This window comes from Psychrobacter immobilis, assembly GCF_904846235.1.
Classification (GTDB): domain Bacteria; phylum Pseudomonadota; class Gammaproteobacteria; order Pseudomonadales; family Moraxellaceae; genus Psychrobacter; species Psychrobacter immobilis_C.
The window spans coordinates 1-57671 of the sequence record NZ_CAJGZN010000003.1 but is presented as its reverse complement, the minus strand read 5'-3'; the positions used below and the strand labels follow the sequence as shown (position 1 = coordinate 57671).

Below are 57671 nucleotides of genomic sequence, written 5' to 3'. Positions count from 1 at the left end.
AAATAAACCTTATATAATGCATGATTATGACTACAACTGCTCCTACCTTTGATACATCTAACTCGCTTACTGACCATGATAACCCAACTACTAACCGATTAAGGGTAGTATTTGCGGGTACACCTGAATTTGCTGCTATCAGCCTTGAGTCGTTAATTAAGCAGCAAGAAGCGCTGAATATAGAAATAGTCGCTGTTTACACGCAGCCTGATCGTAAAGCAGGTCGTGGTCAGAAGCTGTCAGCCTCTGCGGTAAAAGAAGTTGCGTTGGCACATGATATCGCTGTAGAGCAACCAGTCACTTTTAAGAAGTCTAGTGCAGAAGGGCTAGCTGCTAGGCAAACTCTGCGCGCCTATCAGCCAGATGTGATGATTGTCGCCGCTTACGGGTTGATCCTACCTATCGGTGTATTAGAGACGCCTACTCATGGTTGCTTGAATATTCACGCTTCACTGTTGCCACGCTGGCGCGGTGCTGCACCTATCCATCGTGCACTCTTGGCCGGAGACGATGAGACCGGCATTACCATTATGCAGATGGACAAAGGTCTTGATACGGGCAACATGCTTTATAAAGTTAGCGAAAGTATTGCCTCTGATGATACCGCTGCTAGCCTACATGATAAGATGGCTGCACTTGGTGCGACAGCCATTAGTACGGTGCTAAAAGATTTAGCTGCTTATCAAGCGCAAGCTATCGCTCAAGATGATAGTCAAGCCAACTATGCTGAAAAGCTGGTCAAAACCGAAGGCGAAGTTGATTGGTCGCAGCCTGCTGCCGCTATTGAACGCCAAATTCGTGGGCTGACACCATGGCCAGGTGCTTATACTTTCCTGGCGGGGCAGCGCGTTAAAGTACTGGCTAGCTTACCTGTAAATACATCGCAGCAAACCAATGAACCTGCTGGAACGGTTATCAGTGTCGGACGTAAAGCGATTTTAGTAGCTTGTGGCAAAGAGAGTGACGCTGAATCATCAGCCACCACTTTAGCCATTACTCACTTGCAGTTTGCAGGTGGTAAGCCAATGACTGCCGAACAAATTTGCCACGGTAACCAATTAAATGACGGCGATCAATTTACGACAGAAACAAAATAACTGAACCTAACTTAATGATAGTTAACTCTATCTGCACAAGACGCTATCGATGATACGTCAAGGAAATCAAATTTAATGAGACAAACCAGCACTGCGCCAAGAAACAACAAGCTCAAACCGTCAAGCAACCTTATCATGAATGGCAGCGTGCGCGTACGCGTGATCCGCACTTTACTGGCTATTCAAAACGGTCAGTCGCTCTCAAGCGTCCTTGATCCATTATTGAATAGTTTGCATGATGGTGACAAAGGCTTTGCTCATGCATTGCTGCTCACGACATTGCGCCAGTGGCATGCGCTGGCACGTTTGCTCGATACTTTAGCAGACAACCCTATTGATGAGGTTGAGGTGCGTACCACCATTCAAGTAGGCTTAGTACAGTTGCTGTATTTAGAGGTGGCTGACCATGCGGCGATTCATGAAACTGTTGAGGCTGCAAAGGAAATTGAGTTTGCTCATTCTACTGGTTTGGTGAATGCTATTTTGCGCAAAGTCGCCAAGAATCCAAGCAAATTCCGTAAGAAATGCGATAAAAAACACAGCCTACCGAATTGGCTCGCTTATCAGCTTAAGCAAGATTGGAGCGAGCAGTATGATGAGCTGACCCAAGGCTTGCGCCAGCCAGCACCGATGTTTTTACGAGTGAACTCGGCGGTTACTTCGGTAGAGGATTATCAGCATGCGTTGGATGGGGCAGAAATTGATGCAGACATCGTTGAGCTAACGACTGGTTTTAAGGTAGCGAGCTCGTCAGAGTCTGCCGCTGCTACAACGCTATCAACCAAAGGTCTCCGGCTACATCAAAGCACTGCCGTTAACGCTTTGCCTGAGTTTGCTTTAGGGGTTGCTAGCGTACAAGACATGCATGCGCAACTTGCTGCACCGATTATTAATCAAGCATTGATGGCTAAGCTTAGTGCTGAAAAATCTAATACGGAAAATACGAATAATGAGATACATATTCTAGATGCTTGTGCGGCACCTGGTGGCAAGCTTGCTCATTGGTTAGAGCTTATAAGTTCTAAGAACGAGTCATCATTGTTTCACGTGAAACGAGATAATGCTGAAACGTCGTCTGCGACTGCTGATATCAAAGTAACAGCTATCGATAACGAAGCACCACGTATTGAGCGTATTCGTGAGAATTTACAGCGCTTAAATCTAAGTCAGCACGATTTGCAGCAAGCAGAGAAAAGTGTCGCACTCAATATCGTCTGTGCGGATGCAACCAGATGGCAGCATGGGAAAAATAAAAAAGCGGCTACCAATGAACCCGTCTTTGATGCAATATTACTAGATTCTCCTTGTACCGCGACTGGTGTGATTCGTCGCCATCCTGATATCAGTATCCTTCGTACCGAAGAAGACATCGAGCAAACGGCACTGTTGCAAGCAGATATTTTGCACAATCTATGGCCACAACTCAAAGCTGGTGGTTATCTGCTGTATGTGACCTGTTCTATCTTAAAGCAAGAAAACGTCGAGCAAATGCAGGACTTTATCACGCATCATAATGATGCAGTAGCGATTGAGTTTACCGAGGATTGCAGCTGGGGTATCGCGCAAGCAATCGGGCGTCAGTGCTTACCGATTGATAGCGAGAGTGGTGATGGTTTTTATTATGCATTGCTTCATAAGACAATGGCATAAAACTGCTGAATAAACCGTTTTAAATATTGAATAACCTCATTATAGACAGGACAATCTAATGAAATATATCAGTACCCGTGGTCAGACAGCGCCGATGGATTTTAGTGATGTGCTATTGATGGGGCTTGCGCCAGATGGCGGTTTGATGCTGCCTGAGCACTATCCAAATATAGATAGCACGACCCTTGATGAGTGGCGCACGCTCAGCTATCCACAGCTTGCCATGGCGATTATGCAGCGCTTTGCCACCGATATTCCTGCCGCTGATTTGCAAGATATTATCGAGCGTACTTATACCGCTGAGGTGTTTGGTAGTAAAGAAATCGTACCTGTGCGCAAGCTTGACAATAATTTATATATTTTAGGACTATCAAATGGTCCGACATTGGCGTTTAAAGACGTTGCCATGCAGTTCTTGGGCAATGCCTTTGAATACGTGCTAAAAAGAAAAGATGCGCGTATTACTATCATCGGTGCGACCAGTGGTGATACGGGTAGTGCGGCAGAATATGCATTGCGAGGTAAAGAAAACATCGAAGTCTTTATGCTATCTCCACACGGCAAAATGAGCGAATTCCAACGTGCGCAAATGTATAGTTTGACCGATGATAATATTCATAACATTGCTATCGATGGTATGTTTGATGATTGTCAAGATATCGTCAAGGCACTACAGCAAGATGCCGAATTTAAAGCCGCTTATAACCTCGGAACCGTCAACTCGATTAACTGGGGTCGTATCCTAGCGCAGATCGTTTATTACTTTAAAGCCTATTTTGCCGTAACTTCAAATAACGATGAAAAAGTCAGCTTTAGCGTGCCATCAGGTAACTTTGGCAATATTTGTGCCGGTCATATTGCCCGCGAAATGGGTTTGCCAATTGAGCGCTTAATCGTCGCCACCAATGAAAACGATGTGCTAAATGACTTCTTTAACCAAGGTGCTTATCAGCCACGTCCGACTGAAAAAACCTACATTACCTCAAGCCCATCGATGGATATCTCCAAAGCGTCTAACTTTGAGCGCTTTGTTTATTTGCTACTAGAAAAAGACAGCGCGCGCGTTCATGAGTTGTTTGAAGGGGTGAAGTCTGGTCAAGGTTTTGACTTGTCTGACTTGATGGATGCGGTCAACAGCCGTTACGGTTTTGCTGCTGGCAAGTCGACCCATAGCGACCGCCTGCAAACCATTAAAGCGCTTTATGAGCAGCATGGTGAGCTAGTTGATCCGCATACAGCTGACGGTATCAAGGTTGCTAAAGAGCTACAGTTAGAGGGTGAAATCATTGTCTGTGCGGAGACAGCGTTACCCGTCAAATTTGCTGACACAATCGTTGAGGCTATCGGTCAGATAGATATCGCTCGTCCAGCGCACACTGAAGGGTTAGAAGATTTACCGCAGCATGTAGTGGTACTGGATAACAAGGCAGAATTGGTCGCTGAACAAATCCGCCAACATGTCACGCCGAATCCTGCTTGAGTAATTACGGTCTTAAGGCTTATCATCAACAAGGAAAAGTATCCGCGTAAAAGTTACACCATTGTAATAAAGTGTTTATGATTGTGTTATGGTAGATATAATTGTAATATTAGAAACAGCGTCAGCAAGTCATCATCGTGCTAGGCGCTTTTTTAGGAATTATTCTAGCCAATTACACTGAACAGTTACCCTATAATCGCCATGAGAATTTTATTAATAAGTTACTGATATAATTAAACTTTTATTAATTTTAGAGGTTTTTGCAGTAATAAATTAAATACAGTTCTTTGCGTCGAACACAGTGGTACATATTGTGGATATAACGATGAAGATGAGCTTAAAAAAGACAGCAAAAGCACTGGCAAAAGGATTATTAGTTACGACGTTTAGTAGTGCCATGTTGATGAGCACGGCTCAAGCTAACAATCCGCCGCCAACTATCAAAGCTGATGCGCCCAATCGTTATATCGTCAAAAAAGGCGATACATTATGGGATATCTCAGGTCGCTATCTAGATAGCCCATGGCGCTGGAAAGAAATTTGGGCCACCAATAAGCAAATCAAAAATCCAAACCTTATTTACCCTAATGACGTTCTTATCCTTTGTGTGATTCAAGGAAAAACACTGATTGGCGTTGATACTGGTGAAGGCTGTGCTGGCGTTGAAAAGCAGCTTACTGGGAGTGTAACTACAAGTACGGTCGCAATTACCTCGACGGCCAATAGCATTCCTCCTATTCCGTGGTCGGCTATCCAACATTGGCTTGATAAAACGCTTATTGTTAATCCCCAAGACTTTAATACCACGCCTTATATTTTAGCTTCTAAAAACCGTAACTTAATTACTGCGCGCGGTGATAAGGTATATGCTAAAGGCGTACCGCTTATCGTGGGCCAGCGTTACGGCGTTTACCGTGAGGGTGAGCTATATGTAGACCCCAAAACGCAAGAAGTGATAGGATTAGAAGTTACACAAGTAGCGACTGGTCTTGTTACTTCTACAGAAAGTAATGGTGTGACTAGCTTGCAGCTTATCGATAGCTATGGCAAAGAAGTGCGTGAAGGGGATCGCGTATTTGTAGAGCTAGACAACGCTATTCCTTCTGTCTTTTATCCAACGCCTGCAAGTGTCAGTCGCGGCGGTATGATCGTACGTGTAATGGACTCTATCAGCTCGGCTGCGAAGGGTAGTGTGGTCGCTATTAACTTGGGTAGCTTGCAAGGTGCTAAACCAGGTGATGTGCTGACGGTTTATCAAAAAGGGCCTTTGGTACGTGATACTAAAGACAACGACACGCCTGTACGTCTACCAAACGAGCCAAGTGGTATGGTGATGGTTTTTAATACCTTTGACCACATCAGCTATGCTTATGTACTTGACTCTGAGTTACCACTTAATATTGGCGATCAGCTGTTACCACCCCCTTATTTATAAATAGCTATAAGGCTGTATTAAGCAATATATTAAACTAAATACTAATCTAAGCTTACCTATACGAGACAGATGACAATGACGGCAGTCACCTCTTCTTTATCCGACGATCAGCGCGCTATCTTAGCGCTGTGGTACGAGGTGAATGCGTCGTTATCTGCTTATCACAAACTGATCACTTCTTTCGGTTATCCGCAGCTTGCTTGGCAAGCCAAAGTAGAGGCATGGAAGCAGCTCGGTATTCACCACACCCATCTCAAACGTCATGAACAGCCAGAGCAAACACTTGCCAATATCGATAAGATTCAGCAAGCATTGATAGATGGGCGCTATGGTCTGCTATTCGCTGATGACGCCGACTATCCTGCCCAACTCTTACAAATCTACGACCCGCCGCCCTTATTATTTTATCGTGGGAATAGCGCGCGCCTACATCAAGCACAAATCGCTATAGTAGGTAGCCGCAAACCCACCGCGCATGCGCAAAAAATCACGTTTGATATGGCGCAGTATTTAGCGCAAGCAGGGTATATCGTTACTAGCGGCCTAGCTATGGGCGTAGATAAACGCGCACATTTAGGCGCGCTAGCACAAGCAGACCCTGGCTACCAGGGGCGGACGGTTGGTGTAATGGGTACAGGGATCGATGTGAACTATCCCAATCATCGGGATCAGTTATTTACTCAAATTATTGAGCAAGGTGGCTGCATTATCAGTGAGCTATTACCACATACGCAGCCGCATAAACATACTTTTCCGCGTCGCAATCGTTTGGTAGCTGGGCTGAGTCTCGCGACCATTGTGACGGAAGCGACAATTAAAAGCGGCTCGCTTATCACAGCACGTCTCACGTCTGAACAAGGTAAACAGGTCTTTGCTATTCCCAGTCATATTGACAATAGCAATGCAGAGGGTTGTCATCATTTGATACGTGAAGGCGCGACCTTGGTTTATCATCCTCAGCAAGTACTAGAAGACGTCAATGGTCAGCTTGACTATGATAAAAGCGTTTATAGAACAGCGAACGCTACTACTTTCAATAGTAATCACTCTAATAGCAATCACTCTAATATTACTCAGACTTTCGATGCATTTGAGATAGAGAAAAACTCAATCAAATCTACTAGCCAGCAACCATCTTCTGAGATAAAGCCTGCGCGCAGCACAGTCGTTGTGCCTGAGCATTTAACTGCAATCTATGAGCAGCTTGACTGGCATGGGCAAGATTTAGATGCGCTTATTAGTGCAACCAAGCTTGCACCGCCACAGTTGATTGGACAGCTAATGGAGCTTGAACTAATGGGTCTTATCAGCGAACAAGGTGGACGATATTTGCGCATTTAAAGTATCGTAAATATTCCTTATTAGACACTGGCATAGATAGCCCTTAGTTATAGACTCTCCTAGACAATATCCCTCTTGTGGTATTATTAGAATTTACTTCTACGAACCATTTAAGTCATGAGCCAACCTACACCTCTTATTACTAATTCTGCCATCCAAGCTGCTAAGTGGCTAAAAGAAGGGCAGCTGCTCGCGTATCCTACAGAAAGCGTTTGGGGTATTGGTTGCGACCCTTATGACCAAGCAGCTGTTCAACGTATCTTGGATATCAAACAACGTCCACAAGCCAAAGGCATGATAGTCGTCACTGATAGTGTGTCTCGCTTAGCACCTTTGCTAGCCTCTTTAGATGATGTTCAGCGCCAGCAGATTATTGATAGCTGGCAGACAGACGATAGTAGAGATGAACAGCACAATCGCCAAGCACATACTTGGTTATTACCGATTCCTCAGCCGCTTGCGAGCACTGTGCCCACTTGGATTACCGGTCAGCATCAGACTATTGCTGTTCGAGTTATCTCGCATCCTACAGTTCGTCAGCTTTGTCAACAGATGGTCAGTGAAGAGAACCCATTTGGGCTATTGGTTTCTACAAGCTGCAACCGATCAGGACAAACGCCTGCTAGCACCTTTGAAGCCGCCTATGCTTATTTCAAAGAGCAAATTGGTTATTTGCAGGGTGATACATTGGGTTATACCTTACCTAGCCAGATTCGTGACGCAACGACAGGCTTGGTTATTCGTTAGTGGACAAGAAAGATGTAGACGTTTTTTTTGCTACCTGTTTGCCTTACTCAACATGTTTTCTATTGTATGAGCTACATTTTTTACAATAATGCTGGCACAAATACTGTTTATCACATACTGACGGTAGCCCTGAATAGGATTTAGGCAGTCATATGAAAAATAAATTAAATCAGCCAAGTCATAGTTTGAACGAAAGTTTGGCTGAATATCCAAAAATGAAGGTTACTAAGTTATTTTTATTCGTAGGTGCGCTGTATGAGCTCATTATCTTTCCATGGATAGCGACACTTCTTAGCTCAGATAACAGCATAGGTCTATTGTTCATACTGTTTTTTCCAGTTTATCTTATTGCAGGTGGCTTGTTTGCGATGCCAACTACATTAATGATGGGAAAGTGGCATTCGTATAAAGAAATATACATACAAGATGGGTGGTGGATAAGAACTTTTTTTATGGGAGTTCTTATTAATGCTTTATTTTTTGTTTGGTTTATATTTTCTAAATTTGGTTTGGTGATATGGTTCTCTATCAGTTTAACTGGAGGAGTAAGTGCCGTATTAGCAGGTATGTCAGCTTTACCAGTATTGAAAGAAAATATTGAAGACGTAGGCTGAGCCATTAAATAAAGAGCTGATCAAACTATTTCTGAAATATTATGATGCGTTTGGATGGTCAAGAAAGTTCGAAACGGTTTATAACAGCTATATTATTTCCATTCACAAATTGACCAACTTATGAGTTAAAACTAATGTTAGATAACAACAGCCACTATCCAAAAAAAATGGTGATATTTTTATTTTTAACTTTAGGTACGCTATATCAGTTGATCTTATTCCCTATTTTAGTATCGCTGATAATGTGGAATAAGGATATAGGTCTGGCATACGCTGTAGCCATACCTTTTTACCTTATTGCAGGTGTATTTCTTATTGGAATGCCTACACTATTGTGCGGTATATGGCTTGCTTCTAAACAAACATATAAGTCCAAAAGATGGTGGGTAAGAGTTTTTCTTGTTGGTTTTTCTATTAATGCCACATTTTTTATTGGTCAAGATGCTCGTACATGGTTGGCGATTAGCTTAGTAGGAGGTATAAGTGCTTTGATTGTGGGTATGTCCGCATTACCTAAACCTAAACAAAGTCTGCAATATTAGCCAAAAAATTAAGATACTTTTTTAATAAAAAAACTTCTATTTTTGACAGTAATTATCAAAGTGCAATGTTTGACCTCGTAAACCTTTCATTCCTCACCTTCCTTTACCAAAAGTATGTAAAAGTCGTTTTGATAAAAACCACAAAAAAGCAGACGATGGTTGTAACGGTCTGGTTTTTATTGAACGATAAGTACTTCAACAATAAATAATTTAACGATCAGTCATATTGGCGATATTTAAGGCATATAGGGAGTAGGGTATGAAGGTTTTGATTAGTGGCGGTTCAGGGTTTTTGGGAAGTGCGTTTAGTCGAGAGCTAATGGCACGATATCGCGCGCAGAATAAAGACGTGACGATTACTTGGTTAACTCGTGATAGCAGTCAACCACATCCCGATGATATCAATATGATGACTTATGACGAGCTTGCGAAGTCTGATATGAGTTTTGATGTCATATTAAATTTAGCAGGTGCTGGGATTGCTGACTCTCGTTGGAGCGATGAGCGCAAAGAGCAGTTGATGGCGAGCCGTATCAAACCTACTCAGTCGATATTGGATTTTATCGCACGTGCTAGCACAAAACCCAAGTTACTGGTAAGCGGCTCAGCAATCGGTTGGTATGGTACGCAAGGCGACAAGCCATTGACTGAAAATAGCGATTATGAGACAGACTTTGCCCATACATTATGTGATGAATGGGAGCAATTAGCGCTTAAAGCAACCAATCATGATGTTCCTGTAGCTATTGTCAGAACAGGTGTAGTCATTCATCCTGAGGGCGGAATGGTGGCTAAATTGTTGCTACCCTTTAAATTTGGTGTCGGTGGACAGTTGGGTGATGGACAGCAAGTCATGAGCTGGATCAGCCGTGAAGATTGGGTTAGTGCGGTCATCTTTATTATTGAGCAGCAGCTTAAACTTACTAAAGAATCAGACGTTAATCACATTGAAAGCTTAGCCCAAGACAATGCACCTATTAATGATAGCACTATTAAGACTGCAAACAGTACCGCAAATGATACACATACAGTCGTATATAACCTTACTGCTCCAAATTCTGTGACCAATCATACTTTTACCAAAGCACTTGGCTCATGGCTACATCGCCCAACATTTTTCACTTTACCAGAGTTTTTGCTTAAGCTGATGTTTGGCGAAATGTCGACGTTACTTATCGATGGTCAAAAGGTGCTGCCACAAGCGCTATTGGATGCAGGTTATTCGTTCAAACACTCGACACTCCAGCAAGCATTAGGAAATCAGAAATAGTTATATAGCAGTTGTTTCATGTGAAACATTAGAGTTTATTTTCTGATACTCACTTATCAAACAGTATTTATGTCTAAGGGCAGTCCATGCGTTACGCATTTTTCTTCACCATCTTTCTGTTATTGCAGTTATTTAGCTTAGGTACAGTATTAAGTATACAGTGGTGGCTCCAGCCTTGGATAACGCCAACATTACAGACGACGATATGGGCCAGTGTATTCATTATTACTAATGGCCTATTAGTATTGAGCGTAAAAAGAGCATTTGCCAACAGTTATCGCTGGGTTAGCGGTTGGATGCTAGTCATGCATTTTATGATATTGACGGCGTTGGCAGTGAGTCTACTCTACGGAGGATATCTGCTAGTAGTTGCTTTATCAGGTAGTACGTTGCATCAATCGAATGAGATGACTATAGGGCTAAGAGTACTAGCACTACTCCTATTTATAGGACTATTTATTTATTCGTTATATAGTGCCTATGCTCCTGTTATACGCGAGCTGTCTATTAATATAGATAAACCTTTGGCCAAGCCACTGCGTATTGCAGTCGCTAGTGACTTGCATATAGGTCGATTATTTGGTGTGAGAGCCATAGATAGATTGCAACAACTTATGATTCGCTCTGGTGCAGATATGTTGCTGATGCCAGGGGATATTATGGATGATAATACAGAGGCCTTTAATGAATATCATATGGAGCAAAACCTAGCAGAATTGTGCAATAGCCTGCCAGGTGGTGTCTATGCGACATTGGGCAATCATGATTTATATGGTCACGAGCGACCTATTAGCGAAGCGCTGCAAAATGCAGGTATACAGTTGTTAAACGATGAGGTGCTCTGTATCGAGCACGAGGGTCAACCAGTATGGTTAGTTGGACGTTTTGATAATCATAAACGTCAACGTGTAGCAACTACCGATCTGCTTGCGCAAGTAGATACGTCGCAGCCAGTGATATTGTTAGATCATAGACCGAGTGATATAGATAATCACAGTCAATTACCTATAGATTTACAAGTCTCGGGACATACCCACAACGGTCAAGTATTTCCCGCTAATTTCATCGTCAATGCTATTAATAGATTAGGCTATGGCTATGAGCAGATTGGTAAAGGACACTTTGTCGTGTCCTCTGGCTATGGTTTTTGGGGCATTCCCTTTCGATTGGGATCGCGCTCAGAGATTTGGTTGATTACGCTATCTGGTAATACCAATTAATCAGTTATACAAATCATTAATTAGCTGGCTAACTAAATAACTAACGGTTTATGCAGCTAACTGGGATTGTGTATTGATGATTTCACGTACAAAGCTGCTAAAGCCATGAATAATATTGCTTGTCTCTTGTCCAAGACCTTGATGAACACTCATAAAGTGTATAAAGCCATGCGGTGCTCCAAGCACAGTATAGGTCTCTACAGCAACGCCATAACCTCTCAGCTGCTTTGCATAAGCAAATGCCTCGTCACGTAATACATCGAGCTCAGAAGCTACAATGTAAGTTGGGCAAACTTTACTATTATCACCCAACATAGGTGAGTTCAGTATGTGTAAGCGAGGCAGCGGACTATTCTCTAGGCAAGCAGCATCAAATACTGCTACATCAGCATGATCTAATAGTAGACCCTCACCATATAACTCCCAACTTGGATAGTCTGTCTCAATATCAGTGACTGGATACAAAGGCATCTGCGCTAGAGGTTCGGGTAGTTTTTCTAATAGATTAAACATTTTCTGACCTTCTATCCCTAGGTCTGCCCATGCGCTTTTACTCGGTGCGGTCAACTGCTGCGCAATTAAAGTTGATAGACCACCACCTGCGCTATCACCTGCCAAGACGATACGAGAGGGTAGTGCGCCCAACGTGTGACAGTGCTCAACCAACCAATCATACGCAGTGATACAGTCTTTTAATGCTGCTGGAGCAGGGCATTCAGGCGCTAAGCGATAATCGACACTAACCACAGACCAGCCAGTCTGCTCACAGACTGCATGACAGAACTCATGATGTGTATCGACATCACCAATGCAGAACCCACCACCATGAAAAAACAGCATGACTGTTTCATCAGGATTATGGATACGTTTTCTTCTAAAACCAGATTTTTTGCCGCCCGCTTTATAACAACGGACAGTCATGTCGCCATCATCTGCATTGGCAATCGTTTCATCTTTCCAGCTAACAGGCGAATCATTTTTTTTAGTGAAGGGCTTTATATTGCTTAGCATAGTAGTACTGGCTTGCTGCCATACTCTAGGTGATTGCATGGCTACTGCATCAGCAGTAAATCTCTCACGCAATTCGGGCATTGGGGTTAGTTCTAACGGTGTTTTGAGGTAGCTATTTACTGCAAGGATGAAACGCAGGTGAGCGTTTGCATGCATATATTGTTTTGAGTTGGGACCTTTAAGGTAACCAATCACCCCTTCTAAAATAGGGTCTGGTAGGTAGCCGAGACTTTTCATTGCATAGTGCAATGTATGCGGCTGATAGTTTGCCACAGGGTTATAAGCGAGTATTTTTTCTTTAACGCTTAGACGTTTTTCTAATGAGTCATACGCTTTCGTATCTTGATTTGATGATTCTTTTGACGCTAGATGTTCTTTTGACGCTAAGTGCAATGTCATCAATGCTTTATTAAGCAAAGTATTGATAGATAAATTTTTTGAATTAGACATAACAGCTCTCATAAATGATTTTTAGCGTGCATTTGAGTGTGGGCGATAATATTTATAGCAATGATAAAATAGCTAGCAGAATAATAGCGTATCGTTTGGTAATAGCTTGATTAATAAGCGTAAAGCAATTGGAATAAATAGTGGTTTTTTGTTCTTTTTGTGAGCAAATATTGAGATTTATTGACATGGAGTAAAAACGTTAGATGCATATCTTTAATCAGACTTCACGAATATTTGTCATAAATGGTAAAAATTCCTTTGCTCTAGGCTTGAAATTTGTCCTTATCACCTTTATCAAGCAGCTATTGAAGCGTATTAAAAAAACAATGAGTTAGAAACATCGAGCATTTAATAATGGCATAGTAGGACCAGTAATGATTTGGTCTACTGTGCCGTCTCTTAATATTCATTATTGAAATTTCAAGGAGCTATCATGAGCGAGCAAAACCCGAACCACGAAAATCTTGACCAAAATGTGGCACATGAGAATATTGATCACAATGACAGTATCTTAGAAGAAACCATGAAAGAGTTTGATCCACAGAATAATTCAGGTGAAGAAACGACTATCGAAAACGAAATCAACCTTGATACTTTCAAAGCGCGTATTGCTGAGCTAGAAGGCGAGGTAAAACAAGCCAAAGAAGGTACTGCACGCGCTAACGCTGAAGCTTACAATGCGCAAAAACGCATGGAGCAAGAAGCGGATAAGAGCAAAAAGTTTGCATTACAGAAATTTGCCAAAGAATTGTTAGACATCGTTGACAACTTAGAGCGCGCTATCGAAAATGCCGATGCCAATGATCCAGTCGCTGAGGGTGTGCAATTAACGCACAAAGCATTGGTTGCAGTATTGACCAAAAACGGCGTAGAAGTGGTCGATCCACAAGGTGAAAAATTCAACGCTGACTTCCATGAAGCAGTGGGTATTGACCCAGAAGCAGCGGCAGATACAGTTGGTACGGTTCTACAAAAAGGCTATAGCCTAAACGGTCGTCTATTACGTCCAGCCATGGTTCGTGTTGGTCAGTAATATTTTTAAGGCTAAACCCTACTAATATGAAGGTTTTTCACAAAAAATGACATGAAACACAGTTTTTGCGTGATTATCACCTTGAAAAATACGACGGGTAAACCGATATATAGCAACAAGTGACCGACTACGGTCTGGATAAATAAGTATTTATAGTTAAAAACAAATTAGGAGCAATTGATTATGGGTAAAGTAATTGGTATTGATTTAGGTACTACTAACTCGTGTGTAGCAGTAATGGAAGGTGACAAAGTTAAAGTCATCGAAAATGCTGAAGGTACTCGTACAACACCATCAATCGTCGCTTATAAAGATGACGAAACGCTTGTTGGTCAGTCAGCTAAGCGTCAAGCAGTAACCAACCCAAGCAACACTTTGTTTGCGATTAAGCGTTTGATCGGTCGTCGTTTTGATGACAAAGTCGTGCAAAAAGATATCGGCATGGTTCCTTACAAAATCGCTAAAGCAGACAACGGCGATGCATGGGTAGAAATCAACGGTAAAAAGCTTGCGCCACCACAGGTTTCTGCTGAAATCTTGAAAAAAATGAAAAAAACAGCAGAAGATTATCTTGGTGAAAGCGTGACAGAAGCAGTTGTAACTGTACCTGCTTACTTCAATGACTCACAGCGTCAAGCAACTAAAGATGCGGGTAAAATCGCTGGTCTAGATGTAAAACGTATCATCAATGAGCCAACTGCTGCTGCACTTGCTTATGGTATGGACAAGAAGCAAGGCGATAGCACTGTTGCTGTATATGACTTAGGTGGTGGTACTTTCGATATCTCAATCATCGAAATCGCAGACGTAGACGGCGAGCAACAGTTCGAAGTACTAGCGACCAATGGTGATACTTTCCTAGGTGGTGAAGACTTTGACTCAGCATTGATTGATTTCTTAGTGGCTGAATTCAAAAAAGAGCAAGACGTGAACCTAAAAGGTGACTCTCTTGCGATGCAGCGTCTAAAAGAAGCGGCTGAAAAAGCGAAGATTGAGCTATCAAGTGCACAAAGCACAGAAGTGAACTTGCCATACATCACTGCTGATAGCAGTGGTCCTAAGCATTTGGTTGTAACTATCAGCCGTTCGAAACTAGAGAGCCTAACTGAAGAATTAGTACAACGTACAATGGGTCCTTGTAAGACTGCACTTGAAGATGCTGGCCTAAAAATTGGCGACATCAACGATGTAATCTTGGTCGGTGGTCAGACTCGTATGCCACTAGTACAGCAAAAAGTACAAGACTTCTTCGGTCAAGAGCCACGTAAAGATGTGAACCCTGATGAAGCAGTTGCAGCTGGTGCAGCGATTCAAGGTGCCGTATTGTCTGGTGACAAAACTGACGTATTGCTACTTGATGTAACGCCATTGACCCTAGGTATCGAAACGATGGGTGGTGTTATGACGCCAGTTATCGAGAAAAACACCATGATTCCTACTAAGAAATCACAGGTATTCTCAACGGCTGAAGACAATCAGCCAGCTGTAACGATTCAGGTATATCAAGGTGAGCGTAAAATTGCTAACCAAAACAAAATGCTTGGTCGTTTTGACTTGACGGATATTCCACCAGCACCACGTGGCTTACCACAAATCGAAGTGTCTTTTGACATCAATGCTGATGGTATCATGAATATCTCAGCAACCGATAAAGGTACTGGTAAAGCACAAAGCATCCAGATCAAAGCGGATTCTGGCTTGTCGGACGAAGAAGTCGAACAAATGGTTCGTGATGCAGAAGCTAATGCTGCTGAAGATGAGAAGTTCGCTAACCTAGCGCAAGTTCGTAACGAAGCAGATGGTCGTATCCATGCGGTACAAAAAGCGCTAAAAGAAGCAGAAGATAAAGTCACTGATGAAGAAAAATCAACAGTAGAATCTGCGATCACTGAGCTTGAAGCTGCAGCGAAAGAAGATGACCATGACGAAATCAAAGCTAAGCTTGAAGCATTAGACAATGCATTCTTGCCAATCAGCCAAAAAATCTACGCTGATAGCGGCGCTGGCGCAGAAGGTATGGATCCAAGCCAGTTCCAACAAGGTGCTGACGATGCTGGTAGCAACAAAGCTGATGACGACGTCGTTGATGCTGAGTTCACTGAAGTAGACGAAGACAAAAAATAATACGGCTACTAACTAGTTAAATGAAAAAACGCATCCTTTGGGGTGCGTTTTTTTATGGCTGCTATTTCTAAATGTTGTTATGCCTATTAGCCACAGTTCCTACTAGCCACTATTTTTACTATCAGTTAATAAATTAAGGTTTAAACGCACTCACTATGAGCACTTCATAGGTTAAATTAACCACGAGCTGTCCTATGTCATTCTTTTCTGAGAATTGCTGCCAATAGTCTGACTCAAATTGCTGTAGACGGGATTTTGTCCATATAAAGGTTTGAGTATCGTCTGATTGTATTTGCGTTTGATTGGTCGATACGCCAGTGAGTTTCATATGCTTCAAGATAGCGTAGGGGGTTGGAAATGGTAAATCAAAGCGCTTAATAGAAAGTTCGATATTCTCAAAGCCAGCACTATCTAATGCCAATTGCCATTCATTAATATCTGGGTAGTGAAGTCCTTGGCCCGTGAGAGTTTTAATTTGCAAAAAGTTATTTGGCGTAAAAGTACTAAAGACCAGCTGTCTCCCAGATTGTAAACGCTGCGCTGATTGCGTGACGAAACTCAACGGATTATCAAACCATTGCACGGCATTAGCACTGATTATCAAGCTATGATTTTCTGCTAAATCTATCGTTTCAGCATCACCAATCATTACGTCAGCAGTTGGCAGTATTGATTGCAATGTAGCACTCTGCTCACTACATAACTCGTTAATAAGCCAATACTGGCTTTGAATATGATCAGCGAGTAGGCGCGTCATTTGACCTGTGCCTGCACCCACTTCCAACACACTGCTTTGCTTGGTATGAGCAATACTGTCTAATAAATACTGACAAACGGTCTGCTGGATACTGGCATGCTGGTCATAGTCACTTGCATTGGCAAAGTGGCGAGCGATGGTTTGTTTTCTAACACTGAGGTCATCAACTGTGTCGAATGTTGTCATAGGCTTTATTATATCCAAGTGCGCCAGTTATCTATCAATAGTAGAAATAAAGTTTGTGTCAAACGATAAAATTACAACTGCTGTATCAGTCGCGCACAGTCTTCGTTAGTCAGTTTGGCATTCATAACTAAACGAATGCGAGCAGTGTTTGCAGGCACAGTAGGCGGCCTGATAGGTAGCGCGTAAAATCCAGCGGCTTGCAACTTTTGCGCTTTGACAAGGGTACTCGCATTATCGCCTAATATATAAGGAACGATAGGGGATTCATAGTGTATATCTTCCAAGGTTGGCGATACACGGTGCCGTGGGTTAATGGCTTGGCTAAGCGTGGTAGATAACTGTGCTAGATGCGCACGTTGATCAGTTAAGGTCGGCATCTTTGCTAAAATAAATCGTGTCCATGCGTGATTGATAGGAGGAAGTGCAGTGCTAAAAATCAATGGACGCATGGCATTGATCAGCCATTGTTTGACGACCTCATCACACATTATATAAGCACCTATTGAAGCAAATGCCTTACCAAAGGTACCCACCAAATAGTCAATATCAGCCAAGGTATGCGTTTCTTCCGCCAATCCTAGACCTGTATCGCCAAGCACTCCAATAGCATGTGCTTCATCGACATACAGCTCAATACGAGCATCTTTGGATTTTAATTGTACTAGTTCAGGCAAGTCAGCACGGTCACCATCCATACTAAATATACTCTCGGTGACAATAATGATGCGTTCAACCGTCTCGTCTGCTTGTTCAATAAACTTGGCCAAATGTTCGTAATCGTTGTGACGGTAACGTCGATAGGTAACAAGTTTACTTTGGCTCAAGCGCATCCCATCGATAATGCTGGCATGTACTAGCTTGTCAGCCAGAATGAGTGTTTTGACTGGCAAAATTGTTAATGCTGGCAAGATACCTAGGTTGGCGTGATAGCCACTATTTAAGACCAGCACCGACTTTGAATCGGCTAAACTCTGTTTTTCTATGGCGCTTTGATACCAATTTTGCAGTTCTTCTTCTAGGGCTTCTAACTGTATATCGTTGCCTGTCAGTAGGCGTGAGGAGGTGGCACTCATTTTAGGAGTGTGTGTAGTAGATAGCTGTCCCACTTGAGTAAGAAACTCAGCTTGCATCTCGGTATCACCGCCTAAGCCAAGATAATCATTACTCGCAATATTAAGCAGAGCTTTACTATTGCTAATAACGTATCTTCCATCGTGCTGCAAGTTTGGTAATTGGCGGTACTGCTGCTTTGCTTTTAAGTCTGCAAGTGCAGTTTGTAAGCGCTCAGTGATAGAATTTTGCATTTTTTCTCTCTAATTATTGTTATATCAGCCATATTTATCTGATTTGTATAGCAAGAAAAATATGAAATGAGTACGAATTATTGCATAAACTGGGTGGATGTAACAAAAGGTTTCATATCTAGGCCTTTGTAACCCGAGCACTGACAAATGCTTTCAAATCTTAACTCTCATACCATTAAACACTGACAGAGTGTCTGAAATAGTTTGTTACTATGTACCCATCGTTAGCAAACAAGGCGATACGGCCAAATGGTCAATACAACTAAATAACTTGTTTGTCCAAATTTACTTGAAGGAGCTAATAATGAAAACTCTACAAAAAACTATACTTGCACTAGCAACTGGTTCTTTACTTACTGTAGGTGCACAAGCTGCCGTTAATTATGGTAACGGCTATACAGGTCAACCGTATGTTGGTGCTAAGATTGGTCAGTTCGATAATGATGTAAGCGGCGACGATCCAACTGCGTATGGTGTGTATGCTGGTTATAACTTCGATCCTAATTTTGGTATGGAAGTTGAATATGTTGGTTCAGATGATGCTGATCTAGACAATAATGCTGGCGATTATGATACGAAAACTTATGGTGCGTACGGTACTTATCGTTACACGTTCCCAAATACTGCACTGTATGCCAAAGGTAAGCTTGGTATCGCTAAAACAGAGCTAGAAGCTGATTTTAACGACGGTAGCAGTGATTCAGTGAGTGATACTGGTATTGCTGGTGGCATCGGTCTTGGCTATGCGGTGAATCCTAACTTCAATGTTGAAACAGAATATGCCATGATGGATAGTGATGCAGATACTAAGCTGCTTACTGTTGGTGCTAACTTAAAGTTCTAATTATTTAGAAAACAAGCTTTTAGCAAACAGCTATAATAAAGAAACGATCACTTTAAGTGGTCGTTTTTTTTCTCTTAAAATTTATGTTAAGGACTTTAAGTTAGTAATTTATAAGCATCCAATAAGTAATATATCATTATCGTTAAAGCGTTGTTATCCTTAAAAATGTGCTACATTAAAAACTGGAATGATAAAGATAGGAATGGTGGCAAGGATGGAGATACTTTGGATGATTGAACCTTGGCATTGGTTAGTATTGGGCTTCTTATTACTAATAGTCGAGATGTTTGTACCGACGTTTGCCAGTCTGTGGTTTGGTGCCGCTGCCATCATCGTTGCAGCGCTATCATGGCTGTTGCCCCTTTCTGTTTCTGTTCAGATTATCGTCTGGTTAGTGCTCTCTGCTGTGTTCTTACTGGCTTGGTTCAAGTTTATCAAACCGTTGTCAGTAGATCGTACCAAAGCTGGGCTAGGCGGTAGTGTCATAATTGGTGAAGTGGGGATGATTATCGTGTCACCGCAGCTAGATAAAGCTGGCACAGTTAGATTTAGTGTTCCTATCGTTGGTGCGGCTGAATGGATGTGCCGTACGAGAGGGGAGCAAGTGGCAATCGGCGATAGAGTGATAGTGACGGATATCGTTGGCAACGAGCTGATTGTGAGCAGTACAAAAGCGCAGGCAGCGATGCATAAAAGTATGCAGGTATAATAATAAGGGATGAGTTATGGAAAGCTTTAGTATTGTCATGGTGGTATTGATTGCACTGGTGGTATTCACCGTGTTTAAAGGCGTACGTATTGTACCGCAAGGTTATAAATGGGTAGTACAGCGACTGGGCAAATATAGCCAAACGTTAGAGCCTGGTCTCAACCTCATCATCCCTTATGTAGATGATGTGGCTTATAAGGTAACGACTAAGGACATCGTACTTGATATCCCGTCACAAGAAGTCATTACTCGTGACAACGTCGTTATCATTGCAAACGCTGTCGCTTATATTAATATCGTGCGTCCTGATAAGGCGGTCTATGGTATTGAAGATTATGAGTACGGTATCCGTAATCTAGTACAAACGTCATTGCGCTCGATCATTGGTGAGATGGATCTTGATAGTGCATTGTCTAGTCGTGACGAAATCAAAACCAAGCTCAAACATGCGATTTCAGAAGATATCGCGGATTGGGGTATTACCCTTAAGACAGTAGAGATTCAAGATATTAACCCTTCGCAGACCATGCAAGCGTCTATGGAAGAGCAGGCAGCGGCAGAGCGTTTACGCCGTGCAACTGTGACCCGTGCTGATGGTCAAAAACAAGCTGCTATCTTAGAAGCAGATGGTCGATTGGAGGCTTCACGCCGTGATGCTGAAGCGCAGGTAGTACTAGCCAGAGGTTCTGAAGAGTCGATTCGTTTGATTACTAGTGCGATGGGTGAGGAAGAGATGCCGATCGTATACTTATTGGGTGAGCAATATATTAAAGCGATACGAGAGTTGGCTGAGTCTGATAACTCTAAAATGGTGGTACTACCAGCAGATATCTTAAGTACCGTAAAAGGTATGGTCGGTGATAAATTAAAAGTGTAAAAAGTCATAGCAATATTAAAAAAAGACCTCGCTTGAGGTCTTTTTTATGTCTAATAATTGAGGAATGACTCGCTAACTTAGATAACTTTCGAAAAGCGGTTTTGATGTTTCTTTTCTAAGTATTCATCAAATACCATGGCGACGTTACGGCCAAGCAAGCGACCTCTGGGTAAGACGCGAATACCTGCTGCGTCCATATCAATGAGTCTGTCGTCTTGCATAGCGCCCAACTGCTGAATCTCATTAATAAAATAGGTGATGGCATCGATACCAAATTTTTGATTCACATCTTTAAAATCGAGGTAATCATGACATAGTAGGTTCATGATGACGTACTCACGCAAGCGATCTTTGATAGAGGTTTTTATGTACTTTACCGCAGGCATGACAGTCGGATTAATTTTCGCCATATCAATCTTGGCTTGATAGCTCTGTAGATCAGTATCGTTTTGCAAAATATAGCGCGTATTGGCATTAGAAATCTGACTGATTGATGAGACACCAAAGCCCAATAAGTCACAGTCACCCATGATGGTGTAACCCTGAAAGTTACGATGTAATTTACCTTCGCGCTGGGCAATAGCCAACTCGTCATCCGGTTTGGCAAAATGATCGATACCGATATATTGATAGCCAGCTTCGGTCAATGTATTGACAGTACTACCGAGCATCGTCAGTTTGGCAGCTGGGCTAGGCAAGTCTTCATCTTTTATCTGACGTTGGGCCTTAAATCGCTCAGGCAAATGCGCATAGTTAAAGACTGACAGGCGGTCTGGTGACATCTCGATGATACGATTTACAGTTTTGTCCAACGTATCAGGTGTTTGATGCGGCAAACCATAAATCAAATCAATATTGATAGAGCGAAAACCAAGCTCACGTGCTTCTGTTAGCACGGTTTCAATAAGCTCTGCTGAGTGCACACGATTAACGGCGATTTGCACCGTTTCATCCAAGTCCTGCACGCCTAAGCTGATACGGTTGAAACCGAGATTACGCAATATTTTCAGAGTGTTTTCACTCAGCTCACGAGGATCAATTTCGATAGAGTAGTCACCTTCATCTTCTGGCAAAAAATCAAACTGAGTCTGTAAAAACTCCCATAATTGCACCATCTCTTCGTCACGTAAAAACGTTGGCGTACCACCGCCTAAATGTAGCTGTTTGACCAATGGTTTGTCGCTGCCTTCTGGCGTAGATAACAGGCGGCGCTTATGCGTAATTTCAGCGATTAAATACTGCAAGTAATCGCCAGAATCGCTATTTTTTTTGGTAATAATCTTATTACAAGCACAGTAGTAGCAAAGGTGGCGACAAAACGGAATATGAAAATATAAAGATAAGGGGGCACGCGCTTCACGGTTTTGCAGGATTTTCGTCTCAAGACCGATATTCTCGAAGCTATCTGGTATTGGCGCGAACTCTAGAGCAGTCGGATAAGAGGTATAACGTGGCCCTGAGCGATTGTACTTATTGATAATTGATTCATCAAATGCTGGTAGCTGCTTACTCGTAATGCTGCCGCGTGTACTGGCATAAGGGTTGTCAGGTTGCATAACAGGGCGCACAGTCGTGGGCGGCTCGTCCGCACGGTTGTAGGGCTGCTGAGTGTTCTGTTCTAAATAGTCTGTCATGCGATATTCCTCGTTTTTACTCTAGATACTGCTGGTTTTTATATCATCAAGGTTTTCGGATTTGGTGTTTATTTTTCGCTTGTATCAACGATTAATAATAAGATTCGAATACATCATTGGCAGCAGTATGTATCGCTAAATGTATAATAGATAGTATAACAAATCCTTGTTAGCAGTGGGGTGGTCGGTGAGTATTCTTAATTATTGAAGTAGAGCGTTATTTATACATAAAAAACCTCAGAACGACGCTGAGGTTTTGGTGATTCTCTCTACACCAGCAATAAAACACGACGTTTGCGCGTTGATAAATAATACTTTATTATCAATGACACTCTGTATTAGGAAGATGCTGATGTCGTTTGCCCAAGTCTATACCCGTTCGGTGGTTGGTCTGCATGCTCCCAAGGTCATCATTGAGGTGCATCTATCGCAAGGACTGCCTGCATTGACCATCGTTGGGCTACCTGAAGCCGCTGTGCGTGAGAGTAAAGACAGGGTACGCTCTGCTATTCTCAATTCAGGTTTCCAGTTTCCTAACCGCCGCCTCACGATTAATTTAGCCCCTGCTGATTTGCCAAAAGATGGCGCGCGTTTAGACTTACCAATTGCTATTGGTATACTGGCAGCAAGCGGACAGCTTGAGCCAGAGGTGCTATCAGGATTTGAATTTATTGGCGAATTAGCGCTCAATGGTCAATTGCGACAAGTAACTGGTAGTTTGGCAGTCGCACGAGCAATCAAAGCTGAGAAATTGGCAATAGCGTTGTCTCAGGTAGCAGCGAGTGACCAAGAGCAAAATAATTCAAATAACTCAAATAACTCGCCGCCGACAACACCGCAACTGATCGTGCCGATTGATAATGGTCGTGAGGCCAGCCGCGTTGATGGCGTAACGATACTAGCTGCTCAGAGTCTAAAAGCAGTTTGCGACCATCTGCAGTCGCTCGTTGACCCAAGTGCAAGCTATGAGAATTTGTCAGTGGTGCAGCCAAGTCCTGCTCAGAAGCATATCGGCTATCAAGTGGATTTAGCTGATGTCAAAGGACAGCACCATGCTCGGCGCGCGTTAGAGATTGCCGCTGCGGGCGGTCATTCATTGTTATTTACAGGGCCACCAGGTTCTGGCAAGACGCTTATGGCGTCACGATTGCCAACAATATTGCCAGACTTAAGTGATGAAGATGCGCTAGAGGTTGCCAGTACCTATTCGGTGGCAGACAGCGATTATGACTATGGGACGCGGCCGTTCAGACAAGTACACCATACGATATCAGCAGTAGCACTAGTCGGTGGTGGTTCACGGCCAAAACCGGGTGAAATTACACTAGCTAATAAAGGCGTGTTATTTCTAGATGAGTTACCAGAGTTTGATCGGAGCGTGCTTGAGGTATTACGTCAGCCATTAGAAGCCAAACAAATTACCATTAGTCGCGCTAACTCTCAAATGACTTTTCCGGCGAATTTTCAACTGGTTGCCGCGATGAATCCTTGCCCATGTGGCTATGATGGCGATACATCAGGACGTTGTCGCTGTCGACCTGAGCAGATAAAACGCTATCAAGACAAACTATCTGGGCCTCTCTTAGATCGTATTGATTTGCATATTACCGTGCCTGCATTACCGATTGCCGATCTGCAAAATAGTCAGGTAGGTGAAACCTCCAAGCAAGTACGGGCTCGGGTAGCAATCGCGCATCAGCATCAAATGCAGCGCCAGCAAAAGGTTAATAATGAGCTTAGCCCTAGCGAAATCGATGAATATATCCAGCTAGGCGACAATGAAAAGCAATTATTGCAACTTGCTCAGCAGCGTCTAAATTTATCAGCGCGTGGCTACCACCGAGTATTACGAGTAGCGCGTACAATCGCGGATTTGGCTAACAGTACCGATATCAACAGCGCGCACGTATCTGAGGCGCTGAGCTATCGTAGTAAAGCATAATCTATATTTGAGAAAGTTACACTGTGATGAAAGATAGACTTCACATAGACTAGACTTTATCTTTCATAATCCAAGCAACCAAGTCAGCAAAGTGATCAAATGCCTCAGTCGGATTTAATTCGCGAATATCTTGCCCATAGTTATAACCATAAGACAGGCCGAGCGTGTCCATATTGGCGTTCTGTCCAGCCAACATATCGTTCCTAGAGTCCCCAATCATCACTGACTGCTCGACACTGATATTGAGAGTCTCACAGACGTGTAGTAGGGGCGTTGGGTCTGGTTTTTTGACAGCTAAACTATCACCGCCCATAACTTCACTAAATAAGTCTTGCCAACCAAACGACTGCAATATCTTCGGTACAAATCGAATGGGCTTGTTGGTGACTAAAGCAAGTGTATAGCCAGCAGCATGCAGTTTTTTGAGTCCGTCATCGACATCTGGATAGGCAACGGTTTTGCTACCACTAAGATTCTTATAAGCCTCAAAAAATATTTGCTCTGCATGATCGGCTTCCTCGCCCGTTAGCTCGCCATCTGCTACTTCTACCTTGCCAACCAAAGCGCGTTCTACGAGCAGTCGTGAACCATTTCCTATCCAATTGCGTATCGTCTCGATAGGGTAAGTGTCTTTACCCAATGTGGTTAGCATGGCGTTGGTTGCGTCGGCCAAATCAGGTACGCTATCAATGAGCGTTCCATCAAAATCAAAAATCAAAAGCTGCTTATTCATTGTTCCTCACTATTAAAAATCGTTATATTTATTATGTTGAGCATACCTTAGCACAGTAGCGTTTTGAGACCAGTCACTTTAGTTATCTGTTGTGCTTAATGTCTTGAGCAAATGTCTTGAGCATTAGCATCTATTCGACATCTTTATAGCGTTCACGATGCTCTTTTTTCATTCTTAAGTAATCTTTGTTCTCACGGCATTCATCCCATTTAACTTTAAAGATTCGTGCGGATTCTGCTTTGACTGGGTCTTCCTCTTGTCGTGGCAATTCTTCGCGGCCATGAGCGCCGCTTTGACCTTTTTTATCATCAGGTACTGCGCCTTTATATTTTTTGCCGCCTTTATGATTGGCATAGCGTCGAGCGCGGGTATAGCCCATTTGTATAAACTTTCGCGCCATATCTGCGCCGACGAAGTCGTCGTTAGCCAAGTAATCTAAAAACATCTGATAGATAGCTTCACTGCTTTCGCGGGCGATGTCGGGAGTCGCAAAACGCCAATGGGGCAGAATCTCAGACTTATAAGGTTCTACCAGTAATACGCCTTGCTCACCGCGACCGACACGGTACAACTCAGGCTGAGCGCGCAAATCCAAACTCTTATAGTCCAAGTCGTAATCAAACTCTCTCATATCTATGACCTATTATTTTTATCTACTCGTATATGGTTATTGAGTATACTTAGCCAAGCTGTTTAGAAAAAAGCACAAAAATGTTATGCAACCGTGACAGTAGGTATTTAGCATCAAAAGCGGTGAGTTAAAATGGTTATGGTAAAGTCAACTGTGAGACGTATGAAGGCTATGAGTATGATGAATAAAATGCTACGAGAGATGTTATGTTGAGAAATAAAATAAGTGTAAATGAGCTCAGCCGTTTGCGATTACCAAAAAATATACTGGTAGCGTGGCTATTGCTAACGACAAGCATACTAGCTACTACGGCTGCCCACAGCGCGTGGTTTGAACGTTTGATTCCGCAAGGTGAGACGTATACGGTACGCGAGATAGATCGCGATTTAGCATTCGTGATAGATGGCTTTATCTATGATGCGCGCACGTCTTGTTTTTTGGCAGTAGGCGACCGAGTAATATTCTTTGAGGGGCGTCACGGTATTGATTACCGCGCAACTATATACGACTTGGATTCGCGTGAGCGCTGCAATTTACTCTTACGTGGTCGGTTGTACGAATAGTGGTCGGCTCTACGAATAAGAGCGACGCATGAATAGAATGAACGCTAAAGAATACGATAAATTTTAAACATAAAAAAAGCCCCGAACATTGCTGTTCAGGGCTTTTAGAATTCTATTAACGAATGGTGGCTCGAGGCAGGATCGAACTGCCGACACACGGATTTTCAATCCGTTGCTCTACCTACTGAGCTATCGAGCCGTCTTCGTTGAGGTCGCTATTAAACTAAATATACGCGCTTCTGTCAAGCTGTTTTTGCATTATATCTGATAAAAGACGATAAATAATTAGATATTAGTAAAATTAACCGTTTTAGCACTCAATTTAGTCTTTTACACGCAGAAGTTCGTACTCACTCATGATACGGTGAATATCGGCGTCAGCAGGGACAAATTCACGTACGCCTTTTCTAACTTCGCAATCATAGACCAGTTTAATAAACTTGGCATCGATAGCACGTTTACGATTCTCTGGATGCACAGTGAGGTACTGCAGGCGCTTAGCATTGGTCTGCCCGTCATCAAAGCAGGCGACCGCGGCGATAGGCTTATCATTGAACATCCCGACATAGAGGTACTGTCCACGTTTAAACCCTTGCTTAATGATATTTAATACCTCGAGACCGTCAGGCTGTGCATCATCACTATCGTACAACGCTTGCAAGCGCTCTGCTAGCTCGTTGTCGCGAGCAGGTTTTTTGATAAGTGGCGCATCCAAACTATTAATGGCGATCGCTTCTAAAGGCATAGCAGTTCCTATAAATAGAGGGTTTCTATAGTATAAATAAGCAGCATGAGACAGCACAAGTCATAGCGTGCAGTGCCGTAAGTAAGGGTTTTCAAAGTCAGCGCGAGTCATGATTGATAATACTAAACACACTATTTTAGCAGAATGAGGCGATTTTGTGCGTGGTTTACCGCTTGGTCGTGGCAGTAAATGTTAGGGTTTGCTATGATGAGGCTATATAATATTTAGTATGTATCAGCCCTAATATGTTGATATCTTTTGTATATATCATTTTCTAATATAGTTTCTGCTAAGGTCTGACCCAGACACTAGTAAGATATTTTGGGCAGGTTTTTACCTTATTTATTGACCGCTTTTCACTGATAAAAAACTGATAGAGAGTAGCCATGACAGCCAATGCAACGACGACTGCTGCCACACCTGAGCAAACTGAGTCAAAAAACGTAAATCTATATGGTCGCCCTGAACGTATCGCGACCGTTGAACGTATCACTGCCGAAACGCAAATCACCTGTACCGTCAATCTGGATGGTACAGGTAAAGGCACGGTAGACACTGGCGTACCATTTTTGGATCATATGATTGATCAAATTAAGCGTCACGGTTTGTTTGACCTAGATATCAAATGTACCGGTGATACGTTTATTGATGACCATCATAGCGTCGAAGACACTGGCATTACCCTTGGCCAAGCGTTCAATAAAGCATTGGGTGACAAAAAAGGCATTCGTCGTTATGGGCACTTTTATGCGCCGCTAGATGAGTCATTGACCCGTGCCGTCGTCGATCTGTCAGGGCGTCCTGGTTTGCATATGGACATTCCATTTACGCGCTCGCACGTCGGCCGTTTCGATGTTGATTTGTTCAGTGAGTTCTTTTACGGGTTCGTCAATCATTCATGGATGACGGTGCATTTAGACAATCTAAAAGGTAAAAACAGCCATCATCAAATCGAATCAACCTTTAAAGCCTTTGCTCGTGCGTTACGTATGGCTTGTGAGTACGATGAGCGTGCATTGAACACCTTGCCATCGACCAAAGAGGCTTTCTAAGGCGCACTTAAGGCTCTTCTACAAGATTACTCAAAAGGGCCAGTCAAGTTTGGCGTACTGGTTGTACAGCCTGCGCTTGACCTCCTTGTAGCAAAACCTTATCTACACCCGCGATAATAGAAAGGGCAATAGCCAACAATATAAATGGTCAATAATATAAATAGTACAGTAGTCAAAATATTTAAAAATGAGAACCAATCGATGACTAAAATAGCACTATTAGATTATGGTATGGGCAACCTGCATTCTGCTAGCAAAGCCTTATCAGTAGTTGGGGCAGAAGTCTCTATCACCAATGATCCAAAAGTCGTTGCGGCGGCTGATAAAATTGTCTTCCCTGGTGTGGGTGCGATGCGTGATTGTATCGCTGGTATGCACGAGGCGGGCATTGATGATGTCATACGTCATGCAGTGTTTAACAAGCCCGTTATGGCCATCTGTGTGGGCATGCAGGCGTTGTTTGAGCAGTCAGCTGAAAATGGTGGTACGGACTGCCTAGGCATCTTAAACGGCACTGTAGAAGCGTTTGACCCTACGTGGAAAGACAAGCAGGGTGCGACGATAAAAGTACCGCATATGGGCTGGAATACCATCAGCGGTATGGATTTTGACCATCCGCTCTGGCACGGTATCGAAGACAATGCGCATTTTTACTTTGTGCATAGTTATTACTGTGAGCCTGCCGATAGCTCACAAGTAGCGGCGGTATGTGACTATGGTCAACTGTTCTGCGCCAGTGTGATCCAAGACAATCTATTTGCCACCCAATTCCATCCAGAAAAGAGCCATACTGCTGGCTTGCAATTGCTCAAAAACTTCGTAGAGTGGAATGTGTAAGTAGTTGATAAACGTGAAGTGAATATTTAATTTAGTAGAAGGTAGATTATCAATTGTATAATCTGCCTTTTTTATGCTCAGCCATCACTTTTTAGCTGCCATTCTTTAGCTATTATAGTTTAGCCATCATGGTTTAGTGATACGCTCAGTTATTTTCTACTCGCTTATATTTGGAATATCTCAGTGGATTTTACTGCCTTTAAAATGAATGTTGTGGAAACAACTGGCCTTGCCAAAGATGCCTTACATATCTATGTCGGTGTCGGTGTTTATCTGCTGTGTCTGGTTGCGCTGCGACCTATTATAAAAAGCCAAGGTATTCGGTCATTTATCGCATTGATCGTCGTGACTTGTATTGCGCTGTTGGGTGAGTATTTGGACAATCGAGATACGATTGAATCGCTTGGCTTAACTGGCTTGAGCCGTGATCAGATACTCGCGAGTATCCGTGATTTGATCAATACTTGTATGTTGTCTTATGTGCTCTTTGCGCTGAATAAGTGGACGACTATCTTTCGACCAACCAATAAATCGACTTCACTGACCAAACGCCATAAAAAAACGGACTATTAAAGTCCGTTTTTTGTTGTACCTCAAAAAATATTTAGTTTGTTGCTTGAGGAGAGGAACAAAGCTAATACCACAGCAATTATCGGCAACACCAAAAATTTACTCCATCCAAACGGCAAAGCATAAGCCAGCTTCGGGTAAAAAGGGCAGACATAGACAGCTATTCTGTCTTCTGAAGTTATCGAATTCGCTACTGCCTTTCTAACTCCTTTTTCACCAAAACTACGCACCCCTCCAAAAGCATTCAGTAATGTGCTGGTATAGATGACACCTTCGAACTCATATTGATACTTAATAAAAAGCTCATGTACATCAACCAGATAAGAGAATTTGGCAGAAGTAATCACTACTCTTTTGCTTAAAACCTTTGAATCTACTTTTGGAAAACATAAAAATATAAAGTCAGTTATGAGCGCTATTAAGATCCACACCAAAAAAATAGCTGAAAATATAAATATGCCATAGAGTAAAAATATTGGGTACATAGCCATCAGACTCTAGGTTTATATGTTAGCTATATTTATTAGCTATTAGCCTCATCATACAGTTCACGCACGACTTCACCAATGGCTTTGATACCATTAGTCAGTGTCTGCTCATCCGCCGCGATACTCATACGGATACATTCGTGCGCATGCTGATAATCGCTGACATCGACACCGGGGAAGAAGTACTCGCTTGGTACAATAAGCGTGCCTTTTTCTTTTAGGCGCTCGTATAGATCCAGCGTGCTAATCGGCAAGTCTTTAAACCATAACCATAAGAATATCGCGCCCTCAGGCTTATGAATGACCAACGGATAATCGCCTAAGGCTTCTTTTAATAGCTTGACCGCGAGTGTCGCCTGCTTTTGATAAAACGGTTTGATATCGTTATCTGACAATTGCTTGATACGATCGTTTTCTACCAGTGGCGTGGCAATTGCTGCACCGAAACGTGTCGGCGCTAGATTGACCACGGCATTCATCGCGCTAACTGCTTCGATTACTTTGGCGTCGGCCACGATAATACCGGTACGCATACCAGGCAAACCAATCTTCGATAGGCTAAAGCACAGAATCGTATTGTTATCCCACGCCAAATGCGCGTCTGAATAGATGATATTAGGGAATGGCATACCGTAGGCATTATCAATGATAAGCGGAATGTCATAGCGTTTGGCAATCTCGGCCAAATGCGCCATTTCGTCATCGGTCAACACGTTGCCAGTTGGGTTGGTTGGACGTGAGCAGCAAATCGCGCCGATACGACCTTCCTTTAACGCTGGCAAGTTCTCTAATGCGTCAAAATCGACACGATATTTAAAGAAGCCTTCCTCACCATCATGCGTCACTTCATCGATATGCGGTAATACGGCGGTGAAATGCTGACCTTCGACATGCACATCACTATAGCCAATATACTCAGGGGTCAATGGCAGTAGAATGGACTTGTCGATAGATTCGTTCTTCTCATCTGTGAACGCGCCGCCAAACAGATTAAACAGATAGAAAAACGCATTCTGTGAGCCATTGGTCAAGGCGATGTTTTCTGAAGTGAGGTTCCAATCGTAATGACGGTTAAAGAAGCCAACTAAGGCGTCGATAAAAGCGGCATCACCTTGCGGATTAGAGTAGTTCGCCATGCTGATAATCGCGCTACTATTGGGCACGCCTGCATCATTATCAACACCCAGCGCCTTATAGGTCTCCAAGAACAACTCATTAACGGCATCAATTTTGGCAGGGTTACCACCGCCCAACATGTTGACAGGTTGATCGCTTTTTAGCGCATCGCCCAGATCATCCATCAATTGTGAGATGCCAGTGGGTTGGGTAAATTTTTGACCGAACTTTGAGAATTTCATAAGGCTACCATGCTGTTTGGGAAGGTGTTATAAGTTGGTATTTAACCGATAAAGTTGGGCTAGTATAGCAAATAGTCAGTTTTAAACGAGTTGGAATCGTAAAATAAACTATTGCTAAATCATCGCCCGAACTCTCGCCATAATCCCGCGTCCAATCACCAATCTTACATAAATAATAGCAATGGCAAACAGCAATACGATTAATGCTGCACCGCCAATAGCCAAGCTCGTCCACGGCACACTAAATTGTAGATTAAACCATTGCGTGATTGCTGCCCATGCGCCAACGCTGGCGATCACAACGGCAAATGTCGCCGCGCTAATACCAAGCACACCCAGCTCTAGGATATTGAGCATATATAGGTCACGCTTTTGCATACCGAGCAGTCTAAATGACGCGCTGTCTTTCATACGGTCTTGCGAGGTAGATAGTAGCGAGCTAATTAGCACCATTACCCCAGTGAGCAGGGCAAGCAAGGTGAACACATAGACCAAGCGGCTCATTTGTACCACCAGTTCTTGGATTTGCTTCGCGATAGCAGTGCCATCAATCGTAGTGACAGCAGGGAACTCACGTACCAGTTTGCCTTGTAGCTCTGGAATCGCATCTTCTGACACATGTGCAGTGGCAAATTGAATCTGCGGGGCAGCGGACAGCACAGACGGTTCAAATAAGAAATAGAAATACGGGCTTGGGCCACGCTCATAGCGCGTGCGAATACTGGTGATTTGCCCGATGATTTCGATACCCTGAATATTAAAGCGCACCTGATCACCCATACCGACATTGAGCATACTGGCAGCAGTGTCCAAGATAGACAAGGGTTTGATTTGCTCATTTGTCGCATCGATAGGGGTATATAGCGCATCATCTGTGAGCGATTCAGTGATGTATTCTGTCTCCATGACCGTATCTGCATAGCTCAAGTTAAAGACACGCGTGGGATCATCAAACCCATCAGCAGGCTCGATATCTTTTGCCGCCACATCATTTGCCGTTTCCACACGGGCACGAATGACGGGATAATAAGTGACGGGCGCCTCAATGATCGCATCAATATCGTCATGTTGATCGCTCTGCACATCGAGCAAAAACAGATTAGGCGCGTCTTCAGGATAGGCGTTGATAAACTGCGCATTGATACTGTGATTGAGCGTGGTGATAAGCGTCAGCACTGCTACCGATAACGATAAGGTGACAAAGAACAAAGCCGATTGATTGCCTTTACGTGCAAGGTTATGGATGGCGATACGCTGCATCCAACTGACCTTGGTATTGCTCGCTAACTTATTAAGCAGCCACAGCCACCCACGCGCCAATAACCAAAATATCGCTACAAAGCCAATCAAGCCGCCCAATAGCTGTGCGCCTAATGACAGCGAACCCACTTCATAAGCAAAGAAGGCATACAGCCCTGCCAGCACGATGCCATACCACAGTAATGGCGTGCGTCGATACCACGGCAGGTTTTGCGACTGCGTGCTTGCTCCTTGATTGAGTAGGGTAGCGGGTTTAGTGGTGTTAAGTGCGCTTAGACCACGCTGCGCAATCAGTAGCGTCAGGGCTAAGGCAATCACAATGGTTTTGATGGCACTGATTGGGTTGATGGCTAGACCGACATCGGCAGGCAAGATAGCCACTAGATACGGTTGTCCGATTTTAAGTAAGCCCAAACTAAGGGCAACCGCTGCGATACAAGCAATGACAGTCGTGACGATAAGCAATTGATAATAGCTACGTTTGAGTGAGCCAAGCGGTTCGCCGAGCGCCAATCGAATGGCATTATTGGACTGCTGCTTACTGACAAACGCACTAATGACGCCATACATGGCGACCGCGGATAGTAGTAACACCGCGATGACCAGCAGTTTTAAAAACATCAGCACATTATCAGAGATACGCGAGACAGAGGTGTCTGCGGACTCAGCATCAGAGAGCTCGATATCAGGATAATTGGTCAGGATATCTGTAAGCTGTTCACGCTGCGTGGTTATCAGCTCTGGGTCGCCTGCCATCTCGATACGATAGTTTATGCGGCTGCGTTGCCCCAATAGGTTGGTTGACGGGAGTGCATCTTGTTTCATCAACACACGCCCACCAAAACCAAAGGTAGTCAGCGGACGGTCAGGCTCTTTGGTCAGTACATCACTGATTGTGAACTGCGCATCGCCAATGGTGATACGGTCGCCGACATCGGCCTGTAGACTACTGAGCACTTCTGGCGCGACGATCACGCTGTCAGATGTTAGCTGATCCCACAGCGACTGTCCTGAGGCAAGTTCCGCTGTGCCGTATAAGGGATACGACGGCGAGACGGCTTTGACGCTGGCAAGCAAGGTTTGCTCATCATTGACCAGCATGGCGCTAAACTGATAGTCATACACCGTCTGTGTATTAGGGATAGTTTCTACCTGTGACAATACTTCGCTTGGCCAGTCCTGCTTACTGTTTAAGATTAGATCCCCACCAACGAGCGCGCGCTGATTGTCATTGATATAGCTATCGACAGACTGCTGCACCGAGTCGAGGGTCAGGTAGGTTGCAAGCGACAAGGTCAAGGTCAGTAGAAACAACACAGGATACACCCAGCGCTGCCACCAGCTACGACTGAGTGCTTGCGAGCCTAGTGTTTTGGTGAAAAATTGATTGAGGATACCGCTAGAATAACTGGTCTCTTGACGCATACTGGTATCAGTCTTTTTTATATCAGGCGATTTGTTGTCTGTGGGCTTACTATTCATTAAGATACAATCCAGTTATTCATGTAGGTACAATCCGCCCATCATGCATGGTGATGACGCGATCTGCCATCTCGGCAAGTGCAGGATCATGAGTCACAACCACCAATGCCGAGCCAACCTGTTGGCGTAAATCCAATAGCAGCTGCATGACTTGATCGGCATTTTGCTCATCTAAGTTACCCGTTGGCTCATCCGCAAAGACAATCTTTGGGTGCGATACCAGTGCTCGTGCTACTGCTGTACGCTGCTGCTCACCACCTGATAATTGATTGGGTAAGCTGTTACGTCTATGACCTAAGTCGACTGCATCTATCAGCTCGTCTACTCGTGATGGGTTTGGACGTCTGGCTATATCAAGTGGAAAGGCGATATTTTCGGCGACGGTCAGTGTGGGCAGTAGATGAAACGACTGAAAGACAAAGCCCATATCCTGTTGACGTATCACCGCCAGAGCATCTTCGTCAAGACTGCTAAGCATTTGACCTGCCAGCGACACCGTACCGCTATCGGGATAGTCTAACGCTGCGAGTAACCCTAACAAAGTAGATTTGCCTGAGCCTGATTTGCCCATGATGACCACAAACTCGCCAGCGTTGACATAGATATCCACGTCTTTGATGATGGACAACTTTTGCTCACCGACTTGCACGGTTTTGTTTAATTGTGAAGCGGTCAGTAGTGCTTGTGTCTTAGCATCTGCTTGTGGCGTTGCTGTGACAGTCGAAGGTGATAATGTCATTACAGTATCTCGTTAAATAGTCTCGTTTGTCTTATTTTTTGTCGTATTGTCTTGAGCCGTTGCAGCTGTGTTATCGGTATCGGTTGTTTTTAGCTCTTCTAGTTCATTTAATTTAGGCTCTAGAATAGGCAAGATATTGTTATTAACGATAATCTCGTAGCCTTCTTTAGTCGGGTGAATCGCATCCGCTTGGTTAAGCTCTCGGTCACCGCCGACGCCCTCTAAGAAAAACGGAATAAGCGTTAGATTCATGTCTTTAGCAACACGTGGATAAATGTCTGAGAATGCCGCGACGTATTCACTGCCTAGATTGTCATAGATCGACATACCGCCTAAGATGACGACACTACCATTGTCTTGCAGGTGCTTAACCGCAGTACGAATATTGGCTTCAATGGTCGCTACATCGATACCGCGTATCGCATCGTTAGCACCAATAGTCAATATGGTGATGTCGGGTTTGGTTTGCGACACCCAGTCCAATCGATTGACCAATCCCGTACTGGTTTCACCGCTTAGACCTGAGTTGATAACCTTGGCATTAGCGTAGCCCATCTCTTGTAGACGATCTTCTAACTGAGCAGGATAGTTGTCGTCTTTGTCCACTCCCAGACCTTCTGTCAGGGAGTCACCAAGCGCTAAAATAGTAAGTGATGAGGATTTGACCTGTTGATCAGTTGTTGCTGCGGTTTCAGCTGCTACTGGAGCAGTGCTGGCTTGACTGTTAGTCGCTTCAGTACTGGTACTCTGCGTATCATCAGCAGATGTCGTTTCAGCATCTTTCTGACAGCCACTGATAGCCATTGCAGCTGCGAGCATGGCGATAGCAGGCAAGCGCTGAGCAAAACGAGAAGGGAAATTCATCATGGGTGTTATGTCCTATATGCAATCAAACCAAGGTATAGTCAAATCCTATCTAAATCAGATACGGTATCAGTCGGATGAGTCGTCAGGCTCGCTCAGTCTACTATTTGTAGTACTTTCACTCACCTTCCTTTTATCCGGATTATATTGAGTATCCAGCTTATATTAAGTATCTAAGTTATATTGAACTGACTATAGCAAAATAAGACAGTGACCTATATTGCCCTAAGGTTAATTTAAGGCCGCTTTATTGCGCGTTAGCAATCATAGCCTTGTAGACCACAAAAACTGATAGAAATGAAAGCTGATAGCAATCAAATATATTTGCCATCGACCATCACTGGACGACTAACAAGCCAAGCAATCACGACGTTGACAATCATCAGTATCAGCATAATAAAAAGTGGCACACTCCAACTGCCCGTTGTTTCATGGAGCCAGCCTGTGCCCAATGGGCCAAAAAACGCAATGACATAACCAACTGCTTGAGCCATACCAGACAGCTCACTGGCTTGATTGGTCGTATAAGTACGCATCGAGAACAGCATCATGCTCAAGGTAAAAATCGCGGAACAGCCCATGCCCATCATGCCTGACCATAGCCATGCCAAATCAGTCGATAGATAGCTGACGCCCAATATACCAACGACATTTAATACAGCAGCAAATACTGCCAATGCTTGAATAGGGCGGCCACGATTGACCAACCAAGTTAGGCTTAATATAGAGACTGGTGCCATAAACTGAAATACAGAGCCCATTTGTCCAGCACTGATGGCAGATAGTCCCTTACTGACCCAAATTGACGGTAAAAAACTGGCAACGGTATAAAACAATAATGACTGCAAACCCATAAAAATAGCAATCTGCCACGCAAAGGTGGTTCGCCACATAGAGATATCAGAAGAACCTAAGGCCGCAGGGATAACCGCTTGATGGTTGGATGAACCCAAACGTACACGTAAGAATAGCCAAATAACAAAGGCAAAAACACCTAGTATCGTCCAACCACCCAATGCCCACTGCCAACCAACTTGCTCCGATAATGGTAGTACTACACCTGCGACGATACCTGCTGCTGTGGTCATCGTTAAACTAAACAACCCTGTAATCAGCGGAATATGTTGCGGGGTACGCTGTTTAATGACTGGTGCTGCTAAAGTGTTAGCGAAGCCAATGGCGAGGGTAAGCAACAAAGTACCAATTAAAAACCCACTCCATGTCGGGATAGCGGTACGGATAACCATCCCTACCGTTAACAGCCCAATCATGGCAATCAGCGTGTTTTCTAGCCCGAATCGCTTGCCAATGGTTGGGGAAATCAGCGCACCAACGGCAAAGCTCAGCATAGGCACTGCTCCTAGCCAGCCTATTTGAAATTCAGAGATATCAAGCGCGTCCTTTACCACTGGGGCGATAGAACCTAGCGCGACGATAGGCGCACGCATATTGGTGGCTAGCAGAATCATGGCACACAGAACCAACCAAAAGGTAAAGCGTGAGGAGGGCAGGTTAGATGAAGCAGATAGATTGGACGAGGTAGACATAACAGCACAACGATGACAGCGAAAAAGAACACGTTATTAAACAGCGCCAAGAAATCGCCGCTTATAAAATAACACCAGAGAGCATTGACCCAGACACGTACCTAAACGGTAATCGATATCTTAAATGAGACCGAAAGATATATGTAGCGCGTAAGACATACAATTTGCTTAACTGACTTTGCTAAATTGGCAGGCAGGTTAGTCAAAATGCATTTGTGGTTACTTCGAGTTACAGCTATAGAACAGTGATAATAAGAGATGGCGATAATAATGAATCTTAAATAAATGGTCTTATCGCACAATAAAAATAGCGCCAAGTCACTTTTACAGGACTTGACGCTATTATAAGAACATATGTCAGGTAAATGCTACCAGCGTATAGTAACCAATAGGCTATTAAACTGATTTACCCAATTGAGCAGCTCTTAATGCATTCTCTTGCTGTTCAGCGATTAGTGAATCGCACTTATTGGGATCATTACCACAAAACGAGCAATTTTCATCGCCCATCAATTTGGCAACACCGCCACAAGATCCTCTAAGCGGCTTTTTTTTGACCATATAACCGACGCCCATAAAAATGAAAAATAGGACAAATACGGTGAAAGTAATGGCAAGCATAGGAAGCAGTTGGCTAAGCATAGAGGAAACCTCATTTTAAAAAATAGGGCAGTTATTAGTAGTACTGTCTAAGTTCATGACAGCTAAGCACCTTTAATAACAACTGTATAATAGTATAGCAAATTTTAGTGCGGCTCGTTGTGCGTTAACGTATTCTCTTGTTTCACATCTATCACTTACCAGTGGCTTTTAAAATGTGCCATCTAGAGCTTGGAGAACGTTTAGAGCTTTTTATCAGCACGTAACGCTTTCATCGCTGGTGTCTGTACCACTTGCCAATCGTCAATGTTATCGTCAGCAGCTTCGTTGGACATATCGTCAGAACCCTTTGCTTTTACATCGTCAGCTAGTACCAAGAACATAGCCGCTAGATTTTGCGTTTTAGCGACGTTTAGTGCCTTGTGATAAGGCATCGCGGTAAGGGCGGTTGCCCATGCATCTGCCAACGCGACAGAGTCCGCTGCGACAGTGACTGAAGGTGCACCACCTGCAATAGGGTTGCCCGTTGTCGGGTCGATAGTATGGCTATAGCGTTTGCCATCGAATATGACAGAGTTGCGATAGTTGCCAGAGGTCGCTAGATGCATTTGGCTAGCCGTATTCTTTGGTTGGCGAATAGCAGATATGGTCTGACGTTCGCTGACCGTACTGCCTTTAATAGGGGCGTCAATCGCAATTTGCCATGGCTGCTGCTGGTTGTTCACACCAGAGGTGGCAATTTCACCGCCGATCTCAACCATATAATTACGAATTTGATAATCATCTCTCAGCACATCAGCAATGACATCGACGCCATAACCTTTGGCAACGGCAGAAAAATCTAAACCAACGCCATCTTTGGTTTTATAGATGGTGTCGTCTTTCTTTATGATGCTCTCAAAATCGACCAATGCTTTGGCTTGCGCAATCTCAACGGCAGTCGGTGGACTTTGTAGTCGCTCGACCGTCATGGTACTCCCAAAGCCCCACGTGTTTACGAGTGGCATAACAGTAGGGTCAAAAGCACCGCCTGATTGCTGATAGACAATTTGCGAGACATCGAGCACACGACTAAAGTCAGCATCGATAGTGATAGGTTTGTCTTTGCCCAAACGATTGAATGTAGATATAGTCGAGTCGTTTTGATAAGTAGACATGCTATCGTTAATTTGTTTTAGGCGCTCGTCTACCGCAGCTTGTATGGCAGCTTCGTCCGCATCATCAGGCAATTGATAGCTAATATGGTAGCTCGTCCCCATCGTCTCACCGATCAGATAGTTATAGTCTGGGGTTTGCTGGCAAGCGCTGAGACCTAAAGTACTAACAAGGCTGACGACGCTTACTAAGGTAAGGTGCAGAGATTTTTTGGAAGATAAGCTGGATATAGTGTTTTTCATAATATTTTCGGTATCGCGTAGAAATGAGTAGGGTGTAAAACAAGCCACGCTTATTTTACACCCCTTGAACCCAAAAATACCAACGAAGGCACCATTCAGCGACAATTCGTTCGGCTGAGCGGATTATTTTACTTGTGACTCACGTATGAGCTTATAGAGTTTTGGCGGAGAGACGCGGTTGACCCGTGTGGCCAGTTTTTCTTTACGACCAGCGACGATAATATATTCCTCTCCCCTGGTGAGCGCCTTCACGACTTGTTTAGCAAACTCAGTCGCAGTTAGACCGTTATTGGTTGCTTCATCCATCGTACCCTGTGCACTACCGTCGCCAGTCAACGCATTGATAGAGATATTGGTCTGGATAAACCCTGGGAATATCGTGGCTACTTCGATACCTTGATCATGTAATTCAGCACGTAAACTATTTGCCCACATATGCAGCGCTGCCTTGGCTGCCCCATAAGCACCTCGATATTGTGTACCCAATAGGCCTGCTACACTCGAAACCATCACGACTTTGCCGCCGCCTTGTGCGACCATGTCAGGCAACGCAAGTCTAGTAAGGCGCGTCTGAGCAAAATAATCTATTTCCATGATTTGGCGTTCAACTTCTTCAGCCGTGTCCATGATGAGCGAACGCTGACTGATACCAGCATTATTGATGAGCCAATCGATTTTTCCTGCCTGAGCTTTAGCAGCAGCATAAGCTTCTTTGGTTTGGTTGGCATCACTGATATCAAAAGGAACGACAATGTGCTTGTTAGCACGTTTGCAGCTATTCTTGACCACTTCTAACTTATCACTGTCACGTCCACTTAGAATAATTCTAGCCCCGCGTTTGGCGAAGGCAACGGCTAATGCTTGCCCGATACCGCTAGAAGCACCGGTAATCCAAATGGTCAGATCTTTGTATTTCATTTTCATAAGAGTCCTTTCTCAATGTTTAGATAGTCCATGATATAGGATAATAAAGCGACTCTACTAGCTAGATTTGTAGTCTGCAAAGGCACTACTATGTGTAAAAATCGCACAAAAAAAGAGCCTCAATTGAGACTCTTTTTTTATTCTTAGATTTGTGCTGTTAGATTAAGTATCTAACTTAACCACCGAAATCATCAAGCATGATGTTTTCGTCTTCCACGCCCATGCTGTGTAGCATGTCGATTACGGCAGCGTTCATCATTGGTGGCCCACACATGTAGTATTCACAGTCTTCTGGGTTTGGATGATCTTTCAGATAGTTTTCGAGCAATACGTTATGAATAAAGCCTGTTGGACCTTCCCAGTTATCTTCTGGTAATGGGTCAGACAGTGCAACATGCCACTCAAAGTTATCGAATTCTTCTTCTAGCTGATCATAGTCTTCAACGTAGAACATCTCACGAATAGAACGAGCACCATACCAGAAACTAATCTTACGATCAGTGTTCAAGCGTTTGAGCTGATCAAAGATATGTGAGCGCATTGGGGCCATACCAGCACCACCACCAACAAAGATCATTTCAGCTTCGGTCTTCTTGGCAAAGAACTCACCATAAGGACCTGAAACTGTCACTTTGTCACCAGGTACTAAGCTAAATACCCACGAAGACATTTTGCCTGGTGGAATACCGTCAGGACCACGTGGCGGTGGACTTGCGATACGGATGTTAAATTTGATGAGGCCTTTCTCTTCAGGATAGTTGGCCATTGAGTAAGCACGGATAACAGGCTCATCAACTTTTGAGACATAGTTGAAGATACCGAATTTTTCCCAGTCTTCTCTATATTCTTCATCAATCACAAAGTCTTTGTAGTGCACTTCATGCGGTGGCGCTTCAAGCTGCACATAACCACCAGCGCGGAAGTTTACTTCTTCGCCTTCTGGAATTTTTAGTACCAGCTCTTTAATGAAAGTGGCAACGTTATCGTTAGAAATAACTTCACATTCCCATTTCTGTACATCAAAGAACTCAGGATCAATCTCAATTTTCATGTCTTGCTTAACAGCTACCTGACAAGCTAAGCGCATGTGATTGCGGATTTCACCTTGAGTAAAGTAGCCTTCTTCGGTGGGCAAAATAGAACCACCACCTTCAATAACGCGGCAACGACACTGCGCACAAGTACCACCACCACCACAAGCTGAAGATAAAAATATACCTTCGCCCGCTAGCGTTTGTAGTAGTTTGCCGCCAGCTGGTGTCACCACATCATTATCGGGATTATCATTAATATGGATAGTGACATCGCCTGAACTGACCAGTCTTGAGCGCGCCGCCAAAATAATAGCGACAAGGCCCATGATGATCAAGGTAAACATAGCAACGCCACCAATCGCCGTAGCGTAATCCATGGTAGGTATCCTTAATCTATGGGGTAGGGGTGTGAGGGCATAATCTATGCTGTACCCAAACCTCTACCGAATAAATGAATTAAATAAGTCAAATAGCTAATGAAAGCTTTGAGCTTAGCGGTTTAGATGGACATACCACCGAACGACATAAAGCCGAGCGACATAAGACCAACCGTGATAAAAGTAATACCAAGACCACGCAGCGGTGCTGGAATATCTGAGTATTTTAGCTTTTCACGGATACCCGCCAATGCTGTAATAGCAAGTGCCCAACCGAAGCCTGCACCCACACCATAGACAACAGATTCACCAAAGTTATAGTCACGCTCAACCATAAATAGTACACCACCTAAGATGGCACAGTTTACGGTGATTAGTGGTAAGAATACCCCAAGCGCGTTATATAGACTCGGTACAAACTTGTCCAAAAACATCTCTAGGATCTGTACGGTGGCTGCAATCAAACCGATATAACTTAGCAATCCTAAGAAGCTCAAGTCGATATCAGGGAACCCTGCCCATGCCAGCGCACCATCTTTTAGGATGAACTGGAATAGTAAATTGTTTAGTGGAACGGTAATTGCCATCACGACAACAACCGCAACACCTAGACCAATCGCTGTAGAGACTTTTTTGGATACGGCCAAAAAAGTACACATGCCTAAGAAGTAGGCAAGCGCCATGTTCTCAATAAAGACTGAGGTTATAAATAAACTAACATAATGTCCCATTAGTGACCGCCTCCATGTGCCATGCCTTTAGACTGCGGCTTCATTACAAACTCAGCTTCTTCAACTTGTTCTGGTTTCCAGATACGGACAACAGCGATGAACAAACCAATGATAAAGAACGCTGATGGTGGTAACAGTAATAGACCGTTTGGTATGTACCAACCGCCATCAGTGACTGGCTGTAGAATCGTAATACCGAACCAAGTACCAGCACCCAATAGCTCACGGATAGTTGCAACGAATAGTAGTACTGCTGAGTAACCAAGACCGTTACCAATACCATCTAAAAAGCTTGGGATTGGTGGGTTGCTCATAGCAAATGCTTCAGCACGGCCCATAACGATACAGTTAGTGATAATCAAACCAACAAAGACAGATAGACCTTTACTGACGTCATAAGCAACCGCTTTTAGTACCTGATCAACCAAGATAACCAACGAAGCAATAATCGTCATCTGTACGATGATACGAATACTGGATGGAATCTGCTTACGGATAATCGAGATAAAGAAGCTTGAAAATGCCGTGACCAAAGTCAAAGCCACACACATGACCATAGCGTTAGCCATGCTGGTGGTGACAGCCAATGCCGAACAGATACCAAGGATCTGTAGGGCAATAGGGTTATTGTCAAAGATAGGCGTGGTTAAAATGCTTTTAGTGTCAGCCATGTTATGCCTCCTTGCCGTTTGCTACTGGTAGCTTGGCTGCCAATTCGGTTTTAGGTTGAGCTGCCGGCTTTGATTGATTTGCTTGCGTGTCTGCACCTTCAACCGTTTGGCCGCTCTTTTCGCGTAGCGTATCTAGATAAGGCTTATAACCTTGCTCGCCCAACCAAAACTGAATCATGTTGCTGACGCCGCGGCTAGTCAATGTCGCACCGCTGATGCCATCAACCCAGTTTTCTTTTGGGTTACCAGCTTTGGTTACACCAGTGGCAACGTTACCATTCTCGTCATAAGACTCGATACCGCTCCACTTTGCACGCCATTCTGGCTCTTCGATACGAGCGCCTAGACCTGGGGTTTCTTTATGCTCATAGAAACTGATACCTTTGATGGTATTCATGTCACTTTCGAGCGTTAAGAAACCATAGATAGTGCCCCATAGACCGTAGCCCTGAATTGGCAATACAACCGTTTCTGGCTGACCTGCGTCATCATTTTTGACATAGACTTTAGCGTATTTTGGCTTACGACCAATACCAGCAGGATCGTTGTCACCCAAGTCTTCACTTAGAGCTTGGTTTTTTGTCGCTTGACTGGCGTCATAAGCATTACGATCAGGAATGCCAGCAGTTTTTAGCGCATCGTCATCGAGATAAGTACCTTCGTTTAGATCAATGATTTTGACTTCAAAGTCTTTAAAACGTTCGGCGACATCATCTGCTGTATCAGACTCAGCGTCATACATGTCAGCCGCGACTAAGATGTTTTTGTTGCGGTCTAAACGTGCGTTTTCGACTTGCGCAGGCTTTAGACCAACAGCCACTGCTGAGACCAACACTGAACACACCAAGCATAGCGTCAAAGCCACACTGATGGTTTTCGCGTTATTACTTTTGGGCTTGGACATAGCGAACCCTCCGAGCGGTTTGGCGTTTGATATTTGCTTGAGTCACAAAGTAATCAAACAATGGAGCAAATAAGTTGGCGAATAGAATGGCCAACATGATGCCTTCTGGGAAAGCAGGGTTGATGACGCGAATCAATACGGTCATAAAACCAATCAAGATACCGTAAGCCCAGCGGCCTTTGTTTGTATGCGCAGCTGATACTGGATCGGTTGCCATAAATACAGCACCGAAAGCAAAGCCACCGATAACTAAGTGCCAGTAGAACGGCAGGCTCATCATCATGTTGTCTTCAGAGCCAATCATGTTGAATACAAGAGACGTCGCAATCAGACCGACCACACAACCTGCCATAATGCGCCAAGAAGCGATACGCGTCCATAGCAACACTGCAGCGCCCATTAGGATAGCTAGCGTCGATACTTCACCGATACTACCTTGCATATTACCTAAGAATGCATCACTCCACGTGATGGCATTACCATAGACGTCGACGAAGTCCTGAGGAACCACACCAAGGGCTGCAAGGCCAAGAGGCGTCGCACCTGAGAAACCATCCACTGCCGTCCATACTGAGTCACCAGACATATAGGCTGGATAAGCAAAGTATAAGAATGCACGACCCGATAGGGCAGGGTTAAGGAAGTTTTTACCAGTACCACCGAACACTTCTTTTGCGACAACCACACCGAAGATAATACCTAGGGCAACTTGCCATAAAGGAATATCAGGTGGTAGGCATAATGCAAATAGAACTGAGGTTACAAAGAAACCTTCGTTAACTTCGTGTCCACGGACGACAGCAAAGATAATCTCACAGAGAATACCTACCGCAAACGTCACGATATAAATAGGCAAAAACTGCATCGCACCATAGACGAAGCTTGCCCAGATACTGTCTGGGTTATAGCCTGCCATACTAGTGATTACAGTACGCCAGCCTTCAGGCTGCAAGCCAAGCTGAGCGATAGCGGTCAGTGCTTGATGACCAATGTTGTACATACCCCAAAACATCGCTGGGAAGGTACATAGCCATACGGTAATCATAATACGCTTTAGGTCAATCCCGTCACGTACATGTGATGATGCATAAGTGGTTGAGCTTGGTTGACGTAAGAACGTATCAAACATCTCAAAAATAGCGTAGTACTTTTCGTGTTTGCCGCCTTTGGTGAAAGATGGCTCCATACGATCGAACATATTGTGTAAAAATTTCATCGTGGTTAGCCCTCCAGCTCAATGCGCGTTAAGTTATCACGCAAAATATCACCGAATTCATATTTGCCAGGAGATACAAAGGTGCATAGTGCCAAATCTTCTTCGTCCAGTTCAAGCACACCCAAATCTACGGCGCTAATGATGTCTTCGACGATCAATGCACGTAGTAATTGAGTTGGTAGGTAATCTTGTGGCATGACTTCTTCATAGACACCGATTGGTACCATCGCTCGTGGTGAGCCGTTACTTGTCGTAGTAAAGTTGTACTTTTTGCCACCAAAGAACTGCGAAATATAGATAGGCAGTTTTGAGAAGCGGTTTTTACCTGGAGTAAAGAAATGGAACGCAGGACGCTCACGGCCTTCAGTCAATACGCTGATCTGATTGTGAAAACGACCCAGATAGGCAATGTTTTCAAACACTTTGCGACCAGACAATACTGAACCTGAAATGATACGGTTCTCGCCAGCAGCCAGCTTACCTTTGGTCAATGCAGTGATATCAGCACCACGTTCAGTCATAACCAAATGCGGGTTAGTGACAGCAGGTCCTGCCAAGCTCACCATGCGGCGCGTATATAGACGACCTGTCGTAAACAATTTACCGATGGCAATCACGTCTTGATAACCAATCGTCCATACGGTCACACCGCGGCTGATAGGATGCAAAAAGTGAATGTGCGTACCAGCAAGACCAGCTGGATGCTTACCAGCAAAACCATGATACTCAGTGACGTTATTCGCTGCAGTTTTTGCAACTGGCGTCAGTTGGGTATCGCCATGATGGCAGACAAAGGTCTTTGGACTAAGCGTAGATAATACAGCAAGTCCATCATTGAACGCTTGTAGCTGCTCATTGATCACAAGCATCGGGTCAAAGGCAAGTGGATTGGTATCCATTGCTGTGACAAAGATAGCATGTGGACGAGTGCCGATTTCGGGTGCGCGGCTATAAGGACGCGTACGGAACGCCGTCCATTCGCCAGAGGCAATCAGTTGGGTTTCAACGACTTCAGAGTCTAGGTCAGCAAGCTGCTGTGAGTCATAGCGCTCAAAGTCTACTTCTTCACCATTTGGGTCGACCGCAATCACAAGACTCTCAAACACTCGACGTTCGCCACGTTTAACAGCGACGACCTTACCGGCAGCAGGAGCAGTGTAGATCACGCCAACACGTTTTTTGTCTTCATAAACGGGCTGACCTTTGGCTACAATGTCACCTTCTTTGACATTCATAGTGGGCTTCATACCCACATAATCATAGCCAACAAGTGCTACATGTGTCGGTTGGTGCTCAGATATCTCGCGGGAGGGTTCACCAGTGATGGGCAAATCCAAACCTTTTTTGATGGTAATCATAAGCGAAAACTTAGTCCATAGTCTAAAACGATACCAGACGTCCTGTTTGGTATATCGGTAGCATGAACGTTTGTATCACTCAACAAAGCCTTCAATCGTCTATTTCCTTTATAGTGAAATAGGGATGAAAGCTCTGTGAAGACAATACATGATCATAACTACTAGTAAGAGTATTAACGCTGACCTTAGACTCCTTAACAACACGTTAATGTCTTATTCGAATTACCAAAGTGGCGACTGGCTACCAAGGTGTATGCTAAAACCGTTTCATCGAAATCAATCGCTACAGCGCATGGCTAAAAGAGACTGGTTTAAATACAAATGGCTTTATCACACGTTTCATTGAAATTTAAAACTTGTAACACCAGTATGTTTGACCCTCTCTCGTTTACTAATATCGTCTAAAGATATTCGATAGAATAAGAGTGTGGCCAAATAACGATCTATTAAGGTAGATGATATACTGGTTAAAAGACAAACTAGCTAAGCAACTGATAAGCAAACTTCACTTATTATAAGCTGCTATAGTTTTAATCGTAACGGTTTTAATATAGTTAGCTAGTGATAGGGACTTGCAAGACATCCAATTAAGGTTAAATACCGCAGAATCGATAGTTTAGAGACTATTGGTTGAGATTTTTTCAGATAGTCCTTTTTAGCAATTTCTTGGCCAATATTTTATTGGCGTATTGAAGGATTGCTCGATCCATCCTGATCACCATGCTGTATTAGTGAGTTGTAACAACTCAACAAAAAGCGTAACACATGGTTACTATCACATAGAAACAAATAAAAATTTACCTAGGATTATACGCTAAATTGACCTAAAATTGCCAGTCAGTAATAGAATTTAACGATTGTTGGTAGTGATTCTACGTACTAAAACTTATGGTTATGATTGTCTAGTTTCTGTCTTTCTTATTTGTATTCAAACAGATTGCTAACTTAGCGATGTCTTGGTTTTCGATCTGTCCATAATTTATGCTACTTTTAAGCAGCGTTTTCTCTCGTTATTTGATGCTTCAATAACGTTTCATTCTCAAAATTTTAATTTACTAAATTTATTGCCAATCTTGTGCTTTATAAGGAATGCTATATGTGTGCTGTGCCTGTCATTATCCCGGCTATTGATTTAAAAGATGGTAAGTGTGTACGTTTAAAACAAGGCCGTATGGAAGATGATACGGTGTTCTCTGATGACCCAGTTGCTATGGCAGCACGTTGGGTAGATGAAGGCGCTCGTCGCTTGCATTTGGTTGATTTGAATGGTGCTTTTGATGGCGTGCCAGTACATAGACAAGTGGTCAATGATATCACCAAAGCCTATCCGAACCTGCCTATTCAATTGGGTGGTGGTGTACGCAACATGAACACTATCGAGCAGTATATTACCGCAGGTTTGACGTATATCATCATCGGTACAAAAGCTGTTGAAGATCCTGATTTTGTTGCAGAGGCTTGTCGCGAATTTGCAGGGCACATCATCGTCGGTATCGATGCCAAAGACGGTATGGTAGCCACTCATGGCTGGGCAAACGTGACAGACACCAAGGCGACCGAGCTTGCTAAGCGCTTTGCAGACGTCGGTGTGTCATCAATCGTTTATACTGACATCGCCCGCGATGGCATGATGCAAGGCGTCAACGTTGAACAAACTGTTAATCTGGCGCGCGAAGGCGGATTACCTGTGATTGCATCAGGTGGTGTTACCGATATGAAAGATATCGAGCTGTTGAAGCCGTATGGTGATTGTATCGAAGGTATCATCACTGGTCGTGCTATCTATGAAGGCACGTTGAACTTAAGCGAAGCACAGCTTTACTTAGATAGCTAAAGACTGCCAAAATTAGTCGGCTAAAATCAGGCAGCTAATTATCAGCAATCAGCTAAGCGAGAAAGATCCGTAAAAAATAAAGGATGCTTATGGCCACTTACATTGACCGTCCAATAATACGCAGTTCTATAAAAGCGTGGGGTCAAATGGTGTTGCTACTAAGCATCTTTTTTGCGTTTTCAGCACATGCTGCCAGTGAAGAAATTTCTGGTATCTCAGCGGCATTGGGTGTAGAGGACGCAATACCTGACAGTACAGCTACAGCAGATGATGACACGTCAGAAACCAATATTTCCACACCGACTCCTGCCCCACCACCCGCAATCAATGGTGAAAGTACCAACAATGGTCAAATTAAAACCACACCCACCCTCCAAAAAGACAACGACATCCGTCAGCGAATCAATGGAATCTTTTCTGAGATAGAAGGATTACAAGCCGTCACTGTCAGTGTTACTCAAGGTGTCGTCACCTTGGCGGGAGAAACTGCCAACGAAAAAAAGGCGCAGCAAGCCATCAATTTGACCAACCGTTTGACAGACGTCGTGACGGTTGATGACAATATAAACCGCACACTAGATGTTCAAGAAAACGTCTCGACAGTTTATCAGGGCCTAAAAGCGCAATTGGAAAACCTAGTGAAGGCGCTGCCTTTATTGCTGGTTGGTATTGTCATATTTGCACTCGTGACATGGTTTGGTAGTTGGTTATCTAGACGCAAAAAAATGTGGCAGCGCCTCACGCCCAATCCTTTTGTCGCTGAGCTATTGTCGCAGACCATCAAAGTCATCTTTATTATCTTTGGTCTTATTTTAGGACTGAGCCTGATAGGTGCAGAGACTATTTTAGGTACATTGCTTGGTGGGGCAGGTGTCATTGGTATTGCGGTTGGTTTCGCAGTCAAAGACACTATCGAGAATTATATCGCTTCACTAATGCTGAGCATTCGCCAACCTTTTCGTGCCCGTGATCATATCGTGATTAATGGACAAGAGGGCATCGTGGTTCGTTTGACCTCGCGCGCGACGATACTGATGACACTGGATGGTAATCAGCTGCGCATTCCTAATGCTGAAGTCTTTAAAGGTACCATTCTAAATTACACCAAAAATCCTGAGCGCCGATTTACTTTTGAATTGGGCGTTGATGCCAATGATGATCCATTAGCAGCAATCAAAGTCGGATTGGATGCGATACATACGCTGGCGTTTGTGTTGAATGAACCAAAGGCGATTGCGGTCATTACCAATGTGGGTGATTCTAATATTGTTTTGGAATTTCAGGTTTGGGTAGATCAATCAGAGACTGACTTTGCCAAAGCACGCAGTATCGCCATTCGTGAGACCAAGCATGCACTAGAAGATAAAGGCTTTAGCTTACCTGAGCCTATCTATCGTCTGCGCTTCAACAATAAGTTAGAAAAAGCCTTTGAGCACATGCAAAGCAGTGTCAGCAATGCTAATAATATTCAATCTGATATGACGATTACGCCGACTATCCCTAAGCCTGCTGAAACAAATCAGGTCAGCGAGAGTCATACGGATGACCAAGATAAAAAACAAGCCAAGGCTCGAGCCAAAACCATTTTGCAAGGTCGCAGTGCGAATGAGGTTCTCGACGCCCGTCCTGACGATAAGCTGATGGAAAAGGTAGAGCAAGAGATTGCTCAAAGCTCAGATGAGACGGATTTATTGAATAATAATAGCCCGCAAGAATAGGTATTAGACGTTAAATAAAATTTAGGCATAAAAAGTGCAACAGAATCTATATTTGGTGGTTATTCAAATACGGGGCTTTTTATGGAAATGAAACACGTCATTATCTTTGCAGTAATTGGTATTGTGGCATTGCTTGGCTTTAACATTATCAATGGCAATAGTCGCGAACAAAATAGAGAGATCGCAGCCAGTAGCGTAGCGGCTGAACAGCCTGATTCTACAGTAGTTACCTCTGATACAGATATTATTAGCCAGCCACTTAGTCAACAGCCGAAAGCTATCGTAGATAGTGCTACTAGCAAAATTGACCAAGCACAGCAAGCCGAACAAGACCGTGTAGGGCAATTGGACAATGCGCAATAGGCACAATAAATAGCTATATCATTGATGATTGAATAGCATAAAGCATAAAAAAGGCTAACGATTACGTTAGCCTTTTTTATTGTATTACAACATCAGTATCTAAGTATCAGTCTAAGCTTAGCTTTTTTTGGCAGCGCCTCTGCGGTTGCTGCTTCTTTTCGCTGGGGTTTTCTTAGGCTGTTCTTTCTTCGGTTGACCTTTTTTGCTTTGGTTCATTGCACTAGATTGCAATTTAGCCTTCAAATCAAAATCAATCTGTAGCAGATCCATATTGACACCCGCAACCTTCACTTTAACCGAATCGCCCAGTCCAAATAGCGTGCCTTTATCCTTACCGATAAGCTGCTGTTGCTGCTCATCGTAGACAAAGAAATCATCGCCAACATTTGAGATATGAACCAAACCGTCGATATATAAGTCAGTCAATGTGACGAATAAACCAAAGCTAGTAACCGTAGTCACAACGCCTTCGAACTCTTCACCGACATGATTAGTCATATAGTGACACTTGAGCCAAGACTCTACATAACGTGATGCTTTTTCTGCACGGCGTTCTGTATCTGACGTTTGTGTACCAGCACCTTCAAGAGAAAAGTCCATAACAGGCTGTTGGCTGTTGGTGACTTTTGCTTTAATTGCGCGATGCAGCATTAAATCTGGATAACGGCGAATCGGCGAGGTAAAGTGGCTATATTCGTCATATGCTAAGCCAAAGTGACCAATATTGTCAGGTGCATAGTTTGCTTGCATCATTGAACGCAGCAGCATGCTATGAATACTGATAGCATCTGGTCTATCTTTAGTCGCTTCAATTATGCGCTGGTAATCCGCTTGAGTTGGATTCTCTTCCGGGAATGGTAAGCCAAAGTTTTTTGCATATTCATGAATACGCATCGACTTTTCATTATCAGGCTTATCATGGTTACGATATAAAACTGGTAACTCATGCTTAAGCGCGAAGTTTGCAGCACAAGTATTGGCAAGCAGCATACATTCTTCGATTAGCTTCTGAGAGTCGCCACGAGTGCGTGGCAAAATCGCTTCGATTCCGCCTTTCTCGTTAAACTTGATATACGTTTCAACTGTTTCGAACTCCATTGCATGACGTTCTTCACGCTTTTTAAGCAGTAGCTCATACAACTGATGTAACGTATCAACAGACTTTTTAACGTCTTTATTACCTGTCAGTGATTTAGGTAATCTCTTATCATTCGGATTCACAAGATAATCATTTACTTGATTATAGGTGAGACGTGCTTGTGAGTGCATCACTGACGGATAGAACTCATATCCAGTCACTTTACCGGCGCGCGATATCTTGATATCAGCAACCATACATAAGCGATCTAGATTAGGGTTCAATGAGCATAGACCGTTAGATAACACTTCAGGCAGCATCGGAATCACGCGATGCGGGAAGTATACTGAAGTACCACGCTCATAGGCATCTTGGTCAAGTGGTGAATTCGGTGTCACATAATAGCTGACATCCGCAATCGCAACCACGACCCGGTAATTACCACCAGAACGCTTTTCAGCAAATACAGCATCATCAAAGTCACGAGCATCTTCGCCATCGATAGTGACAAGCGGTAGATGACGTATATCTGTACGGCCTTTTATGTCTTTTTCCGTTGGCTCTTGATAGTCATCGGCTTGCTTAAGCGCAGCTTCACTAAAATCTGATGGAATATCATAGTTGAGCAGGGTAGTCTCAATAATCAATTCACGATCATTGTCATCAGACAGCACTTCAGTGATTTTGCCAGTGGCAAATTCATGCTGGTTTGGCCAGTCAATGATATCGACTTTAACAGGAGCGCCTTGCTTAATATTTAGCGCCTGAACATTGTCATCAGTAACCGTAATCGGTTGATGATTATTTGGGCTACCAAGCTCAACACAATAGCCGTCTTCATCACGAGCAAGTGTACCGATAAAGTTGTTTTGACGACGTTCGACAACATCAACGATACGCCCTTCGGTACGCCCACGATTGTCTGTCGAAGTGCCGACGGCTGCTACCGTGTCGCCATTGAATACCCAGCGCATTTGTTTTTCATGTAAAAACAAATCTGGCATATCACTTAGCACCACAAATCCAAAACCTTTTGGATGTGCAGACACTGTACCTGAGACGATATCTTGCTTGGTTACCGTACGATAGCGATAAGGACGACCATCACGATTCACTTGGCCGTCACGCGCCATTGCTTTTAGGCGATTGCCCAAAGCATCAAACTGATCAGGGTCATCAATGTTAAAGGCTTTTGCCAATTGTTGATGCGTGACTTCCCCATGCTCATTAATCGTGCTGAGTATCAGCTCACGACTAGGAATCGGGTTGTCATATTTTTTTGCCTCACTTGAGGCGTTTGGATCATTCCAACTCATAAATTACCGTATCTATTTTTAAAATTATTAATAGTGGCTATCTTAACACGAACGACGTTGCAATATCTTGCGTCAATTGTCTTATGTGTATTCGGTAGCAGGAAGCGGTCAGTTTTCTGGCGACCGCTATAGGGATAAATCAAATATCAATATCGACATTGCTTGATTGGTTAGTGATTTTTTTACTATCTAACTCTTTTGAGACTTCTAACACCGTAGTCTGATTTGATTTATCTAAGTATTTTTGTGCTTTATCTACTTCAGTGGTCAGTGTATTGACCGTTTGCTTCATATTCTCTAGCGCTTCAATTTTATAATTGCTAATCATATCCATAGTGTCATAGACATTATTGAAGGCATTTTGCAGTTTATCAAGCTCAATGCTACTGCTAGTCGCCTGCTCATGAATCTCACCTGACTGACGCTTGAGCATCGCTGAAGTTGATTCAATCAAACTACTGGTGGTTTTATTCAATGCAGTGATTTGATCTAATACCAATTTTTGATTGGTCATTGCTTGGGCGACGACAACAGCCGTGCGTAATGCAGACACGGTAGTTGTGGTTGCACGATCGACACCTTTAATCAGCTCTAAGTTATTACGGCGAATAGTATCAAGCGCCAAGTAACCTTGTACATTCACGGCTAACTGAGTTAAAAAGTCAGTGTTTTTTTGACGGACATAAAACAACATCTCTTCTTTAATAATGCGCGCTTTTTCTGGATCTGTTGCTTCTATCGCATAAACTTTTTGTTCTAGCTGTTCATCAATCTTTTTGCCAACATAGACATACTGGCGAATAGACTGCATCAGCTCCCACATATTGACTTTTTCTTGCTCAATCATCGCATTGTCTTTGAGCAATTCATCTTTACCATTATAGAGACTGGTAACGACCGCATTGATATGTGATTGTGCTGATTCATATTGGCGGAAATAATCTTGTACTTTGTTGCCGAATGGAATGAGACCGAACAGCTTGCGTGAGCTGGTCAGCTCTTTTTTGCTCGGATCCAAATCTTCAACAATCCCGCGTAGTTCCGTCAATGATTTGGCAATAGGAGAGTTGTCGAATAAACTGTCATTGAGACTTTTTGCGGGCAAATCTAACATTCGATTAGATACTTGTGCAGATTCACGAATCTCTTTGGTACCTAGATTATGAATAGACTGCACATTCTGTCGAAACTCATCGCTATGCACAGAGTTGGTCAGCACATGATCAACAAAAGCATCAACCTTGGCATCGAGCTCAGGAATTTGGCTTTCATCCAATTTGACCATCTGATCTGCTTCACTTTTCTGTATTTCTTTGACAGGTTCAGGTGCTGTTAGAGAAATACTGGGAGTTGTAGCGTTTTCTGGTGGTGTCAATTCTTGCATGAAATATCCTCTGATATCGGAGAAGGGAAGTGTTTTTTGTCAACGACTCTGACAGTCGTGGTATACATTGTTTTTATTTATACACTTAGCTTTTATATACTTATAAGTTATCTGTAGCTCATACTAATTTTTATCAAATGATCACTAATTACTGCTAAATACTGAATAGTAAATATAACTAGATCTTTAGATTACCGTGTAATCATAAAGTTGAGAAGATGGATTTTGTAAAATAGCGTCAGTCAATGATGCTAGGCTATTTATGTTCAATATAGCTATTTTCATTACAGCAGTTTTTGAGTCCAAATAATAAAAAACCATCAATATCCCGCAGCATATTGATGGTTAGAGTTATAAATAGCTATATAGACTAACAGCCACCACTCAAAGCAATCCAATAAACAGATTACTTTTTCTTAGTGGGTCCAAGCAGCATACCCATCTGACGACCTTCCATCTTAGGGTACTGTTCGACGTTTGAGATATCAGCAGTATCTTCAATGATACGATCAAGTTGTTTGCGACCGATATCTTGGTGCGCCATTTCACGTCCGCGGAAACGGATGCTAATTTTAACTTTATCTTGATCTTCCAAGAAGCTCACGATTTTTCTCAGTTTAACCTGATAATCGGCTTCTTCGGTACTAGGACGTAGCTTCATCTCTTTAAGCTGAGTCTGCTTTTGGTTTTTCTTAGCTTCTTTAGCCTTTTGCTTTTGATCATAGAGGAAATGCTTATAATCCATGATCTTACATACTGGCGGCTTAGCTTCAGGAACTAATTCAACCAAATCTAGATTTTCATCACGTGCCGCTTTCATCGCGGTTGCGATATCAACCACGCCCATTTGCTCGCCATCTTCTTTAACGAGACGGACTTCTTTGACATTGATATCTTCGTTGATGTTCAAACGGTTGGACTGTTTAATAGGTATTACTCCTCATCTGTTTTTGGGGTCTGTCGGCCTTTTTTACTGACAGCGGTCTGTACTAATGTAATAAATTCAGAAACACTCATCACGCCAAGGTTCTCACCTTCGCGAGTTCGGACGTTGACACTGCCCGATTCGACTTCTTTATCCCCTAATACTAGCATATAGGGAATACGTTCTAATGTTTTCTCTCGTATCTTAAATCCAATCTTTTCGTTACGCAAGTCGCTAATAGCGCGCAAACCTGCATTTTTGAGCTCGCTAACCACGTTTTCACATGCATCAGCTTGCTTATCGGTGATATTCATGACCACAACTTGCTGCGGTGCTAGCCATACTGGCATCCAACCAGCATAGTTTTCGATCAAAATACCGATGAAACGCTCAAACGAACCTAAGATTGCACGGTGCAACATAATAGGTACTTCACGATCATTTTGCTCATTGACGAACTCAGCATCTAGTCGTTCTGGCATGTTTGGATCAACCTGAATGGTGCCGCACTGCCAAATACGACCTAAGGAATCCTTTAGACTGAACTCAATCTTTGGACCATAGAATGCACCTTCGCCAGGTAGGTAATCCCAGTCTAGCCCTGAACTATCAAGCGCATCTGCTAACGCTTTTTCTGCAAAATCCCAAGACTCATCACTACCAACGCGTTTTTCAGGGCGAGTAGAGAGCTTCATAATAATATTGTCGAAGCCAAAATCTTCATAGACAGCAAGAGTCAGCTTAATAAAGTCAGCAACTTCTTGTTGAATCTGTGCCTGCGTACAGAAGATATGCGCATCATCCTGAGTAAAACCACGTACGCGCATCAAGCCATGCAATGAACCTGATGGCTCGTTACGATGACAAGAACCAAACTCAGCCATACGCAGTGGCAAGTCACGGTAAGACTTTAGACCTTGATTAAACACTTGCACATGACAAGGGCAGTTCATTGGTTTTACCGCATAATCACGGTTTTCACTAGAAGTCGTGAACATATTGGTTGCATAGTTGCCCCAATGTCCTGAGCGCTCCCACAAACTGCGATCAACGATTTGAGGTGTTTTAATCTCCTCGTAGCCATTATCGTATTGTACTTTGCGCATATATTGCTCAAGTACTTGATAAATCGTCCAACCGTTCGCATGCCAGAACACCATACCTGGTGCTTGCTCTTGCATATGAAATAGGTTTAACGCTTTACCAATTTTACGATGGTCACGTTTTTCTGCTTCTTCAATACGCTGGATATAAGCTTTTAACTGTTTCTTATCAGCCCACGCAGTACCATAGATACGTTGTAACTGCTCGTTTTTTGCGTCGCCGCGCCAGTAAGCACCCGACATCTTGGTCAGTTTAAATACTTTCAAAAAGCGCGTGTTTGGCACATGCGGGCCACGGCACATATCGACGTATTCTTGATGATGATACAGGCCAAAGGCTTCTTCACCTGGCATATCATTAATAAGTTTTAGCTTATAGTCTTCATTACGTGATTCAAATATCTCAATCGCTTCGGCACGTGGCGTCATTTTTTTAATAACGTCATAATCTTGCTTGATCAGCTCCATCATGCGTTTTTCAATCGCTTCCATATGCTCAGGCGTAAATGGCGTTTCACTAAAGATATCATAATAAAAACCATCATCAATAACAGGACCAATGACCATCTTCACATCAGGATATAACTGTTTAACAGCATGACCTAACAGGTGGGCGCATGAGTGACGGATAATGTCGACACCATCGTCGTCTTTTGGCGTTACGATTTCAACATTGGCATCAGCGACGATAGGATCATGTGCATCTACTAGATGACCATTTACACGTCCAGCAACCGTCGCTTTAGCGAGTCCTGTCCCAATACTTTGCGCCACTTCCATGACTGTTGTATGACCTTCAAAGTCTTTTACACTACCATCGGGTAAAGTAATCGCTACCATAATCTATTCGCCTATTATTGGGTCCGTTGGCAGTGATGATTGCAACCATCAATCATATAACCGTGAGACCACATCAATTATATCTAATCATCGTGATATGTTGTGAAAGGGACGCATTACCTAGAGTCTTACTATGACTATATATGCTAGAACTGATATAAGGCTTAAGGCCAGTTAATCAATAGCATTGCAGCAAAATGCATTTCGCTATAGAAGTAATATAACAGCCAACATATATAAGTAATGCAGCAAAATACCTATTATAGCAAAAACCGTCTCTCAACACTAGATATCAAGGGATTAAGCCATAACTGATATAAGAGCCATATCTTATGATAAAGGTAGTATCAGATACTGCACTATATAGGACAGTATATTAAAAGAATCATATAACCCCGAATAACTTAGCTTCTATATAGTGCTAATTATATGAATATCAACATTGAGAAATACGAGAGACAATTTACTTAGAAGGGACATGCAAGAAGATCAGGATGAATAAGTCCAGTTATGAGGAACAAATAAGCTTATCTTCATTAAAAATTGATGGGCTAAATAATATTGCATACTAGGGCGTGTTGAACATTGGCGACAAATTAATGGCAAAAAAAATAGCGAACGGTTAATCTTTAAGCTCTCACACAAAAAAGATATCGTTCGCTATGCCTCGCACCATGCTCAAAGATGAACACTGGACAAGACTAAGACCCATATTACTAGAACTTAATATCTATGACAAAGGAAATCTTAGACAAACGGTTG

General features: G+C 43.3%; 49 protein-coding genes, 1 tRNA gene and 1 pseudogene. 24 read left to right on the top strand and 27 right to left on the bottom strand.

From position 1 onward, the window contains the following. Window positions 1-26 precede the first annotated feature (26 nt). The 10 genes from fmt to JMX07_RS02685 all read left to right on the top strand — a co-directional run bounded on the left by fmt (window position 27) and on the right by JMX07_RS02685 (window position 11396). Window positions 27-1097: a methionyl-tRNA formyltransferase gene (fmt, locus tag JMX07_RS02730; RefSeq protein WP_201606218.1), complete on the top strand. Its 1071-nt coding sequence runs from the start codon at window positions 27-29 to the stop codon at window positions 1095-1097. 75 nt (window positions 1098-1172) lie between these two features. Continuing rightward, window positions 1173-2747 (top strand): transcription antitermination factor NusB, encoded by a 1575-nt coding sequence (locus JMX07_RS02725; protein ID WP_201606217.1) that lies wholly within the window; start codon window positions 1173-1175, stop codon window positions 2745-2747. 58 nt (window positions 2748-2805) lie between these two features. Then, the gene (gene thrC / locus JMX07_RS02720; RefSeq protein ID WP_201606216.1) at window positions 2806-4227 is read left to right on the top strand and encodes a threonine synthase; all 1422 of its coding nucleotides are present in this window, start codon (window positions 2806-2808) and stop codon (window positions 4225-4227) included. Between the two features lie 325 nt (window positions 4228-4552). Further along, on the top strand, window positions 4553-5662 hold the full coding sequence (locus JMX07_RS02715) for a LysM peptidoglycan-binding domain-containing protein (RefSeq protein ID WP_201606215.1): 1110 nt from the start codon (window positions 4553-4555) through the stop codon (window positions 5660-5662). A gap of 75 nt (window positions 5663-5737) precedes the next feature. Then, on the top strand, window positions 5738-7003 hold the full coding sequence (gene dprA, locus JMX07_RS02710) for a DNA-processing protein DprA (protein WP_201606310.1): 1266 nt from the start codon (window positions 5738-5740) through the stop codon (window positions 7001-7003). 117 nt (window positions 7004-7120) lie between these two features. Further along, on the top strand, window positions 7121-7750 hold the full coding sequence (locus JMX07_RS02705) for an L-threonylcarbamoyladenylate synthase (RefSeq protein ID WP_201606212.1): 630 nt from the start codon (window positions 7121-7123) through the stop codon (window positions 7748-7750). A 152-nt stretch (window positions 7751-7902) separates the two neighbouring features. Beyond that, the gene (locus JMX07_RS02700; RefSeq protein ID WP_134292684.1) at window positions 7903-8364 is read left to right on the top strand and encodes a hypothetical protein; all 462 of its coding nucleotides are present in this window, start codon (window positions 7903-7905) and stop codon (window positions 8362-8364) included. Between the two features lie 134 nt (window positions 8365-8498). Then, the gene (locus tag JMX07_RS02695) at window positions 8499-8906 is read left to right on the top strand and encodes a hypothetical protein (RefSeq protein ID WP_165597793.1); all 408 of its coding nucleotides are present in this window, start codon (window positions 8499-8501) and stop codon (window positions 8904-8906) included. A 259-nt stretch (window positions 8907-9165) separates the two neighbouring features. After that, window positions 9166-10176 carry a TIGR01777 family oxidoreductase gene (locus JMX07_RS02690; protein WP_201606201.1) on the top strand — a complete coding sequence of 337 codons (1011 nt, stop codon included), beginning with the start codon at window positions 9166-9168 and terminating at the stop codon, window positions 10174-10176. Window positions 10177-10262: 86 nt separating this feature from the next. Next, window positions 10263-11396, top strand: coding sequence for a metallophosphoesterase (locus tag JMX07_RS02685; RefSeq protein WP_201606199.1), 1134 nt, complete (start codon window positions 10263-10265; stop codon window positions 11394-11396). A gap of 48 nt (window positions 11397-11444) precedes the next feature. Here JMX07_RS02685 and JMX07_RS02680 read toward each other — a convergent pair whose 3' ends face one another. Beyond that, entirely contained in the window at window positions 11445-12857 is a 1413-nt protein-coding gene (locus JMX07_RS02680) for an alpha/beta hydrolase (protein WP_201606197.1), read from the bottom strand. A 433-nt stretch (window positions 12858-13290) separates the two neighbouring features. Between JMX07_RS02680 and grpE the strand changes: the two genes are divergently transcribed. Further along, window positions 13291-13890, top strand: coding sequence for a nucleotide exchange factor GrpE (gene grpE, locus JMX07_RS02675; RefSeq protein WP_057762215.1), 600 nt, complete (start codon window positions 13291-13293; stop codon window positions 13888-13890). A gap of 183 nt (window positions 13891-14073) precedes the next feature. After that, the gene (dnaK, locus tag JMX07_RS02670) at window positions 14074-16014 is read left to right on the top strand and encodes a molecular chaperone DnaK (protein WP_057762214.1); all 1941 of its coding nucleotides are present in this window, start codon (window positions 14074-14076) and stop codon (window positions 16012-16014) included. Window positions 16015-16147: 133 nt separating this feature from the next. On the opposite strand, the gene JMX07_RS02665 is transcribed toward dnaK, so the two are convergent. Together JMX07_RS02665 and JMX07_RS02660 are read right to left on the bottom strand one after the other, a co-directional pair. Further along, window positions 16148-16957, bottom strand: a complete 810-nt coding sequence (locus JMX07_RS02665) for a methyltransferase domain-containing protein (RefSeq protein WP_201606189.1) — start codon at window positions 16955-16957, stop codon at window positions 16148-16150. A gap of 71 nt (window positions 16958-17028) precedes the next feature. After that, window positions 17029-18261, bottom strand: coding sequence for an 8-amino-7-oxononanoate synthase (locus JMX07_RS02660; RefSeq protein ID WP_201606186.1), 1233 nt, complete (start codon window positions 18259-18261; stop codon window positions 17029-17031). 304 nt (window positions 18262-18565) lie between these two features. Here JMX07_RS02660 and JMX07_RS02655 point away from each other — a divergent pair, with 304 nt between their 5' ends. The 3 genes from JMX07_RS02655 (at window position 18566) to JMX07_RS02645 (ending at window position 20691) form a co-directional block, all read left to right on the top strand. Continuing rightward, a complete protein-coding gene (locus tag JMX07_RS02655; protein ID WP_102078619.1) occupies window positions 18566-19105 on the top strand; it encodes a porin family protein in 540 nt (179 codons plus the stop codon). Window positions 19106-19334: 229 nt separating this feature from the next. Next, the gene (locus tag JMX07_RS02650) at window positions 19335-19814 is read left to right on the top strand and encodes an NfeD family protein (protein ID WP_201606185.1); all 480 of its coding nucleotides are present in this window, start codon (window positions 19335-19337) and stop codon (window positions 19812-19814) included. 16 nt (window positions 19815-19830) lie between these two features. Further along, on the top strand, window positions 19831-20691 hold the full coding sequence (locus tag JMX07_RS02645; protein ID WP_057762202.1) for an SPFH domain-containing protein: 861 nt from the start codon (window positions 19831-19833) through the stop codon (window positions 20689-20691). 77 nt (window positions 20692-20768) lie between these two features. On the opposite strand, the gene hemN is transcribed toward JMX07_RS02645, so the two are convergent. Continuing rightward, entirely contained in the window at window positions 20769-22247 is a 1479-nt protein-coding gene (gene hemN / locus JMX07_RS02640; protein WP_413786654.1) for an oxygen-independent coproporphyrinogen III oxidase, read from the bottom strand. 430 nt (window positions 22248-22677) lie between these two features. Between hemN and JMX07_RS02635 the strand changes: the two genes are divergently transcribed. Beyond that, window positions 22678-24267 carry a YifB family Mg chelatase-like AAA ATPase gene (locus JMX07_RS02635; RefSeq protein WP_201606180.1) on the top strand — a complete coding sequence of 530 codons (1590 nt, stop codon included), beginning with the start codon at window positions 22678-22680 and terminating at the stop codon, window positions 24265-24267. Window positions 24268-24316: 49 nt separating this feature from the next. Here JMX07_RS02635 and JMX07_RS02630 read toward each other — a convergent pair whose 3' ends face one another. Continuing rightward, window positions 24317-25000 carry a phosphoglycolate phosphatase gene (locus JMX07_RS02630; RefSeq protein WP_201606172.1) on the bottom strand — a complete coding sequence of 228 codons (684 nt, stop codon included), beginning with the start codon at window positions 24998-25000 and terminating at the stop codon, window positions 24317-24319. Window positions 25001-25130: 130 nt separating this feature from the next. Then, a complete protein-coding gene (locus JMX07_RS02625; RefSeq protein ID WP_201606170.1) occupies window positions 25131-25631 on the bottom strand; it encodes a DUF4385 domain-containing protein in 501 nt (166 codons plus the stop codon). A 206-nt stretch (window positions 25632-25837) separates the two neighbouring features. On the opposite strand from JMX07_RS02625, the gene JMX07_RS02620 reads away from it, so the two are divergent. After that, the gene (locus tag JMX07_RS02620) at window positions 25838-26194 is read left to right on the top strand and encodes a hypothetical protein (protein ID WP_201606168.1); all 357 of its coding nucleotides are present in this window, start codon (window positions 25838-25840) and stop codon (window positions 26192-26194) included. A 123-nt stretch (window positions 26195-26317) separates the two neighbouring features. Here the strand turns inward: JMX07_RS02620 and JMX07_RS02615 are convergent. Together JMX07_RS02615 and JMX07_RS02610 are read right to left on the bottom strand one after the other, a co-directional pair. Then, window positions 26318-26393: transfer RNA gene (locus tag JMX07_RS02615), tRNA-Phe, on the bottom strand. Window positions 26394-26516: 123 nt separating this feature from the next. Next, window positions 26517-26939 carry a hypothetical protein gene (locus JMX07_RS02610; protein WP_102094866.1) on the bottom strand — a complete coding sequence of 141 codons (423 nt, stop codon included), beginning with the start codon at window positions 26937-26939 and terminating at the stop codon, window positions 26517-26519. A 386-nt stretch (window positions 26940-27325) separates the two neighbouring features. Between JMX07_RS02610 and hisB the strand changes: the two genes are divergently transcribed. The 3 genes from hisB to JMX07_RS02595 all read left to right on the top strand — a co-directional run bounded on the left by hisB (window position 27326) and on the right by JMX07_RS02595 (window position 29401). Beyond that, window positions 27326-27991: an imidazoleglycerol-phosphate dehydratase HisB gene (gene hisB, locus JMX07_RS02605; protein ID WP_220455963.1), complete on the top strand. Its 666-nt coding sequence runs from the start codon at window positions 27326-27328 to the stop codon at window positions 27989-27991. 201 nt (window positions 27992-28192) lie between these two features. Then, window positions 28193-28828, top strand: coding sequence for an imidazole glycerol phosphate synthase subunit HisH (hisH, locus tag JMX07_RS02600; RefSeq protein ID WP_201606166.1), 636 nt, complete (start codon window positions 28193-28195; stop codon window positions 28826-28828). A gap of 204 nt (window positions 28829-29032) precedes the next feature. Beyond that, on the top strand, window positions 29033-29401 hold the full coding sequence (locus JMX07_RS02595; RefSeq protein WP_227684602.1) for a hypothetical protein: 369 nt from the start codon (window positions 29033-29035) through the stop codon (window positions 29399-29401). A gap of 20 nt (window positions 29402-29421) precedes the next feature. Here JMX07_RS02595 and JMX07_RS02590 read toward each other — a convergent pair whose 3' ends face one another. From JMX07_RS02590 to JMX07_RS02520, 15 genes are all read right to left on the bottom strand, one after another. After that, a complete protein-coding gene (locus JMX07_RS02590; RefSeq protein WP_201606162.1) occupies window positions 29422-29889 on the bottom strand; it encodes a hypothetical protein in 468 nt (155 codons plus the stop codon). Window positions 29890-29921: 32 nt separating this feature from the next. Beyond that, on the bottom strand, window positions 29922-31244 hold the full coding sequence (locus JMX07_RS02585; protein WP_201606160.1) for a valine--pyruvate transaminase: 1323 nt from the start codon (window positions 31242-31244) through the stop codon (window positions 29922-29924). Between the two features lie 114 nt (window positions 31245-31358). Beyond that, a complete protein-coding gene (locus JMX07_RS02580; RefSeq protein ID WP_227684591.1) occupies window positions 31359-33986 on the bottom strand; it encodes an ABC transporter permease in 2628 nt (875 codons plus the stop codon). 19 nt (window positions 33987-34005) lie between these two features. After that, entirely contained in the window at window positions 34006-34725 is a 720-nt protein-coding gene (locus tag JMX07_RS02575) for an ABC transporter ATP-binding protein (RefSeq protein WP_201606158.1), read from the bottom strand. A 12-nt stretch (window positions 34726-34737) separates the two neighbouring features. Next, the gene (locus JMX07_RS02570; protein WP_413786653.1) at window positions 34738-35589 is read right to left on the bottom strand and encodes an arylesterase; all 852 of its coding nucleotides are present in this window, start codon (window positions 35587-35589) and stop codon (window positions 34738-34740) included. A gap of 314 nt (window positions 35590-35903) precedes the next feature. Beyond that, window positions 35904-37136 (bottom strand): CynX/NimT family MFS transporter, encoded by a 1233-nt coding sequence (locus tag JMX07_RS02565; protein WP_201606154.1) that lies wholly within the window; start codon window positions 37134-37136, stop codon window positions 35904-35906. 396 nt (window positions 37137-37532) lie between these two features. Beyond that, the gene (gene nqrM, locus JMX07_RS02560) at window positions 37533-37778 is read right to left on the bottom strand and encodes a (Na+)-NQR maturation NqrM (protein ID WP_057762175.1); all 246 of its coding nucleotides are present in this window, start codon (window positions 37776-37778) and stop codon (window positions 37533-37535) included. A gap of 200 nt (window positions 37779-37978) precedes the next feature. Further along, on the bottom strand, window positions 37979-39133 hold the full coding sequence (locus JMX07_RS02555; protein ID WP_201606152.1) for an FAD:protein FMN transferase: 1155 nt from the start codon (window positions 39131-39133) through the stop codon (window positions 37979-37981). A 123-nt stretch (window positions 39134-39256) separates the two neighbouring features. Then, window positions 39257-40057, bottom strand: a complete 801-nt coding sequence (locus JMX07_RS02550; RefSeq protein WP_201606150.1) for an SDR family oxidoreductase — start codon at window positions 40055-40057, stop codon at window positions 39257-39259. Between the two features lie 175 nt (window positions 40058-40232). Further along, entirely contained in the window at window positions 40233-41468 is a 1236-nt protein-coding gene (nqrF, locus tag JMX07_RS02545) for an NADH:ubiquinone reductase (Na(+)-transporting) subunit F (RefSeq protein ID WP_057762171.1), read from the bottom strand. Between the two features lie 122 nt (window positions 41469-41590). Beyond that, window positions 41591-42199, bottom strand: a complete 609-nt coding sequence (gene nqrE / locus JMX07_RS02540; protein WP_011281361.1) for an NADH:ubiquinone reductase (Na(+)-transporting) subunit E — start codon at window positions 42197-42199, stop codon at window positions 41591-41593. After that, entirely contained in the window at window positions 42199-42870 is a 672-nt protein-coding gene (locus JMX07_RS02535; protein WP_057762168.1) for an NADH:ubiquinone reductase (Na(+)-transporting) subunit D, read from the bottom strand. Before JMX07_RS02535 ends, nqrE begins: the two co-directional genes overlap by 1 nt. 1 nt (window position 42871) lies before the next feature. Further along, the gene (locus tag JMX07_RS02530) at window positions 42872-43774 is read right to left on the bottom strand and encodes a Na(+)-translocating NADH-quinone reductase subunit C (RefSeq protein ID WP_057762167.1); all 903 of its coding nucleotides are present in this window, start codon (window positions 43772-43774) and stop codon (window positions 42872-42874) included. Beyond that, a complete protein-coding gene (locus JMX07_RS02525; protein WP_057762164.1) occupies window positions 43755-44990 on the bottom strand; it encodes an NADH:ubiquinone reductase (Na(+)-transporting) subunit B in 1236 nt (411 codons plus the stop codon). Before JMX07_RS02525 ends, JMX07_RS02530 begins: the two co-directional genes overlap by 20 nt. A 5-nt stretch (window positions 44991-44995) precedes the next feature. After that, the gene (locus tag JMX07_RS02520) at window positions 44996-46348 is read right to left on the bottom strand and encodes a Na(+)-translocating NADH-quinone reductase subunit A (protein WP_201606148.1); all 1353 of its coding nucleotides are present in this window, start codon (window positions 46346-46348) and stop codon (window positions 44996-44998) included. Window positions 46349-47444: 1096 nt separating this feature from the next. On the opposite strand from JMX07_RS02520, the gene hisA reads away from it, so the two are divergent. The 3 genes from hisA to JMX07_RS02505 all read left to right on the top strand — a co-directional run bounded on the left by hisA (window position 47445) and on the right by JMX07_RS02505 (window position 50263). Continuing rightward, the gene (hisA, locus tag JMX07_RS02515) at window positions 47445-48182 is read left to right on the top strand and encodes a 1-(5-phosphoribosyl)-5-[(5-phosphoribosylamino)methylideneamino]imidazole-4-carboxamide isomerase (RefSeq protein ID WP_102091064.1); all 738 of its coding nucleotides are present in this window, start codon (window positions 47445-47447) and stop codon (window positions 48180-48182) included. Between the two features lie 89 nt (window positions 48183-48271). After that, complete coding sequence (locus JMX07_RS02510; RefSeq protein WP_201606146.1) at window positions 48272-49900, top strand: mechanosensitive ion channel domain-containing protein; 1629 nt, start codon at window positions 48272-48274, stop codon at window positions 49898-49900. Window positions 49901-49981: 81 nt separating this feature from the next. Next, the gene (locus tag JMX07_RS02505; protein ID WP_101204723.1) at window positions 49982-50263 is read left to right on the top strand and encodes a hypothetical protein; all 282 of its coding nucleotides are present in this window, start codon (window positions 49982-49984) and stop codon (window positions 50261-50263) included. Between the two features lie 117 nt (window positions 50264-50380). On the opposite strand, the gene rnr is transcribed toward JMX07_RS02505, so the two are convergent. From rnr to thrS, 4 genes are all read right to left on the bottom strand, one after another. Continuing rightward, window positions 50381-52657 carry a ribonuclease R gene (gene rnr, locus JMX07_RS02500; RefSeq protein WP_134292656.1) on the bottom strand — a complete coding sequence of 759 codons (2277 nt, stop codon included), beginning with the start codon at window positions 52655-52657 and terminating at the stop codon, window positions 50381-50383. A gap of 139 nt (window positions 52658-52796) precedes the next feature. After that, window positions 52797-54041 (bottom strand): toxic anion resistance protein, encoded by a 1245-nt coding sequence (locus tag JMX07_RS02495; protein ID WP_057762157.1) that lies wholly within the window; start codon window positions 54039-54041, stop codon window positions 52797-52799. Between the two features lie 406 nt (window positions 54042-54447). Further along, window positions 54448-54951: a translation initiation factor IF-3 gene (infC, locus tag JMX07_RS02490; RefSeq protein WP_057762155.1), complete on the bottom strand. Its 504-nt coding sequence runs from the start codon at window positions 54949-54951 to the stop codon at window positions 54448-54450. A 23-nt stretch (window positions 54952-54974) separates the two neighbouring features. Continuing rightward, window positions 54975-56909, bottom strand: a complete 1935-nt coding sequence (gene thrS / locus JMX07_RS02485; protein ID WP_102091060.1) for a threonine--tRNA ligase — start codon at window positions 56907-56909, stop codon at window positions 54975-54977. Between the two features lie 662 nt (window positions 56910-57571). Here thrS and JMX07_RS02480 point away from each other — a divergent pair. Beyond that, a pseudogene (locus tag JMX07_RS02480) lies at window positions 57572-57671 on the top strand (IS5/IS1182 family transposase); the annotation flags it as partial.

Excerpts from the sequence above, each read along its gene's own strand:
- JMX07_RS02665 (WP_201606189.1), bottom strand. The coding sequence starts at position 16,957 with ATGACAACATTCGACACAGTTGATGACCTCAGTGTTAGAAAACAAACC.
- JMX07_RS02550 (WP_201606150.1), bottom strand. The coding sequence starts at position 40,057 with ATGAAAATGAAATACAAAGATCTGACCATTTGGATTACCGGTGCTTCT.
- JMX07_RS02620 (WP_201606168.1), top strand. The coding sequence starts at position 25,838 with ATGTTGAGAAATAAAATAAGTGTAAATGAGCTCAGCCGTTTGCGATTA.
- JMX07_RS02690 (WP_201606201.1), top strand. The coding sequence starts at position 9,166 with ATGAAGGTTTTGATTAGTGGCGGTTCAGGGTTTTTGGGAAGTGCGTTT.
- nqrF (WP_057762171.1), bottom strand. The coding sequence starts at position 41,468 with ATGGATTACGCTACGGCGATTGGTGGCGTTGCTATGTTTACCTTGATC.
- JMX07_RS02505 (WP_101204723.1), top strand. The coding sequence starts at position 49,982 with ATGGAAATGAAACACGTCATTATCTTTGCAGTAATTGGTATTGTGGCA.
- JMX07_RS02715 (WP_201606215.1), top strand. The coding sequence starts at position 4,553 with ATGAAGATGAGCTTAAAAAAGACAGCAAAAGCACTGGCAAAAGGATTA.
- JMX07_RS02630 (WP_201606172.1), bottom strand. The coding sequence starts at position 25,000 with ATGAATAAGCAGCTTTTGATTTTTGATTTTGATGGAACGCTCATTGAT.
- JMX07_RS02705 (WP_201606212.1), top strand. The coding sequence starts at position 7,121 with ATGAGCCAACCTACACCTCTTATTACTAATTCTGCCATCCAAGCTGCT.
- hemN (WP_413786654.1), bottom strand. The coding sequence starts at position 22,247 with ATGCAACCTGACAACCCTTATGCCAGTACACGCGGCAGCATTACGAGT.
- JMX07_RS02700 (WP_134292684.1), top strand. The coding sequence starts at position 7,903 with ATGAAAAATAAATTAAATCAGCCAAGTCATAGTTTGAACGAAAGTTTG.
- JMX07_RS02680 (WP_201606197.1), bottom strand. The coding sequence starts at position 12,857 with ATGTCTAATTCAAAAAATTTATCTATCAATACTTTGCTTAATAAAGCA.
- JMX07_RS02660 (WP_201606186.1), bottom strand. The coding sequence starts at position 18,261 with ATGCAAAATTCTATCACTGAGCGCTTACAAACTGCACTTGCAGACTTA.
- JMX07_RS02510 (WP_201606146.1), top strand. The coding sequence starts at position 48,272 with ATGGCCACTTACATTGACCGTCCAATAATACGCAGTTCTATAAAAGCG.
- JMX07_RS02555 (WP_201606152.1), bottom strand. The coding sequence starts at position 39,133 with ATGAAAAACACTATATCCAGCTTATCTTCCAAAAAATCTCTGCACCTT.
- JMX07_RS02610 (WP_102094866.1), bottom strand. The coding sequence starts at position 26,939 with ATGCCTTTAGAAGCGATCGCCATTAATAGTTTGGATGCGCCACTTATC.
- JMX07_RS02585 (WP_201606160.1), bottom strand. The coding sequence starts at position 31,244 with ATGAAATTCTCAAAGTTCGGTCAAAAATTTACCCAACCCACTGGCATC.
- thrC (WP_201606216.1), top strand. The coding sequence starts at position 2,806 with ATGAAATATATCAGTACCCGTGGTCAGACAGCGCCGATGGATTTTAGT.
- JMX07_RS02595 (WP_227684602.1), top strand. The coding sequence starts at position 29,033 with ATGAATGTTGTGGAAACAACTGGCCTTGCCAAAGATGCCTTACATATC.
- rnr (WP_134292656.1), bottom strand. The coding sequence starts at position 52,657 with ATGAGTTGGAATGATCCAAACGCCTCAAGTGAGGCAAAAAAATATGAC.
- JMX07_RS02685 (WP_201606199.1), top strand. The coding sequence starts at position 10,263 with ATGCGTTACGCATTTTTCTTCACCATCTTTCTGTTATTGCAGTTATTT.
- hisA (WP_102091064.1), top strand. The coding sequence starts at position 47,445 with ATGTGTGCTGTGCCTGTCATTATCCCGGCTATTGATTTAAAAGATGGT.
- hisH (WP_201606166.1), top strand. The coding sequence starts at position 28,193 with ATGACTAAAATAGCACTATTAGATTATGGTATGGGCAACCTGCATTCT.
- JMX07_RS02570 (WP_413786653.1), bottom strand. The coding sequence starts at position 35,589 with ATGAATTTCCCTTCTCGTTTTGCTCAGCGCTTGCCTGCTATCGCCATG.
- JMX07_RS02650 (WP_201606185.1), top strand. The coding sequence starts at position 19,335 with ATGATTGAACCTTGGCATTGGTTAGTATTGGGCTTCTTATTACTAATA.
- grpE (WP_057762215.1), top strand. The coding sequence starts at position 13,291 with ATGAGCGAGCAAAACCCGAACCACGAAAATCTTGACCAAAATGTGGCA.
- JMX07_RS02520 (WP_201606148.1), bottom strand. The coding sequence starts at position 46,348 with ATGATTACCATCAAAAAAGGTTTGGATTTGCCCATCACTGGTGAACCC.
- nqrM (WP_057762175.1), bottom strand. The coding sequence starts at position 37,778 with ATGCTTAGCCAACTGCTTCCTATGCTTGCCATTACTTTCACCGTATTT.
- nqrE (WP_011281361.1), bottom strand. The coding sequence starts at position 42,199 with ATGGGACATTATGTTAGTTTATTTATAACCTCAGTCTTTATTGAGAAC.
- dprA (WP_201606310.1), top strand. The coding sequence starts at position 5,738 with ATGACGGCAGTCACCTCTTCTTTATCCGACGATCAGCGCGCTATCTTA.
- JMX07_RS02575 (WP_201606158.1), bottom strand. The coding sequence starts at position 34,725 with ATGACATTATCACCTTCGACTGTCACAGCAACGCCACAAGCAGATGCT.
- dnaK (WP_057762214.1), top strand. The coding sequence starts at position 14,074 with ATGGGTAAAGTAATTGGTATTGATTTAGGTACTACTAACTCGTGTGTA.
- JMX07_RS02590 (WP_201606162.1), bottom strand. The coding sequence starts at position 29,889 with ATGGCTATGTACCCAATATTTTTACTCTATGGCATATTTATATTTTCA.
- JMX07_RS02525 (WP_057762164.1), bottom strand. The coding sequence starts at position 44,990 with ATGAAATTTTTACACAATATGTTCGATCGTATGGAGCCATCTTTCACC.
- JMX07_RS02635 (WP_201606180.1), top strand. The coding sequence starts at position 22,678 with ATGTCGTTTGCCCAAGTCTATACCCGTTCGGTGGTTGGTCTGCATGCT.
- JMX07_RS02695 (WP_165597793.1), top strand. The coding sequence starts at position 8,499 with ATGTTAGATAACAACAGCCACTATCCAAAAAAAATGGTGATATTTTTA.
- JMX07_RS02655 (WP_102078619.1), top strand. The coding sequence starts at position 18,566 with ATGAAAACTCTACAAAAAACTATACTTGCACTAGCAACTGGTTCTTTA.
- JMX07_RS02530 (WP_057762167.1), bottom strand. The coding sequence starts at position 43,774 with ATGTCCAAGCCCAAAAGTAATAACGCGAAAACCATCAGTGTGGCTTTG.
- JMX07_RS02625 (WP_201606170.1), bottom strand. The coding sequence starts at position 25,631 with ATGAGAGAGTTTGATTACGACTTGGACTATAAGAGTTTGGATTTGCGC.
- JMX07_RS02645 (WP_057762202.1), top strand. The coding sequence starts at position 19,831 with ATGGAAAGCTTTAGTATTGTCATGGTGGTATTGATTGCACTGGTGGTA.
- JMX07_RS02580 (WP_227684591.1), bottom strand. The coding sequence starts at position 33,986 with ATGAATAGTAAGCCCACAGACAACAAATCGCCTGATATAAAAAAGACT.
- fmt (WP_201606218.1), top strand. The coding sequence starts at position 27 with ATGACTACAACTGCTCCTACCTTTGATACATCTAACTCGCTTACTGAC.
- JMX07_RS02725 (WP_201606217.1), top strand. The coding sequence starts at position 1,173 with ATGAGACAAACCAGCACTGCGCCAAGAAACAACAAGCTCAAACCGTCA.
- hisB (WP_220455963.1), top strand. The coding sequence starts at position 27,326 with ATGACAGCCAATGCAACGACGACTGCTGCCACACCTGAGCAAACTGAG.
- thrS (WP_102091060.1), bottom strand. The coding sequence starts at position 56,909 with ATGGTAGCGATTACTTTACCCGATGGTAGTGTAAAAGACTTTGAAGGT.
- JMX07_RS02565 (WP_201606154.1), bottom strand. The coding sequence starts at position 37,136 with ATGTCTACCTCGTCCAATCTATCTGCTTCATCTAACCTGCCCTCCTCA.
- JMX07_RS02495 (WP_057762157.1), bottom strand. The coding sequence starts at position 54,041 with ATGCAAGAATTGACACCACCAGAAAACGCTACAACTCCCAGTATTTCT.
- JMX07_RS02535 (WP_057762168.1), bottom strand. The coding sequence starts at position 42,870 with ATGGCTGACACTAAAAGCATTTTAACCACGCCTATCTTTGACAATAAC.